The 53,046-nt window shown below is 65.9% G+C and carries 55 protein-coding genes and 1 pseudogene; 26 read left to right on the forward strand and 30 right to left on the reverse strand.

Annotation, left to right across the window (positions count from 1 at the left end; translation table 11 throughout):
- The 5 genes from ACFWF1_RS10295 to ACFWF1_RS10315 all read right to left on the reverse strand — a co-directional run.
- Positions 1-326 (reverse strand): hypothetical protein (locus tag ACFWF1_RS10295; RefSeq protein ID WP_379322167.1); only part of this gene is annotated, 326 nt, incomplete at its 3' end.
- Positions 327-509: 183 nt separating this feature from the next.
- Positions 510-1,667 carry an FAD-dependent oxidoreductase gene (locus ACFWF1_RS10300; protein WP_379281475.1) on the reverse strand — a complete coding sequence of 386 codons (1,158 nt, stop codon included), beginning with the start codon at positions 1,665-1,667 and terminating at the stop codon, positions 510-512.
- Positions 1,668-1,798: 131 nt separating this feature from the next.
- A complete protein-coding gene (locus ACFWF1_RS10305) occupies positions 1,799-2,215 on the reverse strand; it encodes a Dabb family protein (protein ID WP_379281476.1) in 417 nt (138 codons plus the stop codon).
- Between the two features lie 28 nt (positions 2,216-2,243).
- Positions 2,244-2,840 (reverse strand): ABC transporter permease, encoded by a 597-nt coding sequence (locus tag ACFWF1_RS10310; RefSeq protein WP_379281477.1) that lies wholly within the window; start codon positions 2,838-2,840, stop codon positions 2,244-2,246.
- Positions 2,841-2,891: 51 nt separating this feature from the next.
- On the reverse strand, positions 2,892-3,926 hold the full coding sequence (locus ACFWF1_RS10315) for a medium chain dehydrogenase/reductase family protein (protein ID WP_379281478.1): 1,035 nt from the start codon (positions 3,924-3,926) through the stop codon (positions 2,892-2,894).
- 106 nt (positions 3,927-4,032) lie between these two features.
- Here ACFWF1_RS10315 and ACFWF1_RS10320 point away from each other — a divergent pair, with 106 nt between their 5' ends.
- Positions 4,033-4,677, forward strand: a complete 645-nt coding sequence (locus ACFWF1_RS10320) for a TetR/AcrR family transcriptional regulator (RefSeq protein WP_379281479.1) — start codon at positions 4,033-4,035, stop codon at positions 4,675-4,677.
- A gap of 65 nt (positions 4,678-4,742) precedes the next feature.
- Here the strand turns inward: ACFWF1_RS10320 and ACFWF1_RS10325 are convergent, their stop codons facing one another.
- Complete coding sequence (locus tag ACFWF1_RS10325) at positions 4,743-6,107, reverse strand: matrixin family metalloprotease (protein WP_379281480.1); 1,365 nt, start codon at positions 6,105-6,107, stop codon at positions 4,743-4,745.
- 649 nt (positions 6,108-6,756) lie between these two features.
- On the opposite strand from ACFWF1_RS10325, the gene ACFWF1_RS10330 reads away from it, so the two are divergent.
- On the forward strand, positions 6,757-8,067 hold the full coding sequence (locus ACFWF1_RS10330; RefSeq protein WP_379281481.1) for a M14 family zinc carboxypeptidase: 1,311 nt from the start codon (positions 6,757-6,759) through the stop codon (positions 8,065-8,067).
- Between the two features lie 98 nt (positions 8,068-8,165).
- Here the strand turns inward: ACFWF1_RS10330 and ACFWF1_RS10335 are convergent, their stop codons facing one another.
- Positions 8,166-8,693, reverse strand: coding sequence for a PadR family transcriptional regulator (locus tag ACFWF1_RS10335; RefSeq protein WP_379281482.1), 528 nt, complete (start codon positions 8,691-8,693; stop codon positions 8,166-8,168).
- A gap of 71 nt (positions 8,694-8,764) precedes the next feature.
- On the opposite strand from ACFWF1_RS10335, the gene ACFWF1_RS10340 reads away from it, so the two are divergent.
- Positions 8,765-9,430, forward strand: coding sequence for an alpha/beta fold hydrolase (locus ACFWF1_RS10340; RefSeq protein ID WP_379281483.1), 666 nt, complete (start codon positions 8,765-8,767; stop codon positions 9,428-9,430).
- Positions 9,427-10,428: a zinc-binding dehydrogenase gene (locus ACFWF1_RS10345; protein ID WP_379281484.1), complete on the forward strand. Its 1,002-nt coding sequence runs from the start codon at positions 9,427-9,429 to the stop codon at positions 10,426-10,428. The genes ACFWF1_RS10340 and ACFWF1_RS10345 overlap by 4 nt, the downstream gene beginning before the upstream one ends.
- A 6-nt stretch (positions 10,429-10,434) precedes the next feature.
- On the opposite strand, the gene ACFWF1_RS10350 is transcribed toward ACFWF1_RS10345, so the two are convergent.
- On the reverse strand, positions 10,435-10,935 hold the full coding sequence (locus ACFWF1_RS10350; RefSeq protein ID WP_379281485.1) for a cupin domain-containing protein: 501 nt from the start codon (positions 10,933-10,935) through the stop codon (positions 10,435-10,437).
- Between the two features lie 28 nt (positions 10,936-10,963).
- Positions 10,964-12,340 carry an ABC1 kinase family protein gene (locus ACFWF1_RS10355; RefSeq protein WP_379281486.1) on the reverse strand — a complete coding sequence of 459 codons (1,377 nt, stop codon included), beginning with the start codon at positions 12,338-12,340 and terminating at the stop codon, positions 10,964-10,966.
- Positions 12,341-12,442: 102 nt separating this feature from the next.
- On the opposite strand from ACFWF1_RS10355, the gene ACFWF1_RS10360 reads away from it, so the two are divergent.
- The 3 genes from ACFWF1_RS10360 (at position 12,443) to ACFWF1_RS10370 (ending at position 15,944) form a co-directional block, all read left to right on the forward strand.
- A complete protein-coding gene (locus tag ACFWF1_RS10360; protein WP_379281487.1) occupies positions 12,443-13,072 on the forward strand; it encodes a TetR/AcrR family transcriptional regulator in 630 nt (209 codons plus the stop codon).
- Positions 13,073-13,327: 255 nt separating this feature from the next.
- Positions 13,328-14,527 carry a PucR family transcriptional regulator gene (locus ACFWF1_RS10365; protein WP_379281488.1) on the forward strand — a complete coding sequence of 400 codons (1,200 nt, stop codon included), beginning with the start codon at positions 13,328-13,330 and terminating at the stop codon, positions 14,525-14,527.
- A 55-nt stretch (positions 14,528-14,582) separates the two neighbouring features.
- Complete coding sequence (locus ACFWF1_RS10370) at positions 14,583-15,944, forward strand: cytochrome P450 (RefSeq protein ID WP_379281489.1); 1,362 nt, start codon at positions 14,583-14,585, stop codon at positions 15,942-15,944.
- On the opposite strand, the gene ACFWF1_RS10375 is transcribed toward ACFWF1_RS10370, so the two are convergent.
- Genes ACFWF1_RS10375 through ACFWF1_RS10385 form a run of 3 tightly spaced genes read right to left on the reverse strand, consistent with a single transcriptional unit; the run spans position 15,941 to position 18,441 of the window.
- Positions 15,941-16,636: a peptidoglycan recognition family protein gene (locus ACFWF1_RS10375; RefSeq protein WP_379281490.1), complete on the reverse strand. Its 696-nt coding sequence runs from the start codon at positions 16,634-16,636 to the stop codon at positions 15,941-15,943. The two genes, ACFWF1_RS10370 and ACFWF1_RS10375, sit on opposite strands and share 4 nt — an antisense overlap.
- Before the next feature lie 9 nt (positions 16,637-16,645).
- Positions 16,646-17,683, reverse strand: a complete 1,038-nt coding sequence (locus tag ACFWF1_RS10380; RefSeq protein ID WP_379281491.1) for an NlpC/P60 family protein — start codon at positions 17,681-17,683, stop codon at positions 16,646-16,648.
- Between the two features lie 29 nt (positions 17,684-17,712).
- Positions 17,713-18,441, reverse strand: coding sequence for a hypothetical protein (locus ACFWF1_RS10385; protein ID WP_379281492.1), 729 nt, complete (start codon positions 18,439-18,441; stop codon positions 17,713-17,715).
- 109 nt (positions 18,442-18,550) lie between these two features.
- Here ACFWF1_RS10385 and ACFWF1_RS10390 point away from each other — a divergent pair, with 109 nt between their 5' ends.
- Positions 18,551-20,020, forward strand: coding sequence for an APC family permease (locus ACFWF1_RS10390; protein ID WP_379281493.1), 1,470 nt, complete (start codon positions 18,551-18,553; stop codon positions 20,018-20,020).
- A gap of 8 nt (positions 20,021-20,028) precedes the next feature.
- Here ACFWF1_RS10390 and ACFWF1_RS10395 read toward each other — a convergent pair whose 3' ends face one another.
- Positions 20,029-20,421: a hypothetical protein gene (locus ACFWF1_RS10395; protein ID WP_379281494.1), complete on the reverse strand. Its 393-nt coding sequence runs from the start codon at positions 20,419-20,421 to the stop codon at positions 20,029-20,031.
- Positions 20,422-20,602: 181 nt separating this feature from the next.
- Between ACFWF1_RS10395 and ACFWF1_RS10400 the strand changes: the two are divergent.
- Together ACFWF1_RS10400 and ACFWF1_RS10405 are read left to right on the forward strand one after the other, a co-directional pair.
- Positions 20,603-20,917 (forward strand): annotated as a pseudogene (locus tag ACFWF1_RS10400) (ArsR/SmtB family transcription factor); the annotation flags it as partial.
- Between the two features lie 3 nt (positions 20,918-20,920).
- Positions 20,921-21,403, forward strand: a complete 483-nt coding sequence (locus tag ACFWF1_RS10405) for an SRPBCC family protein (protein WP_379281786.1) — start codon at positions 20,921-20,923, stop codon at positions 21,401-21,403.
- A gap of 5 nt (positions 21,404-21,408) precedes the next feature.
- Here ACFWF1_RS10405 and ACFWF1_RS10410 read toward each other — a convergent pair whose 3' ends face one another.
- Positions 21,409-21,633, reverse strand: coding sequence for a hypothetical protein (locus ACFWF1_RS10410; protein ID WP_379281495.1), 225 nt, complete (start codon positions 21,631-21,633; stop codon positions 21,409-21,411).
- A 44-nt stretch (positions 21,634-21,677) separates the two neighbouring features.
- Positions 21,678-24,302 carry a LuxR C-terminal-related transcriptional regulator gene (locus ACFWF1_RS10415; protein ID WP_379281496.1) on the reverse strand — a complete coding sequence of 875 codons (2,625 nt, stop codon included), beginning with the start codon at positions 24,300-24,302 and terminating at the stop codon, positions 21,678-21,680.
- A 222-nt stretch (positions 24,303-24,524) separates the two neighbouring features.
- On the opposite strand from ACFWF1_RS10415, the gene ACFWF1_RS10420 reads away from it, so the two are divergent.
- Together ACFWF1_RS10420 and ACFWF1_RS10425 are read left to right on the forward strand one after the other, a co-directional pair.
- Complete coding sequence (locus ACFWF1_RS10420) at positions 24,525-24,965, forward strand: nuclear transport factor 2 family protein (protein WP_379281497.1); 441 nt, start codon at positions 24,525-24,527, stop codon at positions 24,963-24,965.
- 28 nt (positions 24,966-24,993) lie between these two features.
- Positions 24,994-25,869 (forward strand): NAD-dependent epimerase/dehydratase family protein, encoded by an 876-nt coding sequence (locus ACFWF1_RS10425; RefSeq protein ID WP_379281498.1) that lies wholly within the window; start codon positions 24,994-24,996, stop codon positions 25,867-25,869.
- Here ACFWF1_RS10425 and ACFWF1_RS10430 read toward each other — a convergent pair.
- The 7 genes from ACFWF1_RS10430 to ACFWF1_RS10460 all read right to left on the reverse strand — a co-directional run bounded on the left by ACFWF1_RS10430 (position 25,860) and on the right by ACFWF1_RS10460 (position 31,060).
- Positions 25,860-26,738, reverse strand: coding sequence for an oxidoreductase (locus tag ACFWF1_RS10430; RefSeq protein WP_379281499.1), 879 nt, complete (start codon positions 26,736-26,738; stop codon positions 25,860-25,862). The two genes, ACFWF1_RS10425 and ACFWF1_RS10430, sit on opposite strands and share 10 nt — an antisense overlap.
- Before the next feature lie 100 nt (positions 26,739-26,838).
- On the reverse strand, positions 26,839-27,693 hold the full coding sequence (locus tag ACFWF1_RS10435; protein WP_379281500.1) for a class II glutamine amidotransferase: 855 nt from the start codon (positions 27,691-27,693) through the stop codon (positions 26,839-26,841).
- 64 nt (positions 27,694-27,757) lie between these two features.
- Complete coding sequence (locus ACFWF1_RS10440) at positions 27,758-28,453, reverse strand: hypothetical protein (protein WP_379281501.1); 696 nt, start codon at positions 28,451-28,453, stop codon at positions 27,758-27,760.
- A gap of 291 nt (positions 28,454-28,744) precedes the next feature.
- The gene (locus ACFWF1_RS10445; protein WP_379281502.1) at positions 28,745-29,332 is read right to left on the reverse strand and encodes a hypothetical protein; all 588 of its coding nucleotides are present in this window, start codon (positions 29,330-29,332) and stop codon (positions 28,745-28,747) included.
- Positions 29,329-30,174: a hypothetical protein gene (locus ACFWF1_RS10450; protein WP_379281503.1), complete on the reverse strand. Its 846-nt coding sequence runs from the start codon at positions 30,172-30,174 to the stop codon at positions 29,329-29,331. Before ACFWF1_RS10450 ends, ACFWF1_RS10445 begins: the two co-directional genes overlap by 4 nt.
- Entirely contained in the window at positions 30,174-30,488 is a 315-nt protein-coding gene (locus tag ACFWF1_RS10455; protein ID WP_379281504.1) for a hypothetical protein, read from the reverse strand. The genes ACFWF1_RS10450 and ACFWF1_RS10455 overlap by 1 nt, the downstream gene beginning before the upstream one ends.
- Positions 30,488-31,060, reverse strand: a complete 573-nt coding sequence (locus ACFWF1_RS10460; protein WP_379281505.1) for a hypothetical protein — start codon at positions 31,058-31,060, stop codon at positions 30,488-30,490. The genes ACFWF1_RS10455 and ACFWF1_RS10460 overlap by 1 nt, the downstream gene beginning before the upstream one ends.
- 292 nt (positions 31,061-31,352) lie before the next feature.
- Here ACFWF1_RS10460 and ACFWF1_RS10465 point away from each other — a divergent pair, with 292 nt between their 5' ends.
- A complete protein-coding gene (locus ACFWF1_RS10465) occupies positions 31,353-31,730 on the forward strand; it encodes a hypothetical protein (RefSeq protein ID WP_379281506.1) in 378 nt (125 codons plus the stop codon).
- 2 nt (positions 31,731-31,732) lie between these two features.
- Here ACFWF1_RS10465 and ACFWF1_RS10470 read toward each other — a convergent pair whose 3' ends face one another.
- Complete coding sequence (locus ACFWF1_RS10470) at positions 31,733-32,377, reverse strand: MerR family transcriptional regulator (protein WP_379281507.1); 645 nt, start codon at positions 32,375-32,377, stop codon at positions 31,733-31,735.
- Positions 32,378-32,541: 164 nt separating this feature from the next.
- Here ACFWF1_RS10470 and ACFWF1_RS10475 point away from each other — a divergent pair, with 164 nt between their 5' ends.
- Entirely contained in the window at positions 32,542-33,717 is a 1,176-nt protein-coding gene (locus ACFWF1_RS10475; protein ID WP_379281508.1) for a serine hydrolase domain-containing protein, read from the forward strand.
- 23 nt (positions 33,718-33,740) lie between these two features.
- Here ACFWF1_RS10475 and ACFWF1_RS10480 read toward each other — a convergent pair whose 3' ends face one another.
- The gene (locus tag ACFWF1_RS10480; RefSeq protein ID WP_379281509.1) at positions 33,741-35,093 is read right to left on the reverse strand and encodes a YhgE/Pip domain-containing protein; all 1,353 of its coding nucleotides are present in this window, start codon (positions 35,091-35,093) and stop codon (positions 33,741-33,743) included.
- A gap of 122 nt (positions 35,094-35,215) precedes the next feature.
- Between ACFWF1_RS10480 and ACFWF1_RS10485 the strand changes: the two genes are divergently transcribed.
- The 9 genes from ACFWF1_RS10485 (at position 35,216) to ACFWF1_RS10525 (ending at position 45,091) form a co-directional block, all read left to right on the forward strand.
- A complete protein-coding gene (locus ACFWF1_RS10485; RefSeq protein ID WP_379281510.1) occupies positions 35,216-35,842 on the forward strand; it encodes a MerR family transcriptional regulator in 627 nt (208 codons plus the stop codon).
- 165 nt (positions 35,843-36,007) lie between these two features.
- Positions 36,008-37,285, forward strand: a complete 1,278-nt coding sequence (locus ACFWF1_RS10490) for a family 1 glycosylhydrolase (RefSeq protein ID WP_379281511.1) — start codon at positions 36,008-36,010, stop codon at positions 37,283-37,285.
- A 189-nt stretch (positions 37,286-37,474) separates the two neighbouring features.
- Entirely contained in the window at positions 37,475-38,425 is a 951-nt protein-coding gene (locus ACFWF1_RS10495) for a hypothetical protein (protein ID WP_379281512.1), read from the forward strand.
- 18 nt (positions 38,426-38,443) lie between these two features.
- On the forward strand, positions 38,444-38,779 hold the full coding sequence (locus tag ACFWF1_RS10500) for a hypothetical protein (RefSeq protein ID WP_379281513.1): 336 nt from the start codon (positions 38,444-38,446) through the stop codon (positions 38,777-38,779).
- Positions 38,780-38,801: 22 nt separating this feature from the next.
- Complete coding sequence (locus ACFWF1_RS10505) at positions 38,802-39,998, forward strand: PucR family transcriptional regulator (RefSeq protein WP_379281514.1); 1,197 nt, start codon at positions 38,802-38,804, stop codon at positions 39,996-39,998.
- Between the two features lie 162 nt (positions 39,999-40,160).
- The gene (gene lpdA / locus ACFWF1_RS10510) at positions 40,161-41,612 is read left to right on the forward strand and encodes a dihydrolipoyl dehydrogenase (RefSeq protein WP_379281515.1); all 1,452 of its coding nucleotides are present in this window, start codon (positions 40,161-40,163) and stop codon (positions 41,610-41,612) included.
- Between the two features lie 9 nt (positions 41,613-41,621).
- A complete protein-coding gene (gene pdhA, locus ACFWF1_RS10515; RefSeq protein ID WP_379281516.1) occupies positions 41,622-42,704 on the forward strand; it encodes a pyruvate dehydrogenase (acetyl-transferring) E1 component subunit alpha in 1,083 nt (360 codons plus the stop codon).
- A gap of 20 nt (positions 42,705-42,724) precedes the next feature.
- Positions 42,725-43,708: an alpha-ketoacid dehydrogenase subunit beta gene (locus ACFWF1_RS10520; RefSeq protein WP_379281517.1), complete on the forward strand. Its 984-nt coding sequence runs from the start codon at positions 42,725-42,727 to the stop codon at positions 43,706-43,708.
- 21 nt (positions 43,709-43,729) lie between these two features.
- Positions 43,730-45,091, forward strand: a complete 1,362-nt coding sequence (locus ACFWF1_RS10525; protein WP_379281518.1) for a dihydrolipoamide acetyltransferase family protein — start codon at positions 43,730-43,732, stop codon at positions 45,089-45,091.
- Between the two features lie 9 nt (positions 45,092-45,100).
- Here the strand turns inward: ACFWF1_RS10525 and ACFWF1_RS10530 are convergent, their stop codons facing one another.
- A complete protein-coding gene (locus ACFWF1_RS10530) occupies positions 45,101-45,661 on the reverse strand; it encodes a TetR/AcrR family transcriptional regulator (RefSeq protein ID WP_379281519.1) in 561 nt (186 codons plus the stop codon).
- A 171-nt stretch (positions 45,662-45,832) separates the two neighbouring features.
- Here ACFWF1_RS10530 and ACFWF1_RS10535 point away from each other — a divergent pair, with 171 nt between their 5' ends.
- Positions 45,833-45,997: a hypothetical protein gene (locus ACFWF1_RS10535; protein WP_379281520.1), complete on the forward strand. Its 165-nt coding sequence runs from the start codon at positions 45,833-45,835 to the stop codon at positions 45,995-45,997.
- A 47-nt stretch (positions 45,998-46,044) separates the two neighbouring features.
- Here ACFWF1_RS10535 and ACFWF1_RS10540 read toward each other — a convergent pair whose 3' ends face one another.
- The 3 genes from ACFWF1_RS10540 to ACFWF1_RS10550 all read right to left on the reverse strand — a co-directional run bounded on the left by ACFWF1_RS10540 (position 46,045) and on the right by ACFWF1_RS10550 (position 48,624).
- Entirely contained in the window at positions 46,045-46,635 is a 591-nt protein-coding gene (locus ACFWF1_RS10540) for a TetR/AcrR family transcriptional regulator C-terminal domain-containing protein (protein WP_379281521.1), read from the reverse strand.
- 123 nt (positions 46,636-46,758) lie between these two features.
- Positions 46,759-47,976, reverse strand: coding sequence for an FAD-dependent monooxygenase (locus ACFWF1_RS10545; protein ID WP_379281522.1), 1,218 nt, complete (start codon positions 47,974-47,976; stop codon positions 46,759-46,761).
- 81 nt (positions 47,977-48,057) lie between these two features.
- Positions 48,058-48,624, reverse strand: coding sequence for a QsdR family transcriptional regulator (locus ACFWF1_RS10550; protein ID WP_379281787.1), 567 nt, complete (start codon positions 48,622-48,624; stop codon positions 48,058-48,060).
- Between the two features lie 180 nt (positions 48,625-48,804).
- Between ACFWF1_RS10550 and ACFWF1_RS10555 the strand changes: the two genes are divergently transcribed.
- A complete protein-coding gene (locus ACFWF1_RS10555; protein ID WP_379281523.1) occupies positions 48,805-49,782 on the forward strand; it encodes a DUF1295 domain-containing protein in 978 nt (325 codons plus the stop codon).
- 38 nt (positions 49,783-49,820) lie between these two features.
- On the opposite strand, the gene ACFWF1_RS10560 is transcribed toward ACFWF1_RS10555, so the two are convergent.
- On the reverse strand, positions 49,821-50,009 hold the full coding sequence (locus ACFWF1_RS10560) for a hypothetical protein (RefSeq protein WP_379281524.1): 189 nt from the start codon (positions 50,007-50,009) through the stop codon (positions 49,821-49,823).
- A 61-nt stretch (positions 50,010-50,070) separates the two neighbouring features.
- Positions 50,071-51,597 carry a carboxylesterase/lipase family protein gene (locus ACFWF1_RS10565; protein ID WP_379281525.1) on the reverse strand — a complete coding sequence of 509 codons (1,527 nt, stop codon included), beginning with the start codon at positions 51,595-51,597 and terminating at the stop codon, positions 50,071-50,073.
- 101 nt (positions 51,598-51,698) lie between these two features.
- On the opposite strand from ACFWF1_RS10565, the gene ACFWF1_RS10570 reads away from it, so the two are divergent.
- Positions 51,699-52,925 (forward strand): ROK family protein, encoded by a 1,227-nt coding sequence (locus ACFWF1_RS10570; RefSeq protein ID WP_379281526.1) that lies wholly within the window; start codon positions 51,699-51,701, stop codon positions 52,923-52,925.
- Positions 52,926-53,046: the final 121 nt, after the last annotated feature.

Below are 53,046 nucleotides of genomic sequence, written 5' to 3' on the forward strand. Positions count from 1 at the left end.
TTGATCGGTGCGTCGTCCAGTGCGCGCACCCGCAGATTCGCCACCCGATCACGATGCGCGCCAACGGGAATCAGCCCGTAGGTGGTGACCGCGAGGCCGACGACGATCAGCACCATGCCGACGATCATGCCGGCATCCATGGGCATATCCGCCATGTGATAGCCCATGTGCCGGGATTCCCAGAACATCGGGAAATGCAGTGCGGTGCCGAGAGTGGTTGCGGCAAGGCCGAACCAGAATGCGCGGGTGCGCCGTTGGATAGTCGCCGAACGATATTCGCCGTCGGAATGTTCGATCGATGTGGCGAAATGACTTCGGTCGCGCACGGATACCTCCGGTCCTTGCGAGCGGACAGGCGGGCGAAACGGTGAGACCGCGAAATTCTAACATCGATCAGGGTGCCGAAATGACTTGTTGCATTGCGGAATTCGCTGAATCACGGGTGGCGGATCGGCGTGCTGGTCGGTTCGGCGTTGGCCGCATTGTGCGGTGTTCGGCAGTTGAGTAAATTAATGCTGGCGATCTGAACTCGCCGTGTCTGTTCCGGTGCCGTGGAGCATGGCGAACAGGCTTTGCGCCGGGTTGTCGTCGATGGCGAGATTCTCGAAGAACTCGACGCCTTCGACGGCCATCGCGGTGCTGCGAGCGAACATGGTCAGCTCATATTCGGTGAGCGCGGCCTCGACGTCATCGGGGTGCGCGGCAAGGGCTTTGCCGAGGTCGGCGCCGTCGAGCATGGCCAGGTTGGCGCCTTCGCCGTTCGGCGCCGTGAGGTGCGCGGCATCGCCGACCAGGGTCACGCCCGGCACCCTGTCCCACTGCTGCCCGATCGGCAGCGCGTAGTGCGGGCGCCAGACCAGCGCAGCGTCGGCGTCGGTGATCAGCGCGGTGATTTCCGGAGCCCAGTCGTCGAAGACCTGGGCGATGCGCGCCTTGGCCGCGGCGGTATCGGTGAAATCGATGGCGGCGAACCAATTCAGCGGCTTCGGCAGCACCACATAGGTATGCAGGGTGTCGCCCTTTTCCCGGTGCGCATGGATCTGCGCGCCCGCCGCCGGTGTCAGCAGCGAACCGCCGCCGACCGTTTTCGCGGCGACAGGATGGCGGGTGTCGGCGTCGTACAGATAGGTCTCGATGAACGACTGGCCTGCGTATTCGGGTGTGGCGGCAGACAACAGCAGCCGGACGCGGGACCAGGCGCCGTCCGCGCCTACCAGCAGGTCCGTCACGACGGTGCTGCCGTCGGCGAAGCTCACCTCGTAGCGGCCGTCGTCGAGGGCGCGAACACGGTCGGCCTTGTAGCCCCACCGGACGGTGCCGGCCGGGAGCGAGGCGAGCAGCAGCTGTCGCAGCTCGGCGCGCAGCACCTCGGGGCGGCCGCCGGTGCCGTCATCCGCTTTGTCGAGCAGCACGGTCCCGTCGGGGTCGAGAACCCGGATCGCCTGGCGGCCTTCCAGGATGAGGCCACGGAATTCGTCCATCAGGTCGGCCGCTTCGACGGCGAGTTGCCCGTTGTAGTCGTGGATATCGAGCATTCCGCCTTGCGCACGAGCCGTCGGGGACGGCTCGGCCTCGTAGACCGCAGCCGGGATGCCGTGCACGTGCAGGACGCGGGCGAGGGTGAGTCCGCCGAGGCCGGCGCCGATGATCGTTACTGGAGGGGTCATGGTGTCGAGGTTGCTGGCGGGTGATTGCACCGCCCTTGCGTCCGGCTTGCGTCTTGCTGGTGGGCTCAACACAGTGAGACACCAAAATGTCCGGAGCCCGCATGGTTTCGGGCTCCGGACATTTGGTGTGGCTATTCGTTGGAGGGGAGAGCGCTGGTGCCGGTGTGCGACGACAGGCCCGCGAGCAGGGCTGCGAGTTCCGGGACCGAGTCGATATGGCGCTTCTGCAACTGCGCGACCTTCGCCTCGAAGTCGGGATCGAGGTCATCGGTGAGGTCATAGGCTTGGAAGTTCTCGGCTAGGGGGAGTCCGGTCCGTACCGACGCGGTATGCGCCGGATGGTTCAGGTATTCCCAGTAGGCGTCGAGGTCCTCGAGGACGAACAGTGCGCCCCAGTCGAAACCGGTGCCGTACTCGCGGCCGACGAAGTACGACTTCACCGCGGGGATGCTCCGGCCCTGTTCGTGCATGCTCGCCAGCGCCGCCTCGGCCTGCTCTTCGGTGACGTCTGCCCGGAGCTTTATCCGGTTGCCGTGGTAGATCATCATGACTCCTTCGGTTGCGGTGGAACGTTTTTCAGTGGCGGATCGCGAGGCGGCGGCGCTCGAGGACGGTCGCGATGGCATAGCCACCGCCGCCGCCGAGGGTGAGCATCCAGAAGAGGCCGGGGGTGTCGAACAGCAGCGCGCCGGTGGAGACCAGGGCGAGCCAGGTGCCGAGGCAGTAGTGCAGGACATTGCGGCGCGCGGCGCCCTCGCCGAGGTAGAGCAGGCCGACGACGAGGCCCGCGCCGGTGGGCCAGAGCACCGACTGCAGGTCGGATCTGTCCAGCAGGGAAGTGATTCCGGTGATGGCGAGGAAGAGGGCGGCGAAGGCGCTGGCCCAAGAGATGCCGAGCAGCTTGCCGGACAGGATGTCTCGGCTGTCGGCGCCGCGCTGAGCGCGCAGCGCGGCCACGGTGGCGGCGACCGTGCCTGCCGCGAGGCCGAGGCCGAGCAGTGCCATCGGCAGCCAGCCGGGCAGGTTCAGCAGTGGGTCGGCGCCTTTGGAGAGCGCGGCGGCGCCGTGTCCGAAGACATAGGCGAGCGCGAAGCTGAGGTAGGTGGCGCGGTTGTCGACGTCGCCTGCGCGGAGGGTGGGGGTGGGCGGGGCGGAGAGGGCGATGGTGGCCATGACGGAATTCCTCAGGGTGCGAACAGGATTGATCGGACTTGTGGTGGTCGATTACGCGGTGATGACGACTTTGCCTGCGACGGTGCGCGACTCGGCGAGTGCGAGCGCCTGCGCGGCGTCGGCCAGCGGGAACTGCGCGGCGATCTGTGCGGTGAGGACGCCGTCGGCCAGCAGCCGCAGCACCTGAACGAGGTCGTCGTGCAGTCGATTACGGAAGGCGCCGATCCGGCGCTTGCCCGCCCAGAAGTTGTAGAAGTGGGCGTGCTTGCCGTTGGGCAGGTAGTTCCACAGCGCCAGCCGCGCGAACGACTTCAGCACCGGCAGTTGGGAATTGCCGTCCTCGTCCTTCGTCGCCGCGGTGCCGTAGGACACCAGCGTGCCGCCCTTGCGCAGCAGCGCCCAGGACTGCGCCAAGCCGGCGCCGCCGACGTGGTCGAACACGGCGTCCACGCCGTGCGGCGCGATCTCGCGGATGCGCTGGTACATGTTCGGGTCGCGGTAGTCGACCGGGATCGCGCCGAGCTCGCGGATCATCTCGTGATGCCTGGGCGAGGCCGTGCCGATCACCCTGATACCCGCGTGCCTGGCCAGCTGCAGCAGGGTGGAACCGACGCCGCCGTTGGCGCCGAGCACCACAATCGTTGCGCCGCTGGGCACCTTGGCCATCCGGTGCAGCATCTGCCATGCGGTGATGCCGTTGACCACTACCGTCTCCGCGGCCGCCGAGCTGACGCCGTCCGGGATCGGTACCAGATCCGCGGCGTCGATCAGCAGGTGGCTGGCCCAGCCGCCGACCTTGACGACCGCGGCGAACCGGTGCCCGATCAGCGCGGGATCGACCTCGGGGCCGACGGCGGTGACCGTGCCGACCACGTCGTAGCCGGGCACGAAGGGGAAGGGCGGCTGGTCGTAGTACTTGCCGCGGCGCATCTGCTGCTCGGCGAAGGAGACGCCGGTCGCGTCCATCCGCAGGGCGACCTGGCCCTTGCCGGGCGCGGCCAGCGGACGGGTGCGGATCAGCAGGCCGTTCGCTTCGACCTTGCCCGGCAGCACGACCTCGGTGGTGGTGACAGTGGTGGTGTTCATGATGTTCTCCGCGCTCAGTGGATGATTACACCTGTAACCATACGCATGTGAGCTTCCGGGAATCAAGGGGTAACGCCGATAAGTTTTCAGGTGTAAGTTAACGGGTATGGCAGACAACCCGACTTCGTCTCCCACCCGCGTGCGCAACCGTCGAGGGGAGGGCTCGCGGCTGCGTGAGGACATCGTGGCCGCGGCCGTGGAGATACTCGACGAGACCGGCGACGAAAAGTCCGTGACGCTGCGGTCCGTGGCCCGCCGCGTCGGGATCGCCGCGCCCTCGATCTACCGGCACTTTCCTGATCAGCCGACCATCATGCTGGCCGTCGTGCAGCAGGCGTTCGCTGAACTCGTGGAGCATCTGGAAACCGCGGTGGCCGCAGCGAGCGCTGACCCGCGGGAGCGGCTGTTCGCCCTGTGTCACGCGTATCTGGACTTCGCGGACCGTCATCCCGAGCGGTACCGGACCATGTTCGGCGGCGTCTGGATGCCTGCGCTGGACGAAACCACGCTGACCGAAGCCGATGTCTCCAGCCTGGGTGACGCGACCATGGGCATGCTCGTCGAGATCATGCACGAGTGCGTCCGTGCGGGTGAGTCGACCAGCACCGATCTATCCGTCGATACCGTCGCGGTGTGGCTCGGACTGCACGGGCTGGCTCATCAGCGCGCGGCGACCGTCGCCTACCCGTGGCCGCCGGGTATCGCCGATCGTATGGTCACGGCCCTGGCTCACCTGAAGGACGCGTCTTAGAAATCAGAAATGCCGAACACCCTTGCAGTGCAGGGTGTTCGGCATTCTGGAGCCGAATCTTAGGTTTAGAACAGGCCGCCGGTGTTGAAGCCGCCGCCGAGGTCGGCGAGGTCGCCGAGTCCACCGCCGCCGAACAGATCTCCGCCACCGAACTGGTCTCCGCCACCTTTGCCGAACCAGTCGAAGCCGTTGCCGCCGGAATCGCCGCCGAATAGGTCGCCACCGCCGCCGAACAGGTCGCCACCGGAATCACCGCCGAACATATCTCCGATGTCGGAGGCGCTATTGCGTCCACTGTCGCCGAACCAATCGGATCCGTCGCCGCCGGTGTCGCCGCCGAACATATCGCCGGTGTCGCCGCCGAACATGTCCCCGCCGTCGGAGGAGTTATTGTCACCGCTGTCGCCGAGCCAGTCGAATCCATCTCCGCTGTCGCCACCGGACATATCGCCGCCGTCGGACGAGTCGTCGCCCGCGCTGTTGCCGGGCCAGTCGAATCCGTCGCCGCTGTCGCTGTCGCCAGACGGGTCACCACTATCGCCGCCGTCGCTGCTGTCTCCGCCGTCGGACATGTCGCCGCCGTCGTCACCGGGCATGTCGCCGCCGTCGGAGGTGCTGTCGCCGTCGCCGGACGAATCGGTTCCGTCACCTGGCTGGGATTGCTGATCGTCGCCGGAGTCTTGCCCTGGCTTGGTCGGCTTGGTCTGGCCGCCAGGTTTCGTCGGTTTGGACGGGTCGGCCGAGTTACCCGGCTTGTTCGGTTTGGACGGGTCAGCCGAGTCACCCGGCTTGTTCGGCTTGGACGGGTCAGCCGAGTTCCCCGGCTTTCCCTTTTTGTACATGCTGTTGAGCTGGCCGACCTCATCCTTGCTCAGCGGGCTCGGGCCACTGTTGCATCGGTTGACCGAGCTGGCCATGATGCTGCAGCCGCTGTCGTTGTGATCGAGGCCGATCGAGTGCAGGAGTTCGTGTCCGGCGACCTCGGTGCGGTCGTCCTTGTCGTAGTTGCGGGTTTTCGGGTCGAGTTTGACGAACGGGCCGCCATCCCAGCCGCCCATGCCCGCGACATCGCCGGGGAACTGTTCGTTGGTGATCTTGATGGCGCCATCGCCCGTGCCGGGCTTGAACACGACATTCAGGCCCGGCGTCGAGTTCAGGTGTTTGACCGCGTTCTCGATGCCGGCGTCTTTGATCGTGTTGTTGTAATGAATGATCCCCCGGCCGTCCGAGTCGTAGCCCTGGATCTTCGCGCGGAAGCCGAAACTCGGTGCCGCGGCTGTTGCGGTGGCGGTTGCGGTCAGCGTGAGCGCGGCAGGTCCGAGCAGGGAGCTGGCGACCAGTGCGGCGAATAGTCGGGGCGTGCCATTCGTTGGTGACTTTTTGACTCGATGTTTTCCGCGATAGGAGCGACGGTTGACAGCGGGCGGCATTGCGCGGAGACCTCCGTGAGTACTTTGGATTATATTTTTACCGAGCCTGAATTACGGCTGATGCCACCGGGCTATCAGTCGAGTGTTATGCAGGGCGGGCTTCGCACTTGCGGATCGGCACGGTCGACTGTACGTGGGAAACGGTGAATAGTCACAATATGTAAGTCGAGTCTTAACGATTGAAAACCAACCTTCATGCAGGCGAATTCGACGCAATTTAAGTTTGATCAGTAATTTCTGTTAGTTGTCTTTGCCGAGCGACGCCCGTCCTGGTGGGTGCCCGGTGGCCCGCCTACCGCGTCGGCCGTTCGAGCGTGCGACCGGCTGACTCGAGGTCGACTCCGCCGGGCCGTCGACCCGAGGCGCGGCGGCGCGCGATGGCGTGCTGACGGCCGCGGCGGCCGCGCGCACTCGCCGGGCGGGTCCATCCTTTTCCCCACTCGCCGACTGGGGTTTCACTGTGCTGACATAACGGTTTAATCTCCGACCATCGGAAATTCATCCGCGAACAACGGCGCCACGCCGTGAAATGCGGTCTCTGAAAGTGGCGCGAGAGACAGGTAAGCCCATGAGCAGTTTCCGCAATTTCCTTGCAACCATTTCCGCGGTGGCCGTCGGTGGTTTTTCGACGCTAGTTTTCTGTCCGCTGATGGCGAACGCCGCCGATGACACGCCCTACTATTGGAACGTTCCGGTGCCGTCGCAGGCGCAGGTGGACATCCTCAACCAGGCGGGGATCGAAATGGTCCCCGCGGGCCCCGGCAAAGTGACGATCGCGGTCGACGAGGCAGGTGCCCAGGCGCTGCGGTCCAAGGGACTGAATCTGCAGAAGGGGGAGCCGGTCTACAAGTCGCTGCCCTCCGAGCAGCGCTCCCTCGGCCCGACGTACTACGGCGGTTACCACACCTCGGCGGACATGCTCACGCACGCCAAGGATGTCGCCACCAAGTACCCCGGCATCGCCCAGACGCACGATATCGGCAAGACCTGGCTGGCCGGGCGGGGCAGCGGCGGCCACACCATGGACGCCATCTGCCTGACCGGCATCGCGAAGCAGGCGACCGATCAGGAGAAAGTCGCGGCGAAGACGACGCTCGCTCCCAGCGGCTGCGCACTCTCGCCTACCTCGACCAAGCCACGCTTCCTGTTGACCGCGCAGATCCACGCGCGCGAACTGGCGACCGGTGAAATAGCTTGGAAATGGATCGATTACCTCGCCAATGGCTACGGCACCGACGCCACCGCGACCTCGATCCTGGACAGCACCGAGGTATGGGTCGTCCCGGTGACCAACCCGGACGGTGTCGACGTGGTGGCCAGCGGTGGTAACCGGCCCAAGATGCAGCGCAAGAACGCCGATAACAGCGGCACGCCCTCGTCCTGCTCGGTCGTCGACGGTTCCGGCAACGGTCCCGGCATCGACCTGAACCGCAACTTCACCGTCCGCTGGGGCGGCGACTCCAGGAACCAGTGCTCGCAGACCTTCCAGGGTCCGCGCGCCGCCTCCGAACCGGAGACGCAGAATATCCAGAAGCTGTATTCCAGCCTGTTCACCAACCAGCGTCCCGCGGGCAGCGCCGACGTCCCGGATACCGCGAAAGGCGTGGTGATCGACCTGCATTCCTACGGGAACTACGGGATCATTCCGACCGCCGCGACGCCGAAGAACCGGGAACAGTTGCGCACCTTGATCAAGAAGGTCGTACCCGCCGGATTCACTGTCGGCACCGATGAAGAAACTGTCGGTTACTCCACCTGGGGAACAACCGACGATCAGGCGCACGGGTCCCTCGGCCTGGCCAGTTTCACCATCGAGATCGGCCCGAACAGCGGCACGTGTGGCGGCTTCATGCCCCGCTACTCCTGCGTGGACAGCACCCTCTGGCCGCAGATGAAGAAGTCCTTCTCCACCGCGGCCCTGGCCGCCGGCGCGCCCTACAAGCAGTCGCCGACCAGCTGATCGCCTGACCGCGGGTGTCGGCGGCTGAACCTCAGCCGCCGACACCCGCGTTGTGCTGTGGTGAATCTCGTTGCGGCGCAGCGAAGAAGGTGAAGTGCCTACTGCTGCTCGAGGTCGGCGATCGTGGACTCCAACCAGGCGCGGTCCGCACGGCTGGTTGTCGCGGCGAGGGTGAGCATGCCCTTGCGGAATCGGTCCGTCATGTCGGTGGCACGCAAGGGCTTGCCGTCCGCGTAGAAATAGCTGGCGGGGCCCTCCATGAATGCCAGGCGCCGCCGCAGGACGCGGGCCTGGTCAGCTGGATCGGGGAGGCGGCCGAGGAAAGCGAGCAGCACGAGGAACGAGTTGCGGTCGGTGATCTCGACATCGGCGGGCTCGCGGAGCCTGCGGAGTAGCTCGGCATGACCGGCGGCGGTGAGCGAGAGCACTTGACGTGGCGTGGCGCCCCGGCCAGGTTCCTCTTGCCGGTCCAGCAGCCCGGCTTCCCGCAACCGGTTGAGCGCAGGGTAGAGCGCCCCATCACTGACCGGCCGGACATGGCCGGACAGCCCCGAGATCCGAGCCCGCAGCTCATAGGCATGCAACGGCTCCTCGGCCAGGAATCCCAACACGCTCAAGGTCAGCACCCCGCCATCCTACCGAGCAATCTCACTAATAGTGTTGCCTCGATTAGAGTGTCTCGATTAGAGTGCTCCGCATGTCGACTTTCGTCTTGATCCCTGGTGGCTGGCACGGCGGGTGGTACTTCCAGCAGATCGCCGAATCCCTGCGCCGCCATGGACATTCGGCTATCCCGATGACGCTGACAGGTCTGGGTGATCGAGCCCATTTGCGGACTGCGGCGACCAACCTGGACACCCACATCCAGGACGTGGTGAGCCTGCTCGAGGCCGAAGACATCGACGACGCCGTGCTGGTCGGTCACAGCTACGCGGGCATGGTGATCACTGGCGCCGCGGCGCGTCTGCCTGGACGTATCCGGCGGTTGGTCTACAGCGACGCGTACGTTCCCGCCGACGGCGACTCATGCTTCGACCTCACCACTCCGGCCTTCCGCGAGCTGTTCTTCCGGGGAGCCCGAGCCGACGGCCACAGCGTTGCGCCGCCACCGGGTCTGAATCCACGAACGACCGCGCACCCGCTCGCGTCGTTCCTGCAGAAGATCCGGCTCGACGGCCCACTCCAGGTCGAACGCAAGGACTACATCTACTTGAGCGGCTGGTCCGGCACCCCGTTCACCGAGGTCTACCAAAGACTTTCGGGCGACCCGGGTTGGCACGTGCACACCCTGTCGACCGGACACAACGTGGCCGCCGAAGCCCCCGAGGCGTTCGTGCGAATCCTGGAAGAAGGCAAACTATGACATCCTCGCTGACCACTATGCGCGCCGTTCAACTCTCCGGCCCAGGCCCGGTCGAGAACCTGCGGTTGACCACTCTGCCGTTGCCGCCCGAGCGGGACGGTTGGGTGCGGATTCGGGTCGAGGCGTTCGGGCTCAACCGGTCGGAGTTGAAGCTGCGGCTGGGTGTGAGTGTGGGGGTGAGCTTTCCGCGGGTGCCGGGTATCGAGGCGGTCGGTACCGTCGACGCGGCTCCGGTGGGCAGCGGTCTGGCTGTCGGGCAGCAGGTGGTTGCCATGATGGGGGACATGGGGCGCACTTATGACGGTAGTTATGCCGAATACACCTCGGTGCCGCTGTCTCAGGTCATCCCCGTCGACACCGACCTGCCTTGGGAGGTGCTCGGCGCCCTGCCGGAGATGGTGCAGACCGCTTACGGCTCGCTCACCGTCGGCCTGGACCTGAAACCCGGTCAGTCCGTGCTGATTCGCGGCGGCACCTCCTCGGTGGGCCTGGCGGCGGCCGCGCTGGCCAGTTGGCGTGGTGCCACGGTGCTGTCCACCACCCGGCGGGCCGAGCGTCTGATTTCGTTGAAGGAACACGGCATCGACTATCCATTGCTCGACACCGGCGAGGTCGCGCCCGCCGTGCGCGAGTTGTATCCGGACGGTGTCGACGCCGCGCTCGATCTCGTCGGCACGCCGACCCTGCCCGACACCTTGCGCGCGGTGCGCGTGCACGGCACGGCCTGCTTCAGCGGCAGTCTGTCGAATCAGTGGACGGTACGGGACTTTTCGCCGAACGAGTACTTGCCCAGGGGCGTGCGCCTGGCGGGTTACTTCGGTGACGCCGCCGACCTACCTCAGGCTGCCTTCCAGGAGATCCTCGATGCTGTCGCGGACGGCAAGCTGGTCTTTCCGGTCGACCGCGTCTACGACGGCTTGGAACAGGTGGCGCAGGCCCACGACGACATGGAGCACAACCGTGCCACCGGCAAACTCGTTGTCCGCGTTCGACATTAGGCCGTGCTAGGCCGAATCCGGTTCTCGGTGAATCGGATCGACCCAGTGCACGGTGTCGGGTTTCTCTACCGGTTCGATGTCGAGATTGACGACGACGGCTTCGCTATCGCTGCGTACCAGAACGCATTCGAGCGGTTCGTCGGTGCTGGCGTTGATCTCCTGGTGCGGGACGTAGGGCGGCACGAAGATGAAATCGCCGGGCTCGGCCTCGGCGACGAACTCGAGCCGCGCACCCCAGCGCATGCGTGCGCGGCCGCGGAGGACGTAGATGACGCTCTCCAACTCGCCGTGATGGTGCGCGCCGGTCTTGGCGTTCGGGTGGATCGTGACGGTTCCCGCCCAGATCTTCTGCGCACCGACTCGGGCCGCATTGATCGCCGCCGCACGGTCCATCCCCGGCGTCTGGGCGGTGTTCGAGTCGAGCGAATCCGCCTTGATGACACGTACCCCGTTGTCCCGCCAAGCGTCGTCCGCCGACGAATTCTGTTGTGGTTCAGTCGTTGCCACGTAGCGCCCTTTCGTTCGATGTCGAATTCTATCGCCGGCAATCGGCGCGCCAGCGTGCGATCTCCTGCCCGACCTCGGTGACCGGTGGTTCGCGGTAGAGCCATTCGCGGGCGATCCGATGCCAGTTGTTGGTGGTCTCCAGTTGGCCGAGTGCGGCGAACGTGAACAGGTCGGCCCGCCGGGAGAACACGTGCTCGGCGGGCAACCGCTGCTGTCGCATGCCCCGGAATTCGGCGGCCCTCGGGTCGATGGCGAGAATCAAAGCGCCCGTTGCCAATTCCGGAGTGATGGTGATTTCTTCGTCGATCAGATGCCAGCCTGCGGCCGCCCACACGTAGTCCAGGCATTCCTGTGCGCCGACGCCCAGCTCGGGATCGATGATGCCGCGCTCGACCCACATGTCGTACAGGTCGTCGGCCCGATTTTCGCCCGCGGCCTGCAGGCAAGCCCGCTCGACTTCGACGTGCACCGGGTCCATGCTGTGATACAGCCCGAAATCCACGAATCCGAGCCTGCCGTCGTCGGCGAGCAGGATGTTGCCGGGATGCGGATCGCCGCAGAATTCGAAGTCCGCGAACAAGGAACTGATGTAGAACCGATAGATCAGCTCGCCGATCCGATCGCGCTCCGCGTTCGGCAGCCCCCGAATGTGCTGATACGGCTGCCCTTCGAGATACTCCGTCACCAAAACGTGTGGGCCACAATGGCTTTCGATACTGTCCGGCACTGTGACGAACGGATGACGGCAGTAGCGCGCGGCAACGCGATGCTGTGTCCGCGCCTCCAGGACATAGTCGAGCTCACTGCCGATATTGCGCGCGATCTCGTCCAGCACATCCACGTCGGCCGCGCTGGGCAGCATGGACTTCCACAATTTGCTGAACATCGCCAGGTTCCGCATATCCGCCTCGACGGCGGCGTCCACGCCCGGATACTTGACCTTCACCGCGACCGTACGCCCATCGTGCAACCGAGCCCGATACACCTGACCGATCGAGGCCGCCGCGATCGCGGTCTCATCGAAATCGGCGAACGCGCGTCCCAGCGGTCCGAGATCGTCCTCGATCACCGCACGCATCGCGGGAAACGCCACGACGGGCGCCTGATCGCGTAACTCGGCCAGCTTGACCCGGAACATCTCCCGATGCGCCTCCGGCAGCAGGTCGACATCGAGCACCGACAGCATCTGTCCCAGCTTCATCGCCGCGCCTTTGAGCCCGCCGAGCACGGTGACAAGTTGTTGTGCCGCTTGCAAAGTCGACCGTTCGGACAGTCGCTGCCTGGCCTCTTCGGTGCGCCCGATCATGGACAACCGGGTGCCGACTCCGCGCACCGCCTGCCCGGCGGCCAGCCGCCCCAGCTTGCTGCCGCGCGCGACGCGCCCCTTCGGTACTCGATCGCCCACTGTCGCACCTCCATTGGCCACCGTGACACTCACTCTTGCATACTCGACCCGGACTAAACTGAGCAAAGCTCATTTTCGAGCATCAGCAGTCAGGAGTACCCGATGCCGCCGAAAGCCGCAGGGGAGCGCCGTCGTCCGACCCAGGAACGGGCCAAGGCGACCCGGGAGCACATCCTGGACACCGCCGCGCAGTTGTTCGGCGAACGCGGCATCGCCAACACCTCGACGAACCGGATCGCGACGGCGGCCGGGGTGAGCATCGGCACGGTCTACCGATACTTCGCCGACCGTTCGGTCATGGTCGAAGAACTGTTGCGGCGCCTGCTCGAGAATGTCGAGCGGAGCTTCTCGCAGGGGTTGTTCGGCCTCGGGGAGAAGCCGAGCGAGGAGATGATCTACCGGATCCTGGCGGTCATCGCGGACGTGCTGGTGGAAAACGCCCTGCTGGTGCGGGCGCTGGTCGCCGGGGTGCAGTTCTACAACAGCGGTATCCCGGAGTTCGAACCCCGCCTGCGGCTGCTGATGAAGGTGCTGGTGATCCAGATGCTCGGTCCCGGCGACGACCACGAGTACGACGTGATGACCTTCGTGCTGATCAACACGGGTTTCGCCGCGGTGCTCCGGGCTTCGGCACTGGAGGTGGACAGTCGGCAGCGCGAGGAGTCGATCCGGATGACGGCGCGGATGATGGCGGCCTGGGTCAACGCCGAACTGGTGGCCACCAAAAAGTGAGCACCTCGCTATGTACCACCGCATCCGGCACCGCTCGAACCTTCCGCTGATCCGTTGAACCGCCTGGTAACCGGCTGCGGACACGGTCGAAATCGGTCGCGCAAAGAGGAGTAGAAGGTGAGCGCTGACTCGGTTTACCGTTGCAGCCAAGAGCAATAGACCGGTAACAGCGAGGTTCTCGGCGTGGCAGCGGGCTCAGGTACTTGCTGTCGGCGTCGCAGTCGCTGCGGTGTACGACAGACAAGGAGGCCTCCGGTGACGATCGAAAGTCTCGACCGGCCCGAGCTCGGTGTTCTCGGGCAACAGATTTCGTTGTCGGTGCGCGAGCTCGACGCGCTGACCCGGACCGCGATCGACCACGTCGCGGCGGCCAAGCCGCTGTCCGGCGGCGCGCTGCACGGGGAGGTGCGGATCGTGGTCCGCATCTGCCTGGAGTGGTTGATCCATCGCTTGAACGGCAACCCGATCGACGCCGCGACCGCCGGGCTCGAGGCCGCGGCGGCAGGCTGCGCCGGTGCCGGAATCCCCATCGATACGGTGCTGCACGCCGTCAACGAGGGCTTCAAGGTCGGGCTCGACCTGATGGCACGGCCCAAGCCCGCGGACACGCTCGGCGTCGTGACGGGCATCGGCCGGGTGGTCGACCTGTCCAAGCTGGTCACCGCCGCGGTGAGCAAGGCCTACGTCCGGGAGTACAAGGCCGGCGCGGCCGAACATCAGACCGCGACACACAACCTGACCTCGGCGTTGCTCGGCGGCCAGCCCGCTGCCCGGGAATTGCTGTTCGCCGCAGAGTATTTCGTGCTCGCCGTCGCCGTTCCCGAGCATCCGGACGAACGTCGTCCCGGGCTCGATCGGCAGGTCGTCGCCCGGCGCAAGCTCCGCCGCCTGCAATCCGCGCTCGCGACGCGACTCGACGGCGAAGCGCTGTCGCTGCTGTCCGTCGACGGCGGAACCATCCTGGTGCCGACCACGGCGCTGACCGATGCCGAACTCGACGGACTCGTGCAGGCGCTGGCGGATGCGGCGCGCGTGCCGATCACCGCCACCGTGGTCACGGCACGCCCCGACGCGGTGCCGGGCGCCGCCCGGCAGGCCCACGAACTCCTCGACACCGCGCAACGGATGGGCTTGGCGCCCGGGGTGCACCGATTCGCCGAACTCGCACTGGTGCACCAACTCAGCCGCCCCGGGGTCGCTCGTGCGGTGCTCGGCAACCACCTCACGCCGCTCGACGCGCACCCGGAACTGCGCGAGACTCTGCAGGTTTACATCGATACCGATCTGAGCAGGCTCCGCTCGGCCGAACACCTTGGCGTGCACCCAAATACGGTCGACTACCGGCTGCGGCGGATCGGTGAACTCACCGGCTTCGATCCGGCCAGGGCCAACGGATTGTGGTATCTGCGTTCGGCATTGATCGCACAGCTGGGTGTTGCGAAAAACTCCGCGTAGTCGATTACGCCGACCTTATCTCGATACGTTGCCAGACGTTCCGAGGGTGGGGAGCATGGCACTGGAGGTTGTGATGACACCAGGAGTAGACGGTATTCCCGGACCTCGCGGCGGGGGAGACGGCCTCGCCGAGATCGTGGCCGCGGGCGGGCTGCACAACTATCAGCTGCGACTGCACGCCGAGTACGGCCCCGTCGTCCGGCTTCCGCTGCCCGGCGCGGAGACGGCGGTGTCGGTCGCGGACCCGGTGCTGCTCGAGGCCACCGCGAAGATCGATGAGCGGCCGGACAAGTTGTTCGAATTCCTTGTGCCACTGCAGGAGTCGGGCAATCTCCAGACAATTCCCGCCGCGGAACACACGCCGTGGCGGCGGGCGTTGCTGTCGGTCCTGGCCGGACGCCGTTCGCACGAGGCACATTTCGAGCAGTTCGTGACGCTGGCCCGCGGACTGGCGGATCGATGGGCCGACGCGGCGGCGCAGGGCCCAATTGCCTTGCAGCAGGACCTGAGTGCGCTGTCGCTGCGGATGATTTGCGAGTATGCGCTCGGCCGTGGCGCGGCTGCACCGGAACAAGCCGACCGAATTGTGTCGGCGTTCGAGGACGTGTTGACCGAGCAACTGGCCCGGTTGTATCAGGTCGAACTGCCGGGTACCGAGGAGGAACGAACTGTCCGCGCGCAGCAGGCACTGGCGTATCTGCGGGCGGTCGTGGATGACATGCTCGCGGCGCACGAGACCAGTCCGCAGCCCACGGACCACAGTGACCTGATCGCCGCCATGGCCGTCGCGGGTCAGTCCCCGGCGCGAATCCGGGACACCGTGCTGATGACATTGATGGCCGCGCACCACACCACCGGCGTCGCAGTGTCCTGGACGCTGTATCTGCTCGCCCAGCACCCCGAGGTTGCCGAACGCGTCACCGAAGAACTCTCCGGCGTGCTCGGCGACCGTCCCGCACCCGATTACGCAGACCTGAAGGACCTTACGTACCTGACCATGGTGCTCAAGGAATCGATGCGGCTTTACCCGCCAGGACCTTACGGCGCCCGCGAAACCACCGAAGAACTTCGCATCGGCGAATACACGGTCCCCCTGGGCACCACGATCTTCTACCCGATCTGGGCCGTGCACCTGAACCCCGAATATTGGCCGCAGCCAGAGGTTTTCCGTCCGGAACGGTTCGCCGCGCACGAAGCCGCCGAACGCCCGAGACTGGCCTACATACCCTTCGGAGTCGGTCCGCGCAGCTGCGAGGGCGCCTCCCTCGCGATGGTCGAAGCCGAACTCACCCTCGCCGTCCTGCTGCGGCGATTCCGGTTCGAACTCGCCGCCGACCACCCGGTGGTCCCGATCGAACGCTTCGTACTCTGGGCGGCCGACGACATCTGGATGAACGTCACCCCGGCGCAGCGCTAACTGCCGAAGGGCTGCAAGGCCGCTGCCCGCAGCAAGGGGAGACGGTCGTAGAGGTGTTCGCCCGGGCACTCGGTGTGCCCGGCGATATCGGACCAGTCCCGGTGGCCCGAGATGGTCGGCATGTCGACGGTGAGACCCGTGGCCGGATTGACGTAGTGGACCTGGGTCAGCGGATTCAGGCACAGGCCCGCACACAGCGCGCCGAGCACATCACGCAAGGCGATGACGGCGGCCGTAGTCGGTTGTGTGACATCGAAATTGCCCATCAGGCAGATACCGATATTGCCCGGGTTGGCGTTGTAAACGTGGCCGGCCTGAACGACTTCCGCGCCGGGCCGCAATACGGCGCCGGGCCGGAAGATGGGCGCGGAGTCGCCGGTATCCCGCCCGGCGTACACGACCCCGTTCGGATCGATCATCAAGTGATAGCCGATATCGCCCCAGCCGCGACCGCCGTGATCGGGCGAGGCGTGGAATTCGTACACCGCGCGAACGACGTCTCGGTAGTCGGTCGCATCGCTACCGGTGAAATCCAGGGTGTGGTGGACGGTGATCAGTTGAGCCGGATCGAACTCGTGGTCCGTCCACGTCATCAACGACTCGTCCGCCGACCAGCCCTTTCTGGTCACTGCGGCAAAGCCCCACGCGAACGATGTTTCGACGGGATCCCGGAACGGCGGTGCGCCAGCCATATCTCCAGCCTAGCCGCGCAAATATCGTTCTGCGCCCCAGTAATCCGGGCCGAACCGGACCGGTGTGATTCGTACCGGCGTAGCGGAGTCGAACGCCTCGATCATCCGATCGCCGCCGATGGACATCGCGACGTGATAGATCGAATCGGGGTCCTTGGTGTCGTGCGCGTAGAACAGCAGGTCACCCGGTTGTAGATCGCTCTTGTCGACCGGGCGGCCGTTCCCGTCGGTGGCTTGCGGTCCGGCGTCTCGCGGCAGGGTGATCCCATGGACCTGATAGATGGTCGAGGTGAAGCCGGAGCAATCCATGCCGAACCCGGCGCGTCCGCCCCACAGGTAGGGGCGATCCAGGAACATGGTCGCGGACCGCACCAGATCGGTGGCGCCGGGATACGGGATGTCCGTGGGTTTCCGATAGATATCGGCGGTGCTGGCGTCGAGCCATTTCGGACCGCCGCGTGGGGTAGCGACCGCAATTCCGTCGCCGGTTCGGCTGAGCACCGGAAGTCGAGTGTTGGCGCTGATCTCTATGTCTCGCTGCGTGAGCTCGGGGTCGCGGAACAGCCAGGTGGTCGAGTCGTGGTCGGCCAGCGCGAAGGGGGCGGTTGCTTGCAGAGCCGCGAACTCCGGGCTGGTGGTCAGCTGAACGCTGGGTATCCAGCCGGGATAGCCGAGTGCGTTCTTCGGAGTCGGCTGCCCGGGTACCAGCACCTCGGTCCAATCACCTTGCTGCTGCAGGACATAGACGCGATCGCCGTACAGCGCCTGAGTCTGTGTCAGGTTGTCGGAGGTGAGGGCTTCCTGCTCCGCCAACGTCATACCCGCGATCCAGCGGGAGATGTCGACCGGGTTGGTGAGGGCGGGCTGATCGACCGGACGAGGACTCTGCGGCGAGGTCCACACCGTGGCCGCGGCGACATCGACATAGGCGCTGGGCGGTTCCGGCGGCGAGGGCTCCGCGTGCGCCGGGAGCGACAGTCCGACAACGACACTCAGCGCGCCGAACAGGATGCCTGGACAGCTGAGTCGGCGAGGTAGGTAGCCCATGATGCAATTGTCGCATTATCATCTGGCTATTACCGGCAACGTCCAGTGGGTAATTGTCGAAGATGGCTGCCGACCCACTGGGTGAGCCGGTCGAGCAAGGCGATTCCGTCGGCGAAGGTGCCCGAGGTCGGTCGAGCGCCCAATGTCACAGCGGTCCAACCCGATCCATTGGGGAGCACGCCCAGTTGCCGGACCAGGTGTGCCCCCTGCTCGTCGGGACCCCAGCCGCCCTTGGCGGCCGCCCCGGGCAACCGCGCCAATCCCCATCGGTGCTCGGCGTCAAGCGTTCGCATCAGCGCGAGGACGTCGGCGCCTGCCTCGATGCACGGCAGGTGAGCGGTGAACAGGGCTTGTCGAGCGGCACTCCATTCGGTCTGGCCGAAGGCCGTGTACTCCGGCCGGACCCGTCGCGATTGCACCCGGGTGCCGGTGTCGCCGCCATCTTCGAGCACGGCCTGCACCGCTGCTGCGGCGACGTCCGGTGGGCCGAGCATGGACCACAGCCGCTCGGCCGCGGCATTGTCGGAGCGGGTAATGGCCGGTGTCACATAGGGTTTCGCGGCAACCGGAGCCGCCCGCAACGCGGCGATCGCAAGCGGCACCTTGCTGGTCGACCAGGCGACGCCACCGGCCCAATCGCCGAGCGCGACGGCTCGCTCGCCACCGACCGGAGCGTAGGCGAGCCCGACTGTTCCGTGCAGCGTCGCGCCGTACGCGGCGAAACTCGCGGCCAGGGAGCGGGATTCATCGTCCGGCATACCTCAGCATGGTCCTCTCGGGTCAGGGCGGAAGCCGGAAACCGCGATTCGAGCGCGCGGGGCGGACCGGAGCTGCATCATCGTAGACGGGAGATGATAGGAGTTAGCTATGACATCCGCTGATTCCGCCGGGACCCCGGGCTTGGCGCGCGGCGCGATCGGCCTGCGCGAGGTGCTGTTTCAGTCCGTCACCTCCATGGCGCCCGCGGGCGCGGTCGCGCTGTCGATCGCGGTCGGCGCCACTTACGCGGGTGGCGCACTGCCGCTGGCGGTCCTGCTCGCGTTGGTCGCGTGCCTGTTGGTCGCGAGCTCGATCGGTCAGCTCGCCAAGCACCTGCCGTCGGCGGGCAGCATCTACACCTATCCCGCCGAGGCGCTGCACCCGGTGATCGGATTCCTGGTCGGCTGGGGTTACGCGCTCGTCGAGGCGCTGATCGGTCCGACGACAACGGTTCTCGTCGGCTACCTGGTCGGCTCGGTGATGCACAGCGAGTTCGACTGGCCGTTCACCGCCACCTGGGTGGCGGTCATGATCCTGGCCGCTGTCCTGATCGCCTTGCTGAACTATCGCGGCGTGCGGATCAGCGCGCAGGTGGGGACTGTCCTGGGCCTGTTCGAGATTCTGGTATTTCTCGTGCTGGCAGGCTGGCTTGTGGTCAAGGCGGGAACCGGGAACACCGCGTCCGTTTTCACCCTGCATTTCGCGACAGTCGAAGGCTACCAAGGGTTTTCCGGCGTGGCCGCGGCGTCGATCTATACCGTCCTCGCGTTCATCGGCTTCGAGGCCTCGGCGCCGCTGGCCGAGGAAGCCCGGAACCCGCGCCGCACTATTCCGATCGCGGTGGTGGCGTCCTGCGGTGTCATCGGCGTGTTCTATGTATTCACCACCTACGCGGGCGACGTGTACTTCGGGCCGGACCGGTATGCGACCTTCGGCGAGCTCGGCGACGGGAGCCCGTGGATAACACTCGCCCGCGACGTGTGGGGGATCGGCTGGGTGGTCGCGTTGTTCGCCATCCTGAATTCGACGTTCGCCAACGGGAACGCGGGCACGCTGGCGACGACCCGAACCTGGTACGCCATGTCCCGGATCGGTCTGCTGCCCGCCGCGCTGTCGCGCACCCATCCGCGGTGGAACTCGCCGCATATCGGCGTGCTCGTCCAGTTGCTGGTGACGCTCGCCATCGGCCTGCCGATCGGCCTGCACTTCGGCCCGACCACGGCCTTCGTTTTCTTGGCCACGATCCTGGCGGGTGTCATGATCGCCGTCTACATGGTGTTCAACCTGTCGTGCCTCATGTTCTACCTGCGGCGGCAGCGCGGCGAGTTCAATTGGCTACTGCACCTGGTGATTCCGGTCCTCGGCATCGTGGCGTTCGTCCCGGCCTGGCTCACCGCGATGGGGATCGGCGGCGCGGTGCTGAAGTTCGTCACGCCACTGAGCTATCCGTCGAGTCAGGCGGGTCTGGTCATCGGAATCTGGTATCTGATCGGCGTTGCCGTGCTCGTCTACCTGTACCGGCGGCATCCGGAGCGGCTGCCGCAGATGCGGCGGGTTTTCGTCGACGAGCCGCGCTGACCGCGACGTCACCCCAGCTTTGCCAACTTGGCCTGCCCGGAAACGACGGTCTCATAGGCGTCGACGAGTGCGACCCGAACCTGCACCGTCTGATCCGCCAGCAGTGGCGCATTCAGCATGACCTCGGCGGATTGATTGGATCCGTCGCAGTTGACGGCGCGCTGCGTGCCGGTGGCCGACGGACTGTCCGCGTTGGGATCGCCCACCATCGCCTCGATGCCGACCACGCCCGCCGAGGACTCACAGCTGTAGTCGACCAGCACGGTGGACGGGCCGATACCGCTGACGTCGATGGCGTTGGCGGCGAGAGCCGGTGCGGCAGTGGACATCACGGCCAGCCCCAGCGCACCGCAGGCGGCCAGCATGAGGGCGGAGCGTCGGTAGTTCCGAATAGTCACCATGGATCTTTGTCCTCCTGGGTAGCGGAAGTAGATCGCGGACCACAATCAGAAAACACCGCGGCGATCATGGCGCCGCGTTCTCATCCTTGCGCACCACCAGCGGCTTTTCCGGTTTCTCCGCAATTCCGCGTCCGACGGCGACGGTTGACAACCGCAATCGGTAAGTGGACACTTACGGTTCGTAGATACTTACCAAGCAGGAGATGAATGGGGTGCGCTCGCGGATCGGATGCGGCGCACCATCCTCGAGCGCCTGGCGGAGCGGCCGCAGGCGGTCGGTGAACTCGCGAGCGCGTTGCCGATCAGCAGGCCTGCGGTTTCGCAACATTTGAAGGTGCTCAAAGACGCGGGGCTGGTGCTGGATCGGGCCGTCGGAACACGCCGGATCTACCAATTGAACCCGGACGGGATGGGCGCGCTGCGTGCCCAGCTCGACCGGTTCTGGGGACGCGCCCTCGCCACGTATCAACAAGTGGTCGAACAAGATTCAGGAGAAGTCATGACCAATACCCAAGTCGAACCGGTGCAGTTGCAGATTGTGGTCAACGCGCCGCTGGCGCGAGCGTTCGAGCTGTTCACCGAACGCTTCGATGCCATCAAACCGCGCGATCACAACCTGTTGGCGGTCCCGATCGCCGAGACGGTGTTCGAGCGAAAGGTCGGCGGGTACATCTACGACCGCGGCGAAGACGGCAGCGTATGCCGCTGGGCGCGGGTGCTGGCCTACGAGCCGCCGAACCGAGTGGTGTTCAGCTGGGATATCAACGAGCGCTGGGAGATCGAGACCGACCCCGACAAGACCAGCGAGGTCGAAGTCCGCTTCATCGCGGATGGTCCGGAGCGCACTCGCGTCGAACTCGAACACCGCAACCTCGACCGGCACGGCGACGGCCGGGAGGCGGTCCGCGCGGGCGTCGGCAACGACGGCGGTTGGCCGCACTACCTGCAGCGGTACGTCGACGTCGTCGAGCGAGAGGCCTGAACCGTTCAGCGCGGGCGACGAGGTACTTCGAAACGCAGCTCGAGGAGGTCGAGGCCGAGGGTCTCGACCTCGGCGAGCACGCCGAAGAAGGCGCATCGGTCCGGTAACCAGCCGGTGAGGACGGTGTCCGGGCCCTGCTGATCGACGACCATGGTCGGGAACGCGGCCAGCGCGATCGGGCCGAGGTGGCCGTTGATCCGGAGGGTCAGCAGGTTGGGGTCGTCGCCCATGCGTCCAGTGTCGCGGCCGGTCAGGTGAGGCGGCATCACCCGAATCAGGTGAGCGGCGACCCGGTATGGCCTGCGGACAGCAGGCGCAGTTCCCGGCCGCGCTGTACGGCCGTCGAACGGTCGGTGACGCCGAGCTTGGCGTAGATATTGCGGATGTGGGTGTTCACGGTGTTCACCGAAACCGAAAGGGTGCTGGCGATTTCGGGTCGGGTGAGGTTTGTCGGCAAGTAGCGGAGCAGCCGCAATTCGCTGGGACTGAGATCGCTCGGCGGCTGCCCCGCAGCGTGATTCGCGGTGCTGCCGCGGACGGCATCGAGGATGTCGGCGATCAGTGCGGCGTGCGAAGTAGTGTGCAGCGGAATGGCTTTCAGTAATTGCCAGGCTCCGGTCACGGCGAAGGGGAGGATCAGTCGTTCCGGCTCGGCGAGTTCGAGCGCACGTTCGACCGCCGCACCCGCGGCTCGTGGATCATCGAGGGCCCGGCAGGCGAGTGCGTCCACCAGGTGGGCTTCGATGCGGGTGAAGTCGTGGTCCACCCGTGCCGTGTCGTGCAGCACGGCCTGCACTGTTTTCCGCGCCGCGGCCGGATCCCGCTCGGCCAGCTGAAGCACGGCGACGGCATTGCGGACCTCGCCGGTCTCGACCATCGGGGCTGACTGCTCGGCGAGCGTGACGTGCGCCTGTTCGACCATGCCGAGCCGGGCCTGCGCCGCGATGGTGCCGCCGACGACCCGGGCCGAGAGTGCGTGCTCGCCAAGCATATTCGCTTGCACGCGGCCGGCGAGTTCGAGTTCGTCGAGTGCGCGGCGGTGCTGTCCGCGGCCCGCGTGCAGCATCCCGGCGAGCAGGTGGATCAGCAGTCGTAAGCCCGGTTCGCTCCCCGCTCGGGTGACGCGAACGGCTCGCTCCAGCCACTGTGCGCCGCCGTCGAATTCCCCGGTCCAGATCATCGTGCCCGCACGCGTGGCCAAGGCGGGCGCGATGACCGTTTGGTTGTCCCAGCCGTGCCGCGCGGCCAGCGCTATCGCCTCCTCGCATCGTCGGTCTGCGACGGCGAACGAGGTCATCGTCGAGGAGAACGCGAGCTGGGCCCGGCAGGCCACCTCCAGGTAGGGGCGGTTGATATGGCGGGCCAGGGCGGCGCCCTCGGTGAGGTGCCGGGAGCTGTCCGCGAGGCGCAGCGACCAGGCCTGTGTCACACCGAGATTCAGCAGTGCGACGGCGTGCAGGTCGCTGGCGAGTGCGATATCGGCATTCGACAGTCCGGCCGTAGCGGGCAGGGATCCGACCTGCTCGAGCACGCCGTCGAAATGGCCGCGCAGGCGCGCGAGCAGCAGATCCAGAGACGCGATGGCCATGCGCAGTCGTCGCTGTCGGTCCGCGGGCGTTGTCGCGGCGTAGGACCTGGCGACCTCGAGATGCGCGGAAGCCTCGTCCAGTCGCAGCTGGTCGAGATCGGAAATGGTGTACACGACCGCCAGTTCGGGGGAGTCGCCGTCCGCTCGCGCCGGGAAGGAACGCAGGAGCGCCTCGACGGTTCCGGCCCGTCCGTCCAGGGTGAGGCTGAGGGAATGGTCGGTGAGCAACCGGGCCGCCGCGGACCATTCGCCGGCCGCCTGAAGATGCCGGATGGCCTCGGCGATGTGGCCGTGGTCGGCGAACCAGGTGGCGGCCTGCCGGTGCAGACCCGGAATCTCGTCGGCCAGGACGCGGCGCAGTTCCAGTCGCAGCAGGCCGCTGAAAAGATGGTGATAGCGGAACCAGGTGCGCTCGGTGTCGAGCGCCACCACGAACGCGTTGGCGTCCTCGAGTTCGAGCAGCATCCGTTCGGACCCGGACGACTCGGTGAGCAGGTCGGCGAGTTCGCCGTTCACCTGGTCGAGCAGCGACGTGCGCAGCAGCATGCGCTGGACGTCTTTCGGCTGGCGTTCGAGCATCTCGGCGATCAGGTACTCCGCGACCGTCCGGTCGCTCCCGGAGAACTCGGAGACGAACTGTTCGGGATCGGGGTGCTCGGTCAAAGACAGTGCGGCGAGCCGTAATCCGGCCGCCCAGCCCTCCGTGCGTTGATGTAGCAGATCGATGCTGTTGTCGGACAGTGGAATTCCGGAGGTCGTCAGGAATTCGCGAGTCTCCGATGCGCTGAAACGCATTTGCGCACTGCGGATTTCGGCGAGCTCGCCTGTCAGGCGCAGCTGATGGAGCCGCAGTGGCGGATCGCGGCGTGCGGCAATGATCGCGCTGGCCTGTGCAGGCAGGTTCGTCAGCAAGCGAATGAGTTGTTCGATGGCCGCCGTGGAACCCAGCTCGTGCAGATCGTCGATGACCAGGACGATCGGGTCGTCGAAGGCCGTCAGTTCGGACAGCACGCGGTCCACCATGGCCGGCCCGTCGAAGTCGGGCGTCGCGGGCTGCGGTTCGGATCTACCGGCGGCCGCGTGGATCGCGTCCAGCAAGGTCAACCAGAACAACTGAGCGTCGTGCTGACCGAGTTCGACCTGCATCATCGCGATGCGACGCGACCGGCCGGGACCCGCCGCCCAGGCGTGCAGCAGCGACGTCTTCCCGCTGCCCGCGGGCGCGGTGACGAGGGTGACCTTCCGCCGCGCGGCCCGGTCGAGGGTGGCGACGAGGTCGTGGCGGGCGATCAGTCGGGACGAATCGGACATCGCTGCCTTTCCTTCCAGCCATCCAGCTTAAACCTCGCGTGAAATCGGTGACGCGCATTCGCCTGGCATCGGATTCGGTTGCCCCGCAACCGCAGTGGGTGGTCCGAATTCACCGGAATCAGGTGACGACTCCTCACCTGCCGCACTGCGACGCTGAGTGCAGCGCGGCAATCCTACGAGGCGCGGTCATGGCACGAATCATCAGCGGTGGGAAGTACAGACATGGACAACGAACAGATCATTCGCAACGCTTACCAGATCGCCGAGGTGAAGGACCTGGACGGCTGGCTCGCCGCCTTCACCGAGGACGGGACCTTCACCGACGAATCCATCGGCGTCACCTATCTCGGCAAGGACCGTGCCTGGCCCGTCGAGAACTACGGGCGGGCGTTCCCCGACATGCATCGTGAGTTGTATCAGGTCTACACCACCGGTGACCTGGTCATCGTCCAGCTGGCACTGCAGGGCACGCATCAGGGCCCGCTCAGTCTGGGCGACGGGATGATCCTGCCGCCCACCGGGAACCGGATGGACGCGCCGTGCTGCGACGTCTTCGAATTGTCGGACGGCAAGATCAAGCGCTTCGACTGCTACCCGTCGGGCACGGTGATCTTCACCCAGCTCGGCGTGCTCGGCAATCTCGGGGCGGCACTTCAACACTGAACTGTTCCATCGACGGAAGGTGTGGATTGTGGACATTCTGCTCACCGGTGCGACCGGGTACGTCGGATCGCATGTATTGGTAGCGCTGACCAAGGCGGGGCACTCCGTGACGGCGGTGGTGCGCAGTGCGGAGGCCGCGGCGAAGGTCAAGTCCGACAAGGTGACTGCCGTGATCGGGGCGGTCACGGACGAGGCGTTTCTCGACGACGCGCTGCGGCGAGCCGACGGCGCGATCCATGCCGCGACGACCGGTGACGCGACGGCGGCCGAGTTCGACGCGAACGTCGTCCGGGCTGTCGGTCGGGCCTTCGCTGATACTGGGAAGCCATACGTGCACACCGCGGGCCTGTGGGAGTGGGGCTCGGATCCTGATGTCGTAGAAGACAAACCGTTCAACCCGCCGGCATTGGTCGCTTGGCGGCCCGCGATTACCGAACAGGCACTGGCCATTCCAGGCGCCCGGGTCTCGGTCATCTCCTCGGCGGTCGTCTATGGCGACGGCGGCGGGCTCGCGAATCTGATCGTGGGTGCACCGCGAGACAGTGCCGGTCGGCTCACGACAATCGGTTCGGGACAACAACATTGGGGCACCATCCACGCGGCCGATCTGGCTGATCTGTTTCTGCGAGTCATCGAGACGCCCACGGCCAGTGGTCGTTTCATCGCGGCGAGCGGTGACAACCCCACTGTTCGCGAACTGACTGAGGTCGCCGCTCGCACGGCCGGTGCGCCCGGTGTGATCACCGAGACCGACGACGCGGCCAGGAACAGGCTCGGCGTCTACCTGGCCGACGCGTTACTGCTGGATCAGCAGGCAAGCGCGGCGAAGGCGCGATCGGTGCTCGGCTGGACTCCCCGCGGGGCCAGCCTGTTCGAAGAGCTGGAACGCGGCAGTTACGCCTGAAGCTGTTGGCGCGCCGCGTCATCCAACTCGACGCGCCCACAGTCGATGTTCTCGGTCAGATGTGCGCGGGTGCTGGTGCCCGGGATGAGCAGGATGTTGGGGGACAGGTCGAGTAGCCAGGCGAGGGCGAGTTGTGCCGGTGTCGCGTTGAGACGCTTACCTATCTCGGCCAGTTCCGGGCTCGTCCGGATCTGCTCGCGCGCGGAGCGAGACATGCCCAGCGGGCAGAATGGCACGAAAGCGATGTTCCGGTCGGCACATTCGGCCAGCACGTCCGACGATCCGCGCTCGACCAGGTTGAACAGATTCTGCACGCAGACGATCGGCGTGCGGTCGACGGCACGCAGCAAATGCTGCCGGGAGATATTGCTCAGACCGATGCCTTCGATCAGACCGGCGTCGCGCGCCTGGATCATCGCGGTGAGTTGAGCATCGAAACGTTCATCGGGCACCGCAGCGTCCATAATCCGTAGATTGACCGCGCTCAGGCTGTCCACGCCGAGCGTCTCGAGATTCTCCTCGATGCCCGCGCGCAGCTGGTCCGGGTTATCGAACGGCAGCACCGCGCCATCGACACCGCGCCGTGCGGCGACCTTGCTGACGAACACCAGGTTGTCCGGGTACGGATGCAACGCCTCGCGGATCAATTCGTTGACGGTGCCCGGCCCGTAGTACTGCGCGGTATCGATGTGATCGATCCCGTCTTCTACGGCTGCCTGCAACACCCGTACGGCCTCGCCATGATCACGGGGTGGGCCGAAGACTCCGTCGCCTGCCAATTGCATTGCGCCATAGCCGATTCGATGCACCTGCCGGTTGCCGAGGGTGAACACCCCACCCTGTTCGAGGCTTGCCACCGGTTCGCCCATCAGTCCTCCAGTCCGCGACATCGTCCTCGGATTCGACAGTCCCAGCCGGGCCGGTCAGCTGTCATCACCGGATTCCGGTGAACACGGCGGTGTCGATGCCCTAGCGGCTGAGTTGCGAGGCCGCGGCGCCGGCGTCGAGGTCGGACAGCGAGAGGGGATGGGACGGTGGTTGGGGCAAGATTACGGTGCGCTCGGCGCGGAGGCCGGTATCGACGTGCAGTAGTTCGCCCGGTGCGAGGTTGTGCCAGTCGGGGTCGTCGTCCATCGGCTCGCTGGCCACGATCACGGTCGGGGCGGCGGTGAGATCGGCGGACCGCACTCGGACGGTGCCACCGGATCCCACGTGCTCGAGCTGCCTGCCTGCGCTGCGTTCGAGCACATACAGGTCGTGTGTTGCGGGGTAGCGCAAGGCCCAGAGTTCGTCGGCGGTGGTGAGGATCAGATTGATCGCGAAGATCGGCAGTTGGTCGGCTACCCACTGCACTGCGCTGGTGAGACCGGTTGTGACATCGCCGTCGTGTGCGTCGATGTGTTTGGTGATCAACGCGAACAATCGCTCGGAGTCCGTGTCGCCGATGACCAGATCACGGTAGGAGCCCAGTTGCTCCTCGAGTCGCGGCAGGTCCTCGATGACCCCGTTGTGCGCGAAGATGCGCCCGTCCCGGGTGAACGGGTGGGTGTTGGGCACGGTCCGCGCGCCGGTGGAGGCGTGCCGCACGTGCGCGAGGAACGTCGTCGATTCGCGATGCTTGGCTTCCACGGCGAACTTGTGATCCTCGAACGCGGCCAGCGGCTGCTTCTCCACCAGCGGCGACCCGTCGCGGCGGAAGGTGCCCAGCCCGGTGCCGTCCGGATTCGTCTCGCTCTGCCGTTCGAGGCTGTCGACGGCGTCGAGCAGCCAGAACGTCGCCTTCACCCGCCGCGGGGCCGCTGTCATCCCGAATAGTCGACACATGGTCATCTGATCGTTGCGGATGGGCCGACGAGCCGCGCAGCCGGGGCCGGTCTCCGTGTGCCGCTTACCGGCAGTTGATGGAGTGGTTGATGCTGGAGCAGTCGTTCCACGGATCATGCTTCGGCGGCGAATCCGGGGGCGGGGGAGTGGGCATGGGTTTCGGGTCCACATAGTCCCAGCGATCAGGGACGTCCGAATTCGGCACGGCCGCACCGAGACCCGCGCCGATAGCGCCGCCGACCAATGCTCCGGCGAGGAAGCCGGCCGGGAAGGTGAGCAGGGCGAGCACGCCCGCGCCGGCGATGCCGATGGCGAGGCCGACGATGGCGCCGGTGAGCGCGCCGGTGAATGCCCCGATCGCCATGCCGGCCTCGATGCTGCGCTGCCTGGGCGAGGTTTGCCGCCAGTAGCCGATCGGTTCGGCGGTGAGACGAGTGCCGGCCGCATCGATGCGCGGACGCAGTTCGACCGTGCCCTGATCGAGTTCGATGGTCAGCGGCAGGCTGGCCACCACCGCACCCGCCCGATCGGTGACCTGCACGGCGTCCTCGGTCATCGAGAACGTGCCGCCGAACAGTGTGGCGGCCAAGCTCTTTCCATCAGCCGACTTCGCCACCTCGAAGGCGACATCGTGCTCCGCCCCCTGCACCGAGCTCGGCTGTGCGCTCGACGCCACCGGCTCGGCATGCGCCACGGTTCCGGCGATTCCGGTGGCCGCGAGGGTGAACGTCGCCACCGCCGCGATCTTCTTGATCCCCATGCTATTCCTCTGGCTCGGCACCGCGTCACCGCGCGCAAAATGCAACCCCTATCACCAAGGGGCAGAAGCAATCCCGAGCCTACCCACCCCAGAACCACCTGCCACGCCCCATTTTCATTGGCACCAAAATCTCGGGGTGGCGCACGCGCCGCGGCTCAGCTGTTCTGGGTATCCCAGGCCATTCCCACCGATTCCCCCGCGGCACCGAGCACTTCATACGTGGCACTTGCTCGCCTCGCCGCGTCCCATCAGCGGCGACAACCGTACCTACCCCGCTGCAGAGCGGAGCTGTCAGCCCTTCAGCGCGCGAACCATATTCACCAATACTTGCCCGCCCGCTCGCACTGTTCGATCATCTCGGCTCGTTTCGTTTTCGGTCGCCCTGAAGTGGAGTGCGCCATCCCAGCCGTCGATACTGGTGGTGAGGTCGACTGTCAGCGGCGTACCGGCCGGATCGGCCCCTGCGGGCAGGGGCTCGGTGACAACCTTGACGGTGATGCCGTCCACGGCCAGTAGCTTGGTTGGGTAGTTCTCGTTCGTCGGCGGAGGCTTGGACAAAGTGTGATCATCATCGACGACGCGAAATAGCGATACGGAGCCAAGATTCGGTGACGCGGAGCCGTCGTCCTTGTCGTAGAAGCATCCGTTGCCCCCGCCAATTTTATCGGTCAGCGTCTTTCCGCCGACACCAGGGCCGATCCTCAGGTTGCCGGTGCCAGCACGGGTGACGAAGAACTGTTTCGCAGAGTCGCACAACTCCTGGATGGTGTGGTCACTCATCCGTAACTCATCCTCAGCAGGGTGATTGCGCGACAACAGTCCACAGCCCGCAAGTAGTGCCGCCGATGCAGAAACTGCGAGCAGCTTGCGCAGGTTCATGTTGCCTGCCATTCGGCGCCGGGAGTGTTGAAATTGAAGTCGTCGGAATCGCTGCTAGGCCAATGGTCGTTGTAGAATCCTTTCGGATTAGATGTGGCAACAATTATATCGTTGATGGCTCTTCTTTGGGAAAACATTGCCTGGGCCAGCTCATCGGAGTATTTTATTGCATTTTTGATCACCGTCCCGAGCGCGCTGATCGCATCCGAGATCCCGAACGGTGCGCCGACGAAGGTGGCAATCTTCAGGAGGGCCGATGCCAAGTCGGTGATCAGACCCGCGACATCCTGGACAATCTTGGAGTAGAAGTCCCAAGCGGTATCCGAAACACTGGCGAGTGCAGTGCTCAGCTTGCTGCAGGTTGACTTCGCGGAGTCCATAACGGTGTCCTGAAGTGTGCGGGCCGCCGTGTACTTGAGGGCCGCTGCGCCTGCCCAGTATCCAGTGATGCTCCCCTTGACCACCTCGTTGCTCTGAGCCTTACCGATCTGGATCTCCAACTGCGACCAAGCCTCGCTGGTCTGCAGGAAGGCGATGGGTGCCTTCAAACTGTCGATCGCACCCTGTAGTTTATCCAGGAGCTCTTGGATCTTCTTCTTGATTTCCTCCTTGTGATCCTGCAGATAGCCGGTGAAGTCGTCTTCGGTCGTCGCGCCATAAATGGCGCCGGCCACTGCACCGGCTAGTCCGAAGAATGTCGCTGCTTCGGCCTCGGCGGCGGCGATGGCCGCCTTTCGAAACGCTTCGTCGACCTTGGCGGGCTGGTTCTTGATCTCCGCGACCTGGTCCGAAAACTTGTCGAGCACAGTGTTGATCTCAGTCAGAGATTTTGTGCCACCCATCAGTTATCCTTTTCGAGCTCGATCAACACATTCGCGAAGTTCTGATCTTGCTCCTGAATTACCTTGGCGACATGCTCCAGTGATCTAGCAATGGATTCGGTTTCATTTCTTCCCTCGACCAACCTGTCGTACATGTACCGCGCAGCCTGCATCTGAGCGTCCCAGGTCTCCCGAAACAGCCCCCAGGCGACGTCCTGATGGCTGAAATGGATACTCTGTGCCTCGGTCGCGGCGACGGTGAGAGCGTCAGATGCGTGATCCCAGGCTCGGGCGGCCTTCACCAGTTGGTTGAGATCTGTTGAGAAATTGACCATTACGAGTTCCTCATCAGGTAGCTCTTGTATTCAGCGAGTTCATGTTCGAGCTCGCCGTCGGTACGGTCGGCCCATGATCCGTCCTCGTGGAACCGGGGGCGCTGTTGCCGGATCTGATTTGCGCAGTCGAGGATGTCAGCCCCGAGGTAGGACGGGCTGGTCGTGGCCGCCCATCGCGGGTCGATCTCGATGCTGCTGATGCGAGAGAGGCTGGCGACCACCGTGATCGAGGGGACACCGAAGTCGGTCACCGGCCCTCGGCCGACGAATTCATCAGTCTGCCGTACTGATTGCTCTACCATCTCGAATTCGGCCAGCGATCGGGTGTCAAGGAGAGTGATCAGTTCTGCGCGGCGAGAAGGAGATACGGTCAATTCGGTCCATCTCCCCGATGCGATGGTCGGCGCGTCATGCTGCCACAGCGCCACATAGTAGCCGGTCATGGCCGCTTCGGAGAGATCCGGAGGATCCAAGCGGTCGTGGATATTTCGGTTCACCTCGACAGCCACCGGCAGGCGCCCATGGTCGAGATTCATTGTGAACAGGCCGATTCCGATCAAGCCAGTGGCCACGTCTCCCCCTACTTCGGTCTTGACTGCGGTGGAACATTCCGTCGAATAGCCGCTACCGAATCAACTGGCGACGGACCGCAATTCATCGCGGACCCCACAAGTCACCAGCTGCCTCGCGGCCAGCCGTGCTATATCAATAATCCGATGGTTCATCCCCTCAGGCTGCTGCGGACAGACACTACCGCCCGGTTTGCCGACCCAGCAAGGTCGAATTCACAGAGTTCTGTCCCCGTTTTCGTCAGGTCGGCCGGTGGCCGGGCGGATGTGGCGGTTGGTTCCATAAGCTGCGGGTATGGGTGAAACCTTGTCGACCGGCGGCAACATGGGTGAGTTGAAGGCGGCTTGTTTGGGGGCTGTTGCCGCTGTCGTGTTGGCACCGCTGGCTGCGGCGGTTGTCGCGATCGTTTACCGGTTCCCGGTTCCGCTGGGGGAGTACGCGCGTGGCTTCGGGGGTGCTGGTGACGCTGCGTTGGGGAGTCTGTTTTATCTGCTGTTCGGGGGTGTCCTGGTGGTTGGGATCCTTGGCGCTGCAGGCGGTTTCGTTGCGGCGCGGTCCGCGGGGCGCCATGGCGGTCGCGCTCAGCGTCGCACTCTTGGCGCCGCGGCGATCGTCGCGCTCCTCAGCGCGATCGCGTTGTCCGTGCTCGAATTCTTTGTCGGCCCTTGGTAGGACTACCTGCCCAGCTTGCTGGCGGAGACGTGGATGTGCGCGATGCGGCGCGCGGCGCCGAGTGCCGCTTCGCCGAGGATGGTCATCACGGCGGCACCGTCGACGATGTCGGTTCGCTCCGTAAGGCGCAGTGCGTGTTCGACGTCGATCTCGGCGACCCGCTCGGCTGCGTCCAGATAGGTATCCAGTGCTTCGGATGTCCAAGTGCCATAACCTAATTGGGACATCCTGACCAGGACGGAGACCAGGGTGTCGGTTGCCGAGGCGCGTCCGTCGGTCCAGCCGCGTCGGCGGAACGCCGCGTCCACTTCGGCGCGTGCCCGGTTCCACTCGTCGTCATCGGTCGGCGTTTGTGGTCGGTCCAGACTGCCCGCGACCACGCCGAGTAGCTCGAATCTGGGTAACTCCGGTCCGTCGGCGGCGGCGAGAACGTCTGCGATTGCCGTCACCGAGAGGCCGCCCACTTCGATCAGTGCGCGGATCATTCGCAGTCGGCGCAGGTGGTCTTCGCCATAGCTGGCCTGGTTGGGGCTCGACAGTTCCCCGGACATGAGCAGCCCTTCGCGCAGGTAGTACTTGATCGTGGGCACGGAGACCCCGCTGCGCTTGCTCAACTCCGCGATACGCATTCGACCTTCCGCGTTCATCCAGGACTCCCTTGCCGATCCGGCGGCGATATGGATAGTCTAACTACCCATAAGCGGATAGCTCTACTATCCATTTGAGCGGAGTGGCTGACCGGTTACCGGCACCGCGTGCGGACGCGCCGGGGCCGGTAGCCGGTCATGCGTCATCACTGAAAGGAAACCCCTTGAGTAAGAGCCTATTTCGGCGTGCGAAGAATCGGGCAGTGCTGCTCGGTGCGACGGTGGTGCTGGTGTGTGCGGTCAGCTCCTGCGGCGCTGATTCGAGACCGGGGCAGCAGCGTCTGGTCACGGAATCAGGGCGGGCTGCGATCGCGCAGTCGCTGGACGCGGTGGTGCGGACGGGACTGCCCGGTGCGCAGATCGTGCTGACAGAGCGAGGTCAGGACTGGACCGCGTCCTCGGGAGTCGGTGACCTCGCCACCGGTGCGCGCTTTCCGGACAACGGTTATATCCGGATCGGCAGCAACACCAAGACCTTCGCCGCCACGGTGCTGCTGCAGCTGCTCGCGGAGGGCACTGTCGTACTGGACGCACCCGTTGAGCGCTACCTACCCGGCGTCGTGCAGGGCGGTGGCAACGACGGCACCCGGATCACAGTGCGGAATCTGCTGCAGCACAGCAGCGGATTGCCCGACACCGAGCAACTGCTGTCGCGGACTCCGCAGGACGACTTGGCGGCGATGCGATGGCACCAGTTCGACGTAGCCGACGTGGTCCGGCCGGTCTTGGCCCTGCCGTCGCGTTTCGCGCCGGGCACGAAAGCCGAATACTCCAACACCAACTATCTACTCATCGGCATGATCATCGAGCGGGTCACCGGGCACTCGGTCGCCGACGAGATTGCCCGCCGGATCGTCACCCCACTCGGACTGACCGCAACCTACTACCCGGAGCCAGGGGACACCGCCCTCCGTGACCCACATCCGTCGGGGTATCTGACGGTAGATCACCACCGCATCGAGTACACCGCGTTCAACCCATCCTGGGCGGGCGCGTCCGGTGCGATGATCGCCACCGGCGCCGACCTGAACCGGTTCTTCATCGCGCTGCTTACCGGAAAGCTGCTACCCGCAGCACAATTGGATGAGATGAAGCGCAACACGATGCCTTTCGATCGAATGCCGGGCGCCGGTTACGGACTCGGACTGATCCATTACCCGGTGTCGTGCGGCAAAGAGGTCTGGGGGCACGGCGGCAGCATCTCCGGATTTCATACGCGCAACGGTGTGACCGCCGACGGGCGTGCGGTGACCGTCATCGTCAACGAGGTACCCGAGAGCGGCCCCAGCGAAGACGCGGTACTGAAGACCTTCGATACCGCGGTCTGCGCCGGTTCCTGATCGCCGCTGCTCGGAACGGATCACTACCTGGCCGATGGCACCCCGCCGAGTTCGCCTGGCGCGCCGACCGGATCATCCGACGGATCCGCCAGCGGGGCAGGCGCACTGGTGGGATGACGGTGCAGGCCCTTGCGGTCGTAGACGGTGGTCGCTGTGTAGCCGAGGGCGATGGCGAGGACGAAGCCGATGCCGACCATGATCCAGGCGCGGTCGAGGCCGGCGTCGCCGCGGGCGTCGAAGTAGAGGATCGAGCGGATGCCGTCGACGAGTTGACGCATGGGCTCGAACGCGCTGATGCGGTGGTAGAACGTGGGCACTGTTTCCAGGGGGATGGTGCCGCCGGAGGAGGGGACGGCCAGGGCGATGAAGACGAAGGTCGACACGAACATGCCCGGGGTGCCGAAGGTGGCCAGGATCGAGAGGCAGCTCAGGCCGACGGCGACGATGGCGCAGTAGGAGAAGATCCACAGGAGCGGCAGGTGGCCCGCGTCCATGCCGAGGACCGTTACGCACGCGAGCATCACTAGGGAGGCCATCGGAATCGCGAGTCCCGCAATCAATCCCCAAGCGGTGAACAAGGTGTGGCGGCGGTCGATGGGGGCCTTGGGGCGATGGCTGTGCCAGGGGCCGAAATCGCTTGGTGCGAAACCTAATCCGGATTCGACCAGTCCGTGCACGACATTCGCGCCGATGAAGCCGCACATGATGAGCAGCAGCACGTAGAAGAAGGCGGTCATGCCCATTCCGCTGTTCGCGCCCAGGGCGAATCCGGTATCGGTCTTGATCGAGATGGGGTCGGCAAGGAGCAGTTGCTGGGCTGTGTTCGTCGAGACTTGCTGCTGGGCAGCTTGTTTCGTCAGTTGGCTGCCCAGTTGCGCGGAAGCGCTGTGCGCGGCCTGTTGCGCAATGCTGGCCGACATCGAGGAAGCGAGGCTGCCCGCGGCCGGGTTGGTCAGCACGGTCAGGGTCGGACGCTGTCCGCCCTGGGCGGCTGGATCACCAAGTGCCAGCACCGAAGCCGTGAAGTTCTCGGGGATTACCAGCGCCGCGTACAGCTTTCCGGTGGCCATCTGGTCGTGGGCTTGCTCCTCGCTGAGCTGCTTCCACGCCACCTTGCCATCGGTAGATGCGGCGGTGATGCCCGTCGTGATCTGCTGCCCCAGATTCGCGGCCGGTGCGCCCTTGTCCATGTCGACCAGTCCGATCGGCATGTCGTGCATCGCCTCGCGCGGATTGACGATCGCGCCCATATAAGCGAGCGACATGAGGAAGGAAAACAGGGCGAGGATAACGCCCGCCGGTATCCACATCTTGCGGGAGCGCAGGACCTGACCTGCGGTGACGCGACTAGCGCCCCCTGTGGGTTCTGCTGCCATTGCTTGACTCCTGCTCATGTTGGATACTGCGGCTATCCAACGTAGGATAGTGTCAGTATCCAACGCGTGTCCATTCAAACCCCCTGTGATTCGGCACGCAGTCGATGAAGGCGAGGGCGCGGGTGAAGCTGTCGGAGCTCAGTGAACGGTCGGATGTCCCGATCGCGAGCATCAAGTTCTACCGGCGGGAAGGCCTGCTGCCACCGGGACGCGCACTGGGCGCGACCACCGCGGAATACGACGAGGACCATCTGCGCAGGCTCAAATTGATCCGGGCACTCATTCGCTTCGGTGGGCTATCCGTCGCCGCGGTTCGCGATGTCCTTGCGGCACTGGAGGAACCGCGCAATCCCGCGCAAGTACGCGGCGTAGTGGACTACGCGCTACCGACCGACCTTCCTCGGACAGATCCCCGGCCGGCCGATGACGACGGCAGCGTATGGGCAGCCGAGGTGATCCAACGCATGGATTGGGACATCTCGGAGCTGTCCCCGCATCGCCAAGCCCTCGATGAACGAATGCGAGTACTACGCCGCCTCGACATGGAATTCGCCGTCGACGAACTACTCCCCTACGCCCGCCTCGCCGAATCGGTCGCCGAACTGGACGACACCCACCTGAACAGCCCTGGCGACAGCGTGACCGTAGCCGAACGAGTGGCGGTCTTCAGCGCCCTCTTCGGTCCGGTCCTCCCGCTACTACGTCGTCTGGCCCACGAAAACCGGGCGCGCCGAACAAGTTCCGCGTAGCCAGCCGAGGAGATCGGCTCCCGACACCCACGATGGTTCGGGAGCGAGTGCCGACATGGACCTGGCAGATCTCTTCCGCGTCCATCTCCGATGTTTCGACTCACGCATCCCGCGATATGGGCGAACCTCTGGTTTCGGTCACGTGCCCAGTGGTATCCAGAAGAGGTGACGAGTGAGGGTGTATCACCCGGGGTTTCCAGCACGCCCGCCGCCGCGCCGCCCGCTACGGTGGATCCGCTGGGCCCTGACTTCCTCTGGGGTGTGGCTACGTCGGGGTTTCAGTCCGAAGGGCATGCGCCGGACAGTAGCTGGCTGCGGTATATCGAGCGGCAGAACTTCGAGCCATATGAGAATTCCGTCGATTTCTACGACCGATATACCGCCGATATTCCGCTGGCGGGGGCGTTGGGGCTGAAGGTGTTCCGGATCAGTGTCGAATGGGCCAGGGTGCAGCCGACACCAGGGGAGTGGGACGAGCAGGGCTTCTGTTTCTATGATGCGGTGATCGACGCGATCGTCGCGGCGGGGATGCGGCCGATGATCACCCTGGATCACTGGGTTTATCCGGGGTGGAAAGCCGATCAGGGTGGGTGGAACGACCCGGGGATGGTCGACGACTGGCTGGCCAATATGCGCAGGGTGGTCGATCGGTACGCGGCGCGGAATCCGTTGTGGGTCACCGTGAATGAGCCGGTCGCCTACATTGTGTACGAGGAGCGGTTCACCGGAGTCGATGCCACGACCATCGAGGAACGGATCGCGGCCGTGCACAACACGAGCTACGACTACATCCATCAGGTGCAGCCGGACGCGATGGTCACCAGCAATATCGGGTACGTGTCCGGTTACGAGACCGAGGTCAATCAGCCGATGGTCGACCGGATCTCGGCCAAACTCGACTACCTCGGCGTCGACTATTACTTCGGCGCAGACGATCCCAACGAGCCCGACCCGGGTCCGCGACAGCTGTGGGAACTTCCGTTGCAGGCCGAGGGCGTCTACTACGCGCTGCGCCACTACGCCCGGTTGTACCCCGACAAGCCCCTCTATGTCGTAGAGAACGGTATGGCCACCGAGAACGGCCAACTGCGCCCCGACGGCTACGACCGCGCCGACTATCTCCGCGATCTCGTCTACTGGCTGCAACGTGCCCGCATGGACGGCATGAACGTGATCGGCTACGGATACTGGAGTCTCACCGACAACTATGAGTGGGGTTCGTACACACCGCGTTTCGGCCTCTATACGGTCGATGTCCGCACCGATCCCGACCTCGTGCGCACGCCCACCGCCGCCGTCGACGCCTACCGCGCCATCGTCGAAGCGGGCGGAGTCCCCGCGGATTACCTCCCCACTCGACCCCCACTCGCGTGCTCCTACGTCGACCCACCCAGCAGCTGCACCGATCCCGTCACCCTCCCAGGTGCGGCGGGGCGCCAATGATCGAATACGAAGTGCCGCTCAGTACTTGAACCATCAATAGAACGTGATAGCGGACCTGACGCACATTGCGACGACAGCACAGGTAGCGCATTATTCGTCCAGCACGGTGGCGGAAGCCTGAAAATCGGTGTGCGCCATGCGGTATCCGGCACCAGCCAAGGCGCCGGTAGAGCTTCAGCGGAGGCAGCAATGGTCGACTCACTATTCGCGGACGTATCCGAATACCAGGTGCCGGTGGACGATTCCTACCCGTACCAGATCTTCTCGCTCCGTTCGAACGACGGCACCTACCAGGACCACAACTTCTACGAGAACTACGCGTGGGCCGCCGCGGCCGCCGACGCCGGGCGGATCGCCTGCTTCATCGTCTACCTCTACTGGCGGCCGAACTGGCTCGACACCGTCGACACGCACCGGTCCATGATCGGCCAGGCCGGCGGCCCGCACCCGAAGATGATCTCCATGATCGACGTGGAATCCGGCGGCAATCCGGGCGGCGACCAGTCCGACGGGATCAACCGCGCCTACTGGCGGCTGGTCGACTGGCTCGGCTCGACCCAGCGGGTGATCGGCTACGCCAATCGCTCCGATTTCAACAGCATGTGGCCGGTCCGCCCGGACGGGCTGCGGGTGATCGCGGCGGGTTACGGCAGCAACCCGCACCTGCCCGGTCAGATCGCCCACCAATACACCGACGGTCGCGGCTACGGCGGCGGATTGCCCGAGGGCGCACCACCGTTCGGCAACTGCGACATGAACTCGGCCGACGGGTACTCGCCCCATGACTTCGCTGACGCCTGCGGTGTCAGCGACGTCGCGCCGGATCCGGTCGCCGATATCTGGATCGACTTCATGGGCGTCGGCGGCAACGGCTGGCCGCAATTGGGCGGTCACACCCTCGTCGACGGCGTCGCCTCGGTAGGCCACAAGCTCGGCCTCCCCGGCTTCTCGGTCCCGCCGGGTCCGACTCAGGTGCCGTTGCCGCGCGACACCGAGGCCCGCATTCGGTCGGAGTGGATCCAGCTGCGCGGCGTCCGAGGCGAGGGCTGGCCGCAGTGCGGCGGCCTGTCCGTCGTCGACGCCATCGCGGCCATCGGCCAGAAACTCGGCATCGACGGCTTCGAACCGCCCTCGCGATAGCCCAAGGATCGGAGCGACATGTCCACCATCCCCAGCACGAACGGCCACTTCTACGTCGTCACCGAATGCGTGTCGCAGGACGAGGCGGCCGCCACCGCCGAGGCCGCGGGCGGCACCCTGGCGCAGCTGACCGCCGGCAATCTCGCCGACGTGCACTTCCCCGCCGGTGCGTTCGACAACATCAAGACCTGTGACAAGCCGCAATCCGGGCCGGTCGCCTGGTTCGGCACCTACAACGGCGGGGTCCCCGAAGGCACCGTGTACCTCATTGCTCTCGCCACCGGGCAGGTCATGAATGTCTCGGCGCATCGCGCCGCCGCCTGGACCGGACTCGTCCTGTCCGAGCCGCGATAGGCGGTTAGGTAGCGTTTCCGCTATGGCGGCACCCGAGCACACCGGTCCGACTGCCGGTATTCGGCGGTTGGCCGCCGTGTGCCGGGCGGAGATTCCGCTGCTGACCCGGCGGCTCATCTCGGCGATCTTCACCGATATCCCGGAGTGGACCGACTACTCGCCGGTCAGCCGGGAGGAACTGCGCAACGGGTGCCGCAGCTATCTGACCCGGGTACTGGATCTGCTGGCCGGGGACGTGAGCGTGCCGGATCGCGATGATGTCGCGGCGGCTATCGGCCGCAACCGCGCGGCACAGGGTGTGCCGCTGGAGGTGATGCTGCGGACCTTCCGGCTCGGCGGTCAGATCGTCTGGGAGGCGCTGCTCGACCGGGCCGACGATCTCGCGCCGGGCGAGTTCCGGGAGATCGGCGTGGCCACCTGGTCGGTCATCGACGGCATGTCCTCGGCACTGGTCACCTCCTATCGCAACACCGAATTGGAACAGGTGCGCCGGGACGAGCGGCGCAGGCACGGGCTGATCGAGGATCTGCTGGCCGGCCGCGCGCACGACGCGACCTTCGCGGCACGGGCGGCACGCGAGCTGAATCTGCCCGCGCATGGCGCCTACTTAGTGGTGGCGGTGCGCGGTACCCGTCCGGTGATGCAGCTCGGTACCGAAACAGCGTTGGCGGCCTTGGGGATTCGCTCGGTCTGGCACGACCGGGTGGATTCCACGGTCGGGCTGGTCTCGCTGGAGCAGCGGGACAGTTCCGCTGTGCTGCAACAGATCCGGTCCCGGGTGCTGGGGCAGGCGGCGGCGTCGCCATCGGTACCCGGCCTGGCGCAGATCGATACCGCGCATGCTCTCGCCATGCTCGCGCTGGAGACGTTGCCCACGGCGGCAAAGGGTTTGGTGCTACTGGAGGAGCGCTACCCGGAGGCGCTGCTGCTGCGTTCGCCCGATCTGACCGAGTTGATGGTGGCCCGCACGCTCGGGCCGGTGCTGGCATTACCCGCCAAGGAACGCGACGTGCTGCTGCAGACGCTGGCCGCGTGGCTGGCCGAGAACTGTTCGGCCGCCAACGCCGCGCCGCGGCTGCACTGCCATCGCAACACGGTGATCAATCGGCTGCAGCGGATCTCGACGCTGCTCGGCCGTTCGCTGGAGGGGCAACGCTCCTACCTGGAACTTTCTTTGGCGCTGGCCGCGCTGGAACTCGGTGTGCCCGCATCGGACTGAGCGGATCCGGCCCAGTTCCCATTGGGCGCTGCGCCCATTTTCCCGGCCCCATGTCTGGGCTTTCGACAGATTGTTTGTGCAATTCCGGCCAGCAAGACTCATCAGAACGACCCACGTCACAACCGGGACGGGTCGCAATCGTCGAGATGAGGAGCACCACGAGTGCCGGAATTCGATCTACTGGTGATCGGCGGCGGACCGGGCGGCTATGTGGCCGCCATCCGGGCCGCGCAGCGCGGTCTCCAGGTCGGCTTGGTGGAGAAGGAACGTCCGGGCGGGGTGTGCCTGAACTGGGGCTGCATCCCGACGAAGGCGATGCTGCGTTCCGCGGAGGTCTTCCACACCCTCACCGCCGCAGCCGAATTCGGTGTCTACGCAGACAATGTGCGCTACGACTTCGCCGCGGTGCGGCAGCGTAAGGACGGCATCGTCAAGGAGCTCACCGACGGTGTGGCGGGCCTGTTGAAGGCCAACGGGGTGACGGTGCTCGAGGGGCACGCCCGGTTCACCGGGCCGACCACGGTCGAGGTGCACGAGACCGGCGCGTCGCCGATCTTCGAGGGCGGCCCACGCTATGCCGCCGCGCCGGGTGCCGCGGTGCGCCAGGTGAGCGCGCGGGACGTGATCGTCGCGACCGGTTCGGTGCCCGCGCGGCTGCCGATTCCGGGCGCGGATCTGCCCGGTGTGGTCACCTCGGATGGCGCGTTCGGGCTGACCGAGGTGCCGAAGCGGCTGGTGGTCATCGGCGGCAGCGCGGTCGGGGCGGAATGGGCCAGCCTGTTCGCCACGTTCGGCAGCCAGGTCACCGTCGTGGAGATGCAGGACAGCCTGGTTCCGTTGGAGGACAAAGAGATCGGCGCGGCGCTGGGGCGGTCCTTCCGCAAGCGCGGCATCGAGGTAATGACCGGGGCCACCGTCACCGCCATCGCGCAGGGTGACGGGCTGCGGGTATCGGTGGGTGGTCCCAAGGAGCGGGAGCTCGACGCCGACGTGGTGCTGGTCGGCGTCGGCCGACGGCCCAACACCGCCGACCTCGGCCTCGACGTCGCCGGAATCGGCACGGACACTCGCGGTTTCATCGAGGTCGACGACCAGCTGCGGACCGGGGTCGAGCACGTGTACGCCATCGGTGACGTGACCGGGCGGGCGCTGCTCGCGCACGTCGCCTCGCACCAGGGCATCACCGCGGCCGACGTGATCGCCGGACACGACGCGCACATCGACTACGCGGTGATCCCGGCCGCCACCTTCACCCACCCGGAGATCGCGAGTGTCGGCCTGACCGAAGAGGCCGCCCGCGCGGCCGGGCACGAGGTGATCACCGCCAAGTTCCCGTTCGCGGCGCTGGGACGGGCCAAAACGTTCGGCGAGACCGAGGGCATCATGAAGATCGTTGCCGGGCAACAGCATCGAGAGGTGCTCGGCGTGCACATCATCGGCCCGTCGGCCAGCGATCTGATCACCGAAGGCGCGCTGGCGATCTCGCTGGAGGCGACGCTCGACGAGCTGGCCGACACCATTCACGCCCACCCCACCCTCGGCGAGATCGGCATGGAGACGGCGCTGGCCGGGCTCGGACTGCCGGTGCACATCGCGCCGCGCAAGAAGCGTTGAGGATCCGCTATGACAACGACCACCGCACCGCGCAAGAGCACCCGTAAGCCCGCCCGGCCTGTCGCCGAATCAGCCTTCGCCGCAGCGGATCCCGACACGCTGCGCGGTCTCTTCCACGACATGCTGTTCGTCCGCCGGTTCGAGGAGCGCACCGCGCAGAGCTACCAGCAGGCCAAGATCGGCGGCTACTGCCACCTGAACCTCGGTGAGGAAGCCACCGTCGTCGGTCTCGGCGCGGCCATGCGCCCCACCGACTACCTGTTCACCAACTACCGCGAACACGGTTACGCGCTGGCCAAGGGCATCGAACCGGGCCGGGTGATGGCCGAGCTCTACGGCCGCTCCACCGGCACCTCGAAGGGCTGGGGCGGGTCGATGCACATGTACGACACCGCGACCCGGCTGCTCGGCGGTTACGCCATTGTGGGCGGCCAGGTTCCGCTCGCCGTCGGCGCCGCGCTGGCCATCGACTATCGCGGCGGCGACGAGGTGGTGGTGTGCCAGATGGGGGAGGGCACCACGAACATCGGCGCGTTCCACGAGTCGCTCAATATCGCGGCGCTGTGGCGGCTGCCGGTGGTGTTCCTGGTGATCAACAACCAGACCGGCATGGGCACCACGGTCGAGAAGTCCTCGGCCGAACCGGATCTGTGGAAGCGCGCCGCCGCCTACCGGATGCGCGGTGAGCGAGTGGACGGCACCGATGTGCTCGCGGTGCGCGATATGGCGAGCGAGCTCATCGAAGCCGCGCGCCGCGAAGGGAAACCGGCGCTGCTGGAGGCGGTGAGCTATCGGCTCAAAGGGCATTCGGTGGTGGACCCGGCCAAGTACCGCAGCAACGATGCGGTGTCCACGGCGCGGGAACACGATCCGATTGTGCTGTGGCAGAACCGATTGCTGGACGCCGGGGTACTGACCGAAGAGTCGGTCGCCGACATCGAGCGCGAGGTGGCCGAAAGTGTCGCCGCCGCCGTCGAATTCGCTGATTCGAGCCCGCATCCGGACCCGTCGAGCCTGTTCGACTACAACTACGCCACCCCGGTGCCCGGCGATTCCCGCCGCCTGCCCGCCGACCCGCTCTTCACCGCCTGAGGACCACAACTGTGCCTGTCATGACCTATCGCGAAGCGCTGCGCGAAACCCTGCGCGAGGAGATGCGGCGCGACGACGACGTCTTCCTGATCGGGGAAGAGATCGGCGTCTTCGAAGGCTCCTACAAGATCACCGCGGGCCTGCTCGCCGAATTCGGCGAGAAGCGGGTGCGCGACACCCCGATTGCCGAGGAGGGTTTCGTCGGCGCGGCCATCGGTGCCGCCATGCTCGGCCTGCGGCCGGTCGTGGAGATCATGACGATCAACTTCTCGCTGCTGGCGCTGGACCAGATTGTCAATCACGCCGCCAAGATCTACGGCATGTTCGGCGGGCAGACCTGCGTGCCCATGGTCATCCGGATGCCCGGCGGTGGCGGCCAGCAGCTCGGTGCCACGCATTCGCAGAACATCGAGTTGTACTACGCGTTCGTGCCCGGTTTGAAGGTGGTGGCGCCGAGTACACCCGCCGATGCGCGGGCGTTGCTGAAGGCCGCGATCGAGGACGACGATCCGGTGGTGTTCCTGGAGAATCTCTCCCTCTACAACACCAAGGGGGAAGTGCCCGAGGATCTTCCGCCCGCCGAGATCGGCAAGGCGGCGGTCACCCGGGAGGGGACCGACATCACGTTGATCAGTTACTCGCGCATGGCCACTGTCGCCACGCAGGTGGCCGAACGTCTTGCTGGCGAGGGCATTTCGGCCGAGGTGATCGATCTGCGCAGCCTGCGGCCGCTGGATCGCGACACCATCGTGGCGTCCGTCCGCAAGACCGGGTGTGCGGTGATCGGCGAGGACGATTGGCTCACCTACGGTATCGGTGCGGAGGTCGCGGCCTCCATCTCCGACGGGGCGTTCGACTACCTCGACGCGCCGGTTCGCCGCGTCGCCATGGCGGAGGTTCCGCTGCCGTACGCCAAGCCGCTGGAGCGGCTCGCGCTGCCGTCCGCCGATTCGCTCTACACCGCCGCGGTGGAAACCCTTGCGGCCGTGGGCCGTCGGCGCTGAGAACCGGGAACTGAGGACACAATGCCTGAAATCACTATGCCCCGGCTCTCCGACACTATGGAGGACGGGGTCGTCTCGGCCTGGCTGAAGCAGGTCGGCGACCAGATCACCCGCGGCGAGGTTGTCGCCGAGATCGAGACCGACAAGGCGCTGATGGAGCTCGAAGCGTACGAGGACGGGGTGCTCGAGCAGATTCTCGCGCAGCCGGGTACGCGCATTCCGATCGGTGAAGCGATCGCGATTGTCGGCGACGGTAGTGGGGCAAGCGCGGCTAGTGCTGTGCCGCAAACTAGTACGGTCAGTCCCGATTCGCTTGCCGCTGAGGTGGTGCAACCCGCAACCGCGGCGTCGGGAGCACCTGAGGTGCAACCTGATTCGGTGCAGGCGGACTCGGACCTGCAGCCGGGCGAGCGGAAGAAGTTATCGCCGCTTGCGCGCAAGATCGCGCGCGAGTTGGGTGTCGATCTCGTTGCGGTTGTCGGCACCGGTCCGGGTGGCCGTATCACGCGGCAGGACGTCGAGGCGGCTCATCGCAACGGCGGCGCGGCACCCGCGGCCTCGGGATCCGGGTCCGCCGCGCTGGTTGATCCGACGCCTGCGGCCCCGACCTCCTCGACCCCGGCGCCCGGGACCCCCGCTGGCTCCGTCTCGACCGTGAGTGCCCCGGCTGCCCAAGGCAGTTCGGCGTCCGGCGACTACGAAGAGATCCCGCTCACGAACATCCAGCGCGTCTCCGCGACCCGCCTCACCGAGAGCAAGCAGCAGGCCCCGCACATCTACCTGACCAGTGCGATCGACGTAACCGACCTGCTCGCCTTCCGGGCGCAGATCAACGAAACGCTGGCGGCGGCAGGCACGGGCAAGGTCAGCGTGAACGACCTGCTCGTCAAAGCGGTCGCCACCACCCTGCGCAAGGATCCCTCGGTCAACGTCAGCTTCGCCGGCGACAAGCTGCTGCGTCACAACGGAATCCACCTCGGCATCGCGGTCGCGACCCCGGCCGGTCTGCTCGTCCCGGTGATCCGTGACGCCGACCGCAAGAGCGTCTCCGAGATCGCGGCCGACAGCCGGGACAAGGCGACACGCGCCCGCGACCGCAAACTCCGCGCCGAGGAGATGTCCGGCGGCACCTTCACCCTCTCCAACCTCGGCATGTTCGGCATCGAGCACTTCACCGCCGTCATCAACCCACCCGAGTCCGCGATCCTCGCCGTCGGCGCCGCCACCGACGAACTGCGTCTCGACGACGGCACCGTGGTCACCCGCAAGATCCTGCGCGTCACCCTGTCCGCAGACCATCGCGCCATCGATGGCGCGGTCGCCGCCCAGTTCCTCGCACACCTGAAGGAGCTGCTCGAACACCCGCTGCGCATCGTTACCTAACGGGCGGGTTCACGGGTCTCGGCGGATGCCGCGCAGGTAGATGGTGACCAGGCGGCGGCAGGTGGCGTCCCATTCCGGGTCGGTGGGGCGGGGTTGGGCGACCAAGGCGCCGAACGCGATGATGTCGTCGTGGGTGGTGTCCGGGCGCAGTGTCCCATCGTCGACGCCTTGGTCGATGATCCGTTGCACGTGCTGGTGGATCTGTTCGCGCAGGGCGGCGGTCTCGGGGGCGGTGACCGGTGGTCCGCCCTGCAGGGGCAGGACCAGTTCGTTGCGTTGGCGGATGGCGGCGTCGATGAAGAGCTCGAGGCGATCGGCCGGAGTCGTGCCTTCGCGTTCCGCCGCTTCGGTATTGGCGAGCACCTGCTCGAAGGAACGGTGGGTCAGGTGGCTCAGTAAATCTTCGCGGGTGGGGAAATGCCGGTAGAGGGTGCCGATTCCGACGCCGGCATCGGCGGCGATGGTCGCCATCGGCACGCGCAGACCTTCGCGATGAAACGCGCTGATCGCGGCGCGGACCAGTTCTTGTTGGTTGTGTAGCGCGTCACGGCGCAAGTCGCGAGCGTTCATCCTGCTATTGAACCCGCTCGAGCAATCCGATGGTCCGCTATGCGAGGGGTACGAGGCGTTGGGTGAGAAGGCGGACGGATTCGGCGATGCGCGGGTCGGTTGCGGGGCGGTATGGGGTGGCCGGACGGGCTTCGGGGCCGATGACCACGCCGGTCTGTCCGGTGAGGGACGGTGCGCGCTCGCGAACAGGGGCGGATCCGTCCTGGTGTCGATGCTGACGACTTTCGGCGCCTGGTGTGCGGTGTCATCTACGCCGCCCGGCTCGGCGACGACGACCCAGGTCCGCGCGCCGACAGCTACTTGGCGATCACCCTCGCTGGTCTACGAACGGACTGAAATCCGGGGTCGCCCGAAAGTGGTTGTTTCTGAACGGGATAGCTTGATCAGGCGATGTTCAGCAGACGAGCGATCCCGAAGTCGAAACGGGCGTCGAACGAGTCGTCGACCATCAGCCCGAGTCCGACCTTCGCCAGCGCCGGATGTGCGCCGGTTTCGAGTAGTTCGGCGAACTGGGCGCGTGGATTCTCGTTCGGGGTCTGCTGTTCCTGGGTCGAGCCGAGGGCGAGGTAGACGATGGACCAGCACAGCCGTGCGGCGTCGGCTTCGGCATAGCCGGCTTCCAGCAGGCCGCCGACCATGACTTCGGCGACGTCGAAGGTACTGCCGGTGGCGGTGTGTGTGCCCGCGACCAGCCGGCCGCCGTCGCGGTGGGCCAGCATCGCGGCCCGGTATCGGGTGGCGACGACGCGCACCCGCTCGATCGGATCGGTGGGCACGTCGGCGATGTCGACCGAGCCGATGATCGCGTCCGCCATGGTGTCGATCAACGCCTGCTTCGACTTGACCTGCCAGCTCACCGAATTGAGGTGGGCGCCGAGCCGCCGCGCCACTCCGCGCAGCGAAAGTCCTTCGAGGCCTTCATCTTCCAGCGTCGCGAAGGCGGCGTCGATGACGTCGTGCTGGGTCCAGCGCATCAGGTGTCGGTCCCTTCTCGAAGGATGGCGCTCAGCGCGGGGTAGCGGAGCCGTCCGCCACCCCCACGCTTGGTCATCGTACAAGTCGGGCGGGTGCTGTTGCTCCCCTAACGTTTCGGGGTTTCAGTGTTGGCGGGAGACTTCGAAACGGGTGTAGTCGGGGAGCGTGAAGCCGTTGGACATCCGAACCTGGTCGCGCATCAGGAGCGCGGTGTTGGGCAGGTGTTCCTGCAGTTGCACTGCGCGGCGGCGGAATTCGATGCCGAGCGCGGTCTTCGGGGTCATGGTTCTGCCGTTGCCCTGGCCGAAGCGCTGGACCCGGTTGATCCATGGGCGCAGTTTCTGCTCGTAAGCCCGCATGCCCGCTGCGGTGTCGCCGTCGGCGCGGGCCAGTTCCCCGGCGAGCACGTAGGCGCCTACGAGTGCGATGGTGGTGCCGTGGCCCGACAACGGTGAGGCGCAGAATGCGGCGTCGCCGAGCAACCCGACCCGCCCGCTCGACCAGCGTGGCAGGATCACCTGACTGCAGGAGTCGAAATAGAAGTCAGGCGCCTGGTCGATCTGGCTGATCAGAGTCTTTGCCTGCCAGCCCATTCCGGCCGCGTGGGAGCGGACGACTGCGGCGAGTGCATCCAGATCCCGGTAGTCGTAGTCGAATTCGGCGGAGCGGAACGCCAGGACCGCCATCGCCGCCGTGTTGTCGCGGATCGCGCGGGTGGCGAGGGTGCGACCCGGTTCGGAATACAGCTCGGTCCAGTTGTTCAGGCCCGCAGTGTTTTCGACGGTCCAGAAGGACAGGTAATGGCCCAGATGGCGTAGTCGCGTGCTCTTCGGCCCGAACAGCAGGTCGCGCAGGTTCGAGTGCAGGCCGTCCGCGCCGATGACCGCATCGAAGACCCGGGCCGGACCGGTGTCGAATGTGACGTGCACGCCGTCCTGGCGTTCGTCCAATGCCGTGATGCGATCGCCGAAGAGGTATTCGGCGGTGTCGCAGGAGGCGTCGTAGAAGATCCGCGACAAGGCCCCGCGCAGGATCTCGATCTCGCCGACCGGTCCGTCGCCGCCGAAACTCTCCGTGCGCATCGTCGCCTGGCGTCGACCGTAGGTGTCCACGAGCGACAAGCCGTCGGCGGCGGTCCGGGCGGCGCGAACGGTCTCGGCGAGACCTGCTCGATCGAGCACCCCGCGACCGGTTCCACGGATATCGATCAGCTGGCCGCCGGTCCGCAGCGACGGCGCGGTTTCCACGACGGTCACGTCGGCGCCGTAACGCGTCAGCCAGTGGGCTAGGGCGGGCCCGGCGATCCCGGCGCCGGAGATCAATACCTTCGCGTGCAGCATGGCAACTCCTCGACGATTCTTGTTCAGTGACCAAATCCTGTTTTCAGTAAACTTGGTCAGTGAACAAGTGTCAAGGAAACGCTAGGCGACCGGGTAGGTGAGGAGTCGGCGGATGATCACCGTGGCGGCGTCGATATCGGGCGGGTCGCCGGTGATGAGTTCGCGGTAGTAGAAGGACTCGCCGAGCCGGGTGATCGCGTAGGCCAGGGTGGTGGCGTCGATGTCGGGTGGTTCGCCGATCTCCCGGCGGATGGTGGCGGCGATGCCGGCGATGAACCGCTGCTGGATGACGCCGTGCTGGGAGGTCATCACCCGCAGGGCGGTGTCGGTGTGCTGGGCGACGAAGGTGCGCATGCCGTGATGTGCGGCACTGGTGTGCAGCAGGTTGCCGATCATTTCGACGACTCCGTCCACGCCGCGGCCCCGGAATTTCGGTCGCAACGTCGCGATGTTCGGTGCCGCCAAGGCCCAGACGACTTCGCCGAGGATGCGGTCGCGGTCGCCGTATCGGCGATACAGCGTGGCCCGGCCGATGCCCGCTGCCTTGGCCAGGAAGCGCAGGTCGATCCAGCCGTCACGTTCGAACATCGCGATCGCGACCGTGAGCAGCGGATCGTCCGGTGCGAAGGGGGCTGGCTGCTGAGACATCACGTAGGCAGTGTCTCATAGAAGTTTGGCGAAGGGATAGCGGACGGCTACCTGGGCTGCGCCTATCCCCAGTGACTAGTTATACACCCGCCTTGCGAGCGGGACACCAAGCATCTAGTGTCTCACTCATCAGAGACACGTAACTATAGGTGTCTCATCCATGGAAGGAAGGGGAAGCCGATGTCGGTGACCCAAGCGCGAATCGCGCATTACCTTGCTGCCGCGGGCGTATTCACTGCCTTGGCGTGGCAGTCGGATCTGCGGGCGTTCGCGGTGACCAATCTGGTGGCGCAACTGGTGATCTTTGTGGCGATGGCGTGTGTGCCCGCCTATCGCACCGGATTCATGACCTATGTCGATCTGGCCTGGCCGTGGGGTCTGGCGGCACTCGGCGCGTTGACGCTCGTGTTCGGTGACATCAGTTCCCCGCTGACGGTGGCCGTCGCGGTGATCTATCTGGCCATGGGCGGCCGGATGGGCATCTGGGCCGTGCGGCTGATCGGTACCGGCGGACTGACCGAGGAGATGCCGCGCTATCGCTATCAGCGAAGGCGTTGGGCGCGAGCGGGTTTGCGCAGCGAACGACTGTCGATACTGGTCGAGATCATGTTGCAGGGCATCGCCAACATGGGCATCCTCGCGATTCCGGCGCTGCTCGCCGCCGCGAGTTCGCGTTCCCTCGGTCCGGTGGAGATCATCGCGCTGGTCGTGTGGGGACTGTTCTACGGATTGGAATCACTGGCGGATTGGCAGAAGGCTCGCTTCGGCGCGCTGAGTAAAAGGCAGGGGATCCGGCGCAGCTGTGATGTCGGGCTGTGGCGATTCAGTCGGCACCCCAACTACTTCGGTCAGTGGATGCAGTGGAACGCGCTGATCCTGCTGGTGTTGCCGACGCTGCTGGACCGACGTTCCGACACCTCGATCGTGGTGTGGGTCGTCACGCTGGTCGGCTTGTTCGGCATCTCCAAAGCGCTCTACAACACGCTGGTCTACTACACCGGTGCTGTTCCCGCGGAGTACTACAGCCTGAAGTCGCGGCCCGACTACGCCGGTTACCAAGCCGTCACCAGCCGATTCTTCCCGGCGCCTCGTCGTCGGCACGCAGCAACCGAACTGGTCGAACGAGCCGACGACGAAGCCGGGCAACCGCTGCACTGATCACCGATTGCGTTGTGCCGCGTTGGAATTGCGTTGGCTTACCGGCGGGTGCGGCGGCGGAAATTGAACGAGCGGCTTCCGGTGCCGACACCAGCCAGGTGCAGGGCAACGAGCAGTAGCCCCAGGGTGGTGAGGGTGCCCGCGGTGACGCTGTCGCCGAGGGTGGTTTTGGTCAGATCGAAAAGCAGAGCGAGCGCGAACGAGACGGCGGCAGCTATCGCCAACATGGTGAAACCTCCTGATAGTGACCCGGAGGTACCCCGTTGTCGCGAAAGCAACCGCGTCTCATCAAGTCCAGATTTGGCGTTGCTGGGCGAACGGGTCCGATTCGAGATGACTGTGGTCGGACCAGATCATCGCCTGCCGCTTGTCCAGCGTGTAGCGGGGCCAATTCGCTCCGGGGGCAGTGTCTTTGATGAAGCCGACCCAGGCCGCGTGCATGGCGTCGGCCAGCGCTTGGGGCGGCGCGGCACCTTCGGCCTCGGTGACGCCGGGCGCACGCAGCAGGTCGAAGGCGAACGGTAGGTCGAGGCAGTGCGCGGCCATTCCGTTGAACAGGGGAGCCGTTGAGGTCCAGACGAATTCGTAGAGCCAGGTGGGCTGGTTCAGCCGGGCGCGCGCCTCGGCGACCTGGTAGGAGGGGCCGCGAATGATGGTGTCGCTGATCGCCTGTCCGGCGAGTTCGGTGGCGTCCGCGCCGGGATAGGCGGCGCGGTAGGCGTCCAGGTCGACGCCGTTCCCGGCTTGCGCGATCGGGCTGGCGGCCGCCGCGGCCGGGTTCTGTGCCAGCATCGTTGCCGCCATGTTGAACTCGTGCCGGGTGAAACCGAGCATCAGCGGAATATCGCCGCCTGCATTGTTTTTCAGCATTGCTGGCGTCGCTTCGGGGATCAGCGTGCCGTCGGCGAACGGTGCCAGGCCGAGCATCGGCACGGTCTCGCTGCCCGGCCCGGGGGCTTGGAGCTTGTCTTGCATATCGAGCACGGTGTTCTCGGGCAGGGCGCGCAGTGCGGCGGCGGTCGCGGGCACACCGGTGCGCCGGGTGAACAGGTCGGCCACGGCGAGCCCGGCGGCACGGTCGTTCGGCTGAGTTACCGCGCCCGAGACGCAGATTCCGGCGCGGAACAGCCCGCGCGCGGAGGGTGTGGCCATCAGTGCCCAGACCGCGCCGCCGCCCGCGGACTGACCGGCGACGGTGACCTTGGCGGGATCGCCACCGAACGACGCGATGTTGTCGCGGACCCACTGCAAGGCGGCGATCCAATCGAGCACGGCCCGGTTGTCCGGAGCGCCTTCCAGGTGCAGGAAGCCATCGATGCCGAGCCGGTAGCCGACCGAAACCAGCACTACGCCATCACGATTGAACGCCGTGCCGTCATACCAGGGGCTGGCCGGACTGCCCGCGACGAACCCGCCACCGTGGATCCACACCAGCACCGGCAGGCCGCGCGCGGACGGGTCGGGGGTGAAGACGTTCACGCTGAGGATGGCGTCGCCGGGGATGCTCGGCTCCGGGATGGTCGTCACCTCGCCCATCGGCTTGCGCTGTGCGGTGGGCCCGTACGCGGTGCAGTCCAGGGTTTCGGTCCACGGCGTGGGCGGTGCCGGTGCGGCGAATCGCAGCTCGCCGACCGGTGGGCGGGCGAACGGTACGCCGAGGAAGGCGATGCCGGTGTCGCGGCGTGTGCCACGGACCGGACCGTAGGTCGTTCGGACGACGTCCGAGCTGGATCGCTCGGACGAGCAGGCGGCCGCCACCGCGAGGGCACCCGCTCCGAGCAGGACCATTCGGCGTTTGATGTGCGTATTCGGCATCGCGACCTCGATTCGATTCGTGCGATCACCGGTATGTTCGCGATGCGGGCCGGAATAAGTCAATGGTTGAAAAAATTCTTGACCTGCATAGTCTCGATGGTATGGCGATACAGGAGGCACACGATTCGGTGGCTGTGCGGCGACGCAACCTGGGTCTGGTGCTGCGGCACGTGGCCGAACACGGCCCCTGCGCGCGCACCGAGATCGCCGCGGCGACCGGACTGTCGCATGCTTCGGTCACCACGATGGTCGCCGACCTCACGGCTCGCGGACTGGTCTCCGAGGACGGCGTGCTGAATCGCGGCGGGCGGGGGCGGCCGCGGCGGCTGCTCCGAATGATCCCGCGGCGCGCGTCGACCATCGGGGTGCAGATCAGTTCCGAACAGCTGCGGGTCGCTGTCGCCGATCTCGCGGGCACGATCGTATGGCGAGACGCCACACCGCATTACGGCGCTACCGGAGTGCCCGCCTCGATGGCGGACGCGATCGCCGCTGCGGTGCGGCGAGCGGTAGACGCGGCACCACCCGATGCGGAGTTGGTGCGCGTCGCGGTCGCGATGGCGGGACCGGTCGGCGACGACGAGGCCCAAACCGTGCTCGCCGCACCGGATTTCGGCTGGCTGCGACCGGTTCGGTTGCGTGCGCTGATCGCGGCCAGGCTTCCGGAGGTGACCTGTCCGATCGACGTGATCAACGACGCGAACGCCGCCACCCTGGCCGAATACCACGCGCACCCGCGACGCCCGCGTGGTGTGGTCTACATCGCCGCGGGCACCGGCATCGGTGGCGGGGTGGTGCTCGACGGGCATATTCACACCGGCAGCCACGGCATTGCCGGTGAGCCGGGCCACATGCCGGTCGCCATCGATGGCCCACCCTGTGTATGCGGGGCGCACGGCTGTTTGGTCTGCTACGCGGGGCCAGAGGCGGTACTCACCGCCGCCGGTCACGGTGATGTGCTGCGCCGCAACGGACTCGGGCCCGCCTCCGACCTGCTCGTCGAGGCCCTCGAACGCCGCGACACGCAAGCGCTCGCGGCAGTCGACATCGCCGGACGGGCATTGGGCACCGCGATACTCTCGATCACCTCGCTGCTCGATCTCGACGAAGTGATCCTGGGAGGCGCACTGGCGCAATGGTTTCCGTGGCTCGATCCGGTGATCCGACACCAGTTCGCCGGCCGCCGCGCACTGGTGCCCACGGCGGAACCGGACGTCACCCGCGCTCTCCTCGGCGCGGACGCAGCTTTGCTTGGCGTCATCGAATTCGCCCGCCGCGCAGCACTTTCCGACCCCGCCACCGTTCCCCGCCGACACTCGACGCCCTGAGGGCCGCAACACCCTCAAAGAATCGAGTCGAGGGAAAATGTGGTTTGTTGGTGTTAAAAAAAGACCAAATGTCACGACTCAACACCCGTGGGGGGGTAAGGGGCCGGCAGGGCGGGGGAGT

Origin of the sequence: Nocardia sp. NPDC060255, from assembly GCF_042727395.1 — a bacterium.
Taxonomy (GTDB): domain Bacteria; phylum Actinomycetota; class Actinomycetes; order Mycobacteriales; family Mycobacteriaceae; genus Nocardia.

Bases quoted from the DNA above. Each gene is read 5' to 3' on its own strand.
- ACFWF1_RS10300 (WP_379281475.1), bottom strand. From the start codon at position 1,667: ATGACCCCTCCAGTAACGATCATCGGCGCCGGCCTCGGCGGACTCACC.
- ACFWF1_RS10305 (WP_379281476.1), bottom strand. From the start codon at position 2,215: ATGATGATCTACCACGGCAACCGGATAAAGCTCCGGGCAGACGTCACC.
- ACFWF1_RS10310 (WP_379281477.1), bottom strand. From the start codon at position 2,840: ATGGCCACCATCGCCCTCTCCGCCCCGCCCACCCCCACCCTCCGCGCA.
- ACFWF1_RS10315 (WP_379281478.1), bottom strand. From the start codon at position 3,926: ATGAACACCACCACTGTCACCACCACCGAGGTCGTGCTGCCGGGCAAG.
- ACFWF1_RS10320 (WP_379281479.1), top strand. From the start codon at position 4,033: ATGGCAGACAACCCGACTTCGTCTCCCACCCGCGTGCGCAACCGTCGA.
- ACFWF1_RS10325 (WP_379281480.1), bottom strand. From the start codon at position 6,107: ATGCCGCCCGCTGTCAACCGTCGCTCCTATCGCGGAAAACATCGAGTC.
- ACFWF1_RS10330 (WP_379281481.1), top strand. From the start codon at position 6,757: ATGGCGAACGCCGCCGATGACACGCCCTACTATTGGAACGTTCCGGTG.
- ACFWF1_RS10340 (WP_379281483.1), top strand. From the start codon at position 8,765: ATGTCGACTTTCGTCTTGATCCCTGGTGGCTGGCACGGCGGGTGGTAC.
- ACFWF1_RS10345 (WP_379281484.1), top strand. From the start codon at position 9,427: ATGACATCCTCGCTGACCACTATGCGCGCCGTTCAACTCTCCGGCCCA.
- ACFWF1_RS10360 (WP_379281487.1), top strand. From the start codon at position 12,443: ATGCCGCCGAAAGCCGCAGGGGAGCGCCGTCGTCCGACCCAGGAACGG.
- ACFWF1_RS10370 (WP_379281489.1), top strand. From the start codon at position 14,583: ATGGCACTGGAGGTTGTGATGACACCAGGAGTAGACGGTATTCCCGGA.
- ACFWF1_RS10375 (WP_379281490.1), bottom strand. From the start codon at position 16,636: ATGGCTGGCGCACCGCCGTTCCGGGATCCCGTCGAAACATCGTTCGCG.
- ACFWF1_RS10380 (WP_379281491.1), bottom strand. From the start codon at position 17,683: ATGGGCTACCTACCTCGCCGACTCAGCTGTCCAGGCATCCTGTTCGGC.
- ACFWF1_RS10385 (WP_379281492.1), bottom strand. From the start codon at position 18,441: ATGCCGGACGATGAATCCCGCTCCCTGGCCGCGAGTTTCGCCGCGTAC.
- ACFWF1_RS10390 (WP_379281493.1), top strand. From the start codon at position 18,551: ATGACATCCGCTGATTCCGCCGGGACCCCGGGCTTGGCGCGCGGCGCG.
- ACFWF1_RS10395 (WP_379281494.1), bottom strand. From the start codon at position 20,421: ATGGTGACTATTCGGAACTACCGACGCTCCGCCCTCATGCTGGCCGCC.
- ACFWF1_RS10405 (WP_379281786.1), top strand. From the start codon at position 20,921: ATGACCAATACCCAAGTCGAACCGGTGCAGTTGCAGATTGTGGTCAAC.
- ACFWF1_RS10410 (WP_379281495.1), bottom strand. From the start codon at position 21,633: ATGGGCGACGACCCCAACCTGCTGACCCTCCGGATCAACGGCCACCTC.
- ACFWF1_RS10415 (WP_379281496.1), bottom strand. From the start codon at position 24,302: ATGTCCGATTCGTCCCGACTGATCGCCCGCCACGACCTCGTCGCCACC.
- ACFWF1_RS10420 (WP_379281497.1), top strand. From the start codon at position 24,525: ATGGACAACGAACAGATCATTCGCAACGCTTACCAGATCGCCGAGGTG.
- ACFWF1_RS10430 (WP_379281499.1), bottom strand. From the start codon at position 26,738: ATGGGCGAACCGGTGGCAAGCCTCGAACAGGGTGGGGTGTTCACCCTC.
- ACFWF1_RS10435 (WP_379281500.1), bottom strand. From the start codon at position 27,693: ATGTGTCGACTATTCGGGATGACAGCGGCCCCGCGGCGGGTGAAGGCG.
- ACFWF1_RS10440 (WP_379281501.1), bottom strand. From the start codon at position 28,453: ATGGGGATCAAGAAGATCGCGGCGGTGGCGACGTTCACCCTCGCGGCC.
- ACFWF1_RS10445 (WP_379281502.1), bottom strand. From the start codon at position 29,332: ATGAACCTGCGCAAGCTGCTCGCAGTTTCTGCATCGGCGGCACTACTT.
- ACFWF1_RS10450 (WP_379281503.1), bottom strand. From the start codon at position 30,174: ATGGGTGGCACAAAATCTCTGACTGAGATCAACACTGTGCTCGACAAG.
- ACFWF1_RS10455 (WP_379281504.1), bottom strand. From the start codon at position 30,488: ATGGTCAATTTCTCAACAGATCTCAACCAACTGGTGAAGGCCGCCCGA.
- ACFWF1_RS10465 (WP_379281506.1), top strand. From the start codon at position 31,353: ATGGGTGAAACCTTGTCGACCGGCGGCAACATGGGTGAGTTGAAGGCG.
- ACFWF1_RS10470 (WP_379281507.1), bottom strand. From the start codon at position 32,377: ATGAACGCGGAAGGTCGAATGCGTATCGCGGAGTTGAGCAAGCGCAGC.
- ACFWF1_RS10480 (WP_379281509.1), bottom strand. From the start codon at position 35,093: ATGGCAGCAGAACCCACAGGGGGCGCTAGTCGCGTCACCGCAGGTCAG.
- ACFWF1_RS10495 (WP_379281512.1), top strand. From the start codon at position 37,475: ATGGTCGACTCACTATTCGCGGACGTATCCGAATACCAGGTGCCGGTG.
- ACFWF1_RS10500 (WP_379281513.1), top strand. From the start codon at position 38,444: ATGTCCACCATCCCCAGCACGAACGGCCACTTCTACGTCGTCACCGAA.
- ACFWF1_RS10505 (WP_379281514.1), top strand. From the start codon at position 38,802: ATGGCGGCACCCGAGCACACCGGTCCGACTGCCGGTATTCGGCGGTTG.
- pdhA (WP_379281516.1), top strand. From the start codon at position 41,622: ATGACAACGACCACCGCACCGCGCAAGAGCACCCGTAAGCCCGCCCGG.
- ACFWF1_RS10520 (WP_379281517.1), top strand. From the start codon at position 42,725: ATGACCTATCGCGAAGCGCTGCGCGAAACCCTGCGCGAGGAGATGCGG.
- ACFWF1_RS10525 (WP_379281518.1), top strand. From the start codon at position 43,730: ATGCCTGAAATCACTATGCCCCGGCTCTCCGACACTATGGAGGACGGG.
- ACFWF1_RS10530 (WP_379281519.1), bottom strand. From the start codon at position 45,661: ATGAACGCTCGCGACTTGCGCCGTGACGCGCTACACAACCAACAAGAA.
- ACFWF1_RS10540 (WP_379281521.1), bottom strand. From the start codon at position 46,635: ATGCGCTGGACCCAGCACGACGTCATCGACGCCGCCTTCGCGACGCTG.
- ACFWF1_RS10545 (WP_379281522.1), bottom strand. From the start codon at position 47,976: ATGCTGCACGCGAAGGTATTGATCTCCGGCGCCGGGATCGCCGGGCCC.
- ACFWF1_RS10550 (WP_379281787.1), bottom strand. From the start codon at position 48,624: ATGTCTCAGCAGCCAGCCCCCTTCGCACCGGACGATCCGCTGCTCACG.
- ACFWF1_RS10555 (WP_379281523.1), top strand. From the start codon at position 48,805: ATGTCGGTGACCCAAGCGCGAATCGCGCATTACCTTGCTGCCGCGGGC.
- ACFWF1_RS10560 (WP_379281524.1), bottom strand. From the start codon at position 50,009: ATGTTGGCGATAGCTGCCGCCGTCTCGTTCGCGCTCGCTCTGCTTTTC.
- ACFWF1_RS10565 (WP_379281525.1), bottom strand. From the start codon at position 51,597: ATGCCGAATACGCACATCAAACGCCGAATGGTCCTGCTCGGAGCGGGT.
- ACFWF1_RS10570 (WP_379281526.1), top strand. From the start codon at position 51,699: ATGGCGATACAGGAGGCACACGATTCGGTGGCTGTGCGGCGACGCAAC.